The 57,671-nt window shown below is 70.3% G+C and carries 43 protein-coding genes and 1 riboswitch (2 of these 44 only partly in view); of the genes, 17 read left to right on the top strand and 26 right to left on the bottom strand.

Annotated elements, in window-relative coordinates:
- From K8638_RS09050 to K8638_RS09030, 5 genes are all read right to left on the bottom strand, one after another.
- On the bottom strand, positions 1 to 2,846 hold the 5' portion of the coding sequence (locus tag K8638_RS09050; RefSeq protein WP_223754035.1) for a M15 family metallopeptidase. 1,615 nt of this gene lie to the left of the window's left edge; 2,846 of the gene's 4,461 nt are visible here — the first part of the coding sequence; the start codon lies at positions 2,844 to 2,846; its stop codon lies beyond the left edge, outside the window.
- A complete protein-coding gene (locus K8638_RS09045) occupies positions 2,843 to 3,631 on the bottom strand; it encodes a hypothetical protein (RefSeq protein WP_223754034.1) in 789 nt (262 codons plus the stop codon). Before K8638_RS09045 ends, K8638_RS09050 begins: the two co-directional genes overlap by 4 nt.
- A 451-nt stretch (positions 3,632 to 4,082) precedes the next feature.
- Positions 4,083 to 5,099: a hypothetical protein gene (locus K8638_RS09040; protein ID WP_223754033.1), complete on the bottom strand. Its 1,017-nt coding sequence runs from the start codon at positions 5,097 to 5,099 to the stop codon at positions 4,083 to 4,085.
- 160 nt (positions 5,100 to 5,259) lie between these two features.
- On the bottom strand, positions 5,260 to 6,225 hold the full coding sequence (locus K8638_RS09035; protein ID WP_223754032.1) for a LysM domain-containing protein: 966 nt from the start codon (positions 6,223 to 6,225) through the stop codon (positions 5,260 to 5,262).
- A gap of 85 nt (positions 6,226 to 6,310) precedes the next feature.
- The gene (locus tag K8638_RS09030) at positions 6,311 to 7,495 is read right to left on the bottom strand and encodes a PAS domain-containing sensor histidine kinase (protein ID WP_223754031.1); all 1,185 of its coding nucleotides are present in this window, start codon (positions 7,493 to 7,495) and stop codon (positions 6,311 to 6,313) included.
- Between the two features lie 286 nt (positions 7,496 to 7,781).
- Here K8638_RS09030 and K8638_RS09025 point away from each other — a divergent pair, with 286 nt between their 5' ends.
- The 11 genes from K8638_RS09025 (at position 7,782) to polA (ending at position 26,983) form a co-directional block, all read left to right on the top strand.
- Positions 7,782 to 10,082 (top strand): serine/threonine-protein kinase, encoded by a 2,301-nt coding sequence (locus tag K8638_RS09025; protein WP_223754030.1) that lies wholly within the window; start codon positions 7,782 to 7,784, stop codon positions 10,080 to 10,082.
- A gap of 83 nt (positions 10,083 to 10,165) precedes the next feature.
- On the top strand, positions 10,166 to 11,158 hold the full coding sequence (gene glyQ / locus K8638_RS09020; RefSeq protein ID WP_223754029.1) for a glycine--tRNA ligase subunit alpha: 993 nt from the start codon (positions 10,166 to 10,168) through the stop codon (positions 11,156 to 11,158).
- Positions 11,148 to 13,259: a glycine--tRNA ligase subunit beta gene (gene glyS, locus K8638_RS09015; protein ID WP_223754028.1), complete on the top strand. Its 2,112-nt coding sequence runs from the start codon at positions 11,148 to 11,150 to the stop codon at positions 13,257 to 13,259. Before glyQ ends, glyS begins: the two co-directional genes overlap by 11 nt.
- A gap of 149 nt (positions 13,260 to 13,408) precedes the next feature.
- On the top strand, positions 13,409 to 14,890 hold the full coding sequence (locus K8638_RS09010; RefSeq protein WP_223754027.1) for a YncE family protein: 1,482 nt from the start codon (positions 13,409 to 13,411) through the stop codon (positions 14,888 to 14,890).
- Positions 14,887 to 16,956: a hypothetical protein gene (locus K8638_RS09005; RefSeq protein ID WP_223754026.1), complete on the top strand. Its 2,070-nt coding sequence runs from the start codon at positions 14,887 to 14,889 to the stop codon at positions 16,954 to 16,956. Before K8638_RS09010 ends, K8638_RS09005 begins: the two co-directional genes overlap by 4 nt.
- Positions 16,957 to 17,019: 63 nt before the next feature.
- Positions 17,020 to 17,895: an FHA domain-containing protein gene (locus K8638_RS09000; protein WP_223754025.1), complete on the top strand. Its 876-nt coding sequence runs from the start codon at positions 17,020 to 17,022 to the stop codon at positions 17,893 to 17,895.
- 103 nt (positions 17,896 to 17,998) lie between these two features.
- Positions 17,999 to 18,535 carry a prepilin peptidase gene (locus tag K8638_RS08995; RefSeq protein ID WP_223754024.1) on the top strand — a complete coding sequence of 179 codons (537 nt, stop codon included), beginning with the start codon at positions 17,999 to 18,001 and terminating at the stop codon, positions 18,533 to 18,535.
- A 31-nt stretch (positions 18,536 to 18,566) separates the two neighbouring features.
- Complete coding sequence (locus K8638_RS08990; protein ID WP_223754023.1) at positions 18,567 to 20,015, top strand: type II and III secretion system protein family protein; 1,449 nt, start codon at positions 18,567 to 18,569, stop codon at positions 20,013 to 20,015.
- A 186-nt stretch (positions 20,016 to 20,201) separates the two neighbouring features.
- A complete protein-coding gene (locus tag K8638_RS08985; RefSeq protein WP_223754022.1) occupies positions 20,202 to 21,962 on the top strand; it encodes an ATPase, T2SS/T4P/T4SS family in 1,761 nt (586 codons plus the stop codon).
- A gap of 6 nt (positions 21,963 to 21,968) precedes the next feature.
- A complete protein-coding gene (locus tag K8638_RS08980) occupies positions 21,969 to 24,221 on the top strand; it encodes an FHA domain-containing protein (RefSeq protein WP_223754021.1) in 2,253 nt (750 codons plus the stop codon).
- Between the two features lie 44 nt (positions 24,222 to 24,265).
- Positions 24,266 to 26,983 (top strand): DNA polymerase I, encoded by a 2,718-nt coding sequence (gene polA, locus K8638_RS08975; RefSeq protein WP_223754020.1) that lies wholly within the window; start codon positions 24,266 to 24,268, stop codon positions 26,981 to 26,983.
- Positions 26,984 to 27,285: 302 nt separating this feature from the next.
- Here polA and K8638_RS08970 read toward each other — a convergent pair whose 3' ends face one another.
- The 5 genes from K8638_RS08970 to K8638_RS08950 form a co-directional block, all read right to left on the bottom strand.
- Positions 27,286 to 27,828 carry a hypothetical protein gene (locus tag K8638_RS08970; RefSeq protein ID WP_223754019.1) on the bottom strand — a complete coding sequence of 181 codons (543 nt, stop codon included), beginning with the start codon at positions 27,826 to 27,828 and terminating at the stop codon, positions 27,286 to 27,288.
- Between the two features lie 181 nt (positions 27,829 to 28,009).
- The gene (locus K8638_RS08965) at positions 28,010 to 29,278 is read right to left on the bottom strand and encodes a peptidase MA family metallohydrolase (RefSeq protein ID WP_223754018.1); all 1,269 of its coding nucleotides are present in this window, start codon (positions 29,276 to 29,278) and stop codon (positions 28,010 to 28,012) included.
- A 12-nt stretch (positions 29,279 to 29,290) separates the two neighbouring features.
- Complete coding sequence (locus K8638_RS08960; RefSeq protein WP_223754017.1) at positions 29,291 to 29,590, bottom strand: DUF167 domain-containing protein; 300 nt, start codon at positions 29,588 to 29,590, stop codon at positions 29,291 to 29,293.
- 6 nt (positions 29,591 to 29,596) lie between these two features.
- Positions 29,597 to 30,124, bottom strand: a complete 528-nt coding sequence (locus K8638_RS08955; protein WP_223754016.1) for a DivIVA domain-containing protein — start codon at positions 30,122 to 30,124, stop codon at positions 29,597 to 29,599.
- 106 nt (positions 30,125 to 30,230) lie between these two features.
- Positions 30,231 to 30,842: a HEAT repeat domain-containing protein gene (locus K8638_RS08950; protein ID WP_223754015.1), complete on the bottom strand. Its 612-nt coding sequence runs from the start codon at positions 30,840 to 30,842 to the stop codon at positions 30,231 to 30,233.
- A gap of 98 nt (positions 30,843 to 30,940) precedes the next feature.
- On the opposite strand from K8638_RS08950, the gene K8638_RS08945 reads away from it, so the two are divergent.
- Positions 30,941 to 31,456: a J domain-containing protein gene (locus K8638_RS08945; protein WP_223754014.1), complete on the top strand. Its 516-nt coding sequence runs from the start codon at positions 30,941 to 30,943 to the stop codon at positions 31,454 to 31,456.
- Here the strand turns inward: K8638_RS08945 and K8638_RS08940 are convergent.
- Positions 31,387 to 32,382, bottom strand: a complete 996-nt coding sequence (locus tag K8638_RS08940; RefSeq protein WP_223754013.1) for a stage II sporulation protein M — start codon at positions 32,380 to 32,382, stop codon at positions 31,387 to 31,389. The genes K8638_RS08945 and K8638_RS08940 overlap by 70 nt on opposite strands.
- A gap of 5 nt (positions 32,383 to 32,387) precedes the next feature.
- Entirely contained in the window at positions 32,388 to 33,152 is a 765-nt protein-coding gene (locus K8638_RS08935; RefSeq protein ID WP_223754012.1) for an RDD family protein, read from the bottom strand.
- Positions 33,153 to 33,680: 528 nt separating this feature from the next.
- Between K8638_RS08935 and fruA the strand changes: the two genes are divergently transcribed.
- Positions 33,681 to 34,370, top strand: a complete 690-nt coding sequence (gene fruA / locus K8638_RS08930; RefSeq protein WP_223754011.1) for a response regulator transcription factor FruA — start codon at positions 33,681 to 33,683, stop codon at positions 34,368 to 34,370.
- A 69-nt stretch (positions 34,371 to 34,439) separates the two neighbouring features.
- On the opposite strand, the gene K8638_RS08925 is transcribed toward fruA, so the two are convergent.
- The 3 genes from K8638_RS08925 to K8638_RS08915 form a co-directional block, all read right to left on the bottom strand.
- Positions 34,440 to 34,664 (bottom strand): MbtH family protein, encoded by a 225-nt coding sequence (locus tag K8638_RS08925; protein WP_163997411.1) that lies wholly within the window; start codon positions 34,662 to 34,664, stop codon positions 34,440 to 34,442.
- 106 nt (positions 34,665 to 34,770) lie between these two features.
- Positions 34,771 to 35,844, bottom strand: a complete 1,074-nt coding sequence (gene hppD, locus K8638_RS08920) for a 4-hydroxyphenylpyruvate dioxygenase (RefSeq protein WP_223754010.1) — start codon at positions 35,842 to 35,844, stop codon at positions 34,771 to 34,773.
- Between the two features lie 477 nt (positions 35,845 to 36,321).
- Complete coding sequence (locus K8638_RS08915) at positions 36,322 to 36,768, bottom strand: CHRD domain-containing protein (protein WP_223754009.1); 447 nt, start codon at positions 36,766 to 36,768, stop codon at positions 36,322 to 36,324.
- A gap of 210 nt (positions 36,769 to 36,978) precedes the next feature.
- Here K8638_RS08915 and K8638_RS08910 point away from each other — a divergent pair, with 210 nt between their 5' ends.
- Positions 36,979 to 37,983 (top strand): DUF4105 domain-containing protein, encoded by a 1,005-nt coding sequence (locus K8638_RS08910; RefSeq protein ID WP_223754008.1) that lies wholly within the window; start codon positions 36,979 to 36,981, stop codon positions 37,981 to 37,983.
- Here K8638_RS08910 and K8638_RS08905 read toward each other — a convergent pair.
- From K8638_RS08905 to K8638_RS08895, 3 genes are all read right to left on the bottom strand, one after another.
- Positions 37,972 to 38,733: a hypothetical protein gene (locus K8638_RS08905; RefSeq protein WP_223754007.1), complete on the bottom strand. Its 762-nt coding sequence runs from the start codon at positions 38,731 to 38,733 to the stop codon at positions 37,972 to 37,974. The genes K8638_RS08910 and K8638_RS08905 overlap by 12 nt on opposite strands.
- A 63-nt stretch (positions 38,734 to 38,796) precedes the next feature.
- Positions 38,797 to 39,753 (bottom strand): ketopantoate reductase family protein, encoded by a 957-nt coding sequence (locus tag K8638_RS08900; RefSeq protein WP_223754006.1) that lies wholly within the window; start codon positions 39,751 to 39,753, stop codon positions 38,797 to 38,799.
- Positions 39,754 to 39,804: 51 nt separating this feature from the next.
- A complete protein-coding gene (locus K8638_RS08895; protein WP_223754005.1) occupies positions 39,805 to 41,121 on the bottom strand; it encodes a styrene monooxygenase/indole monooxygenase family protein in 1,317 nt (438 codons plus the stop codon).
- A gap of 328 nt (positions 41,122 to 41,449) precedes the next feature.
- Positions 41,450 to 41,590: riboswitch (cyclic di-AMP (ydaO/yuaA leader) on the top strand.
- On the opposite strand from K8638_RS08895, the gene K8638_RS08890 reads away from it, so the two are divergent.
- Positions 41,590 to 43,572, top strand: a complete 1,983-nt coding sequence (locus K8638_RS08890; RefSeq protein ID WP_223754004.1) for a potassium transporter Kup — start codon at positions 41,590 to 41,592, stop codon at positions 43,570 to 43,572. (Overlaps the previous riboswitch by 1 nt.)
- 84 nt (positions 43,573 to 43,656) lie before the next feature.
- Here K8638_RS08890 and K8638_RS08885 read toward each other — a convergent pair whose 3' ends face one another.
- The 4 genes from K8638_RS08885 to dacB all read right to left on the bottom strand — a co-directional run bounded on the left by K8638_RS08885 (position 43,657) and on the right by dacB (position 51,680).
- On the bottom strand, positions 43,657 to 46,929 hold the full coding sequence (locus K8638_RS08885) for a caspase family protein (protein ID WP_223754003.1): 3,273 nt from the start codon (positions 46,927 to 46,929) through the stop codon (positions 43,657 to 43,659).
- Positions 46,926 to 47,747, bottom strand: coding sequence for a hypothetical protein (locus K8638_RS08880; protein WP_223754002.1), 822 nt, complete (start codon positions 47,745 to 47,747; stop codon positions 46,926 to 46,928). The genes K8638_RS08885 and K8638_RS08880 overlap by 4 nt, the downstream gene beginning before the upstream one ends.
- A gap of 107 nt (positions 47,748 to 47,854) precedes the next feature.
- Positions 47,855 to 50,035: a prolyl oligopeptidase family serine peptidase gene (locus K8638_RS08875; protein WP_223754001.1), complete on the bottom strand. Its 2,181-nt coding sequence runs from the start codon at positions 50,033 to 50,035 to the stop codon at positions 47,855 to 47,857.
- A gap of 163 nt (positions 50,036 to 50,198) precedes the next feature.
- Positions 50,199 to 51,680, bottom strand: coding sequence for a D-alanyl-D-alanine carboxypeptidase/D-alanyl-D-alanine-endopeptidase (gene dacB / locus K8638_RS08870; protein WP_223754000.1), 1,482 nt, complete (start codon positions 51,678 to 51,680; stop codon positions 50,199 to 50,201).
- A 404-nt stretch (positions 51,681 to 52,084) separates the two neighbouring features.
- Between dacB and K8638_RS08865 the strand changes: the two genes are divergently transcribed.
- Together K8638_RS08865 and K8638_RS08860 are read left to right on the top strand one after the other, a co-directional pair.
- Complete coding sequence (locus K8638_RS08865; protein WP_223753999.1) at positions 52,085 to 52,894, top strand: GNAT family N-acetyltransferase; 810 nt, start codon at positions 52,085 to 52,087, stop codon at positions 52,892 to 52,894.
- A 551-nt stretch (positions 52,895 to 53,445) separates the two neighbouring features.
- Positions 53,446 to 54,780, top strand: a complete 1,335-nt coding sequence (locus K8638_RS08860; protein ID WP_223753998.1) for an amidohydrolase family protein — start codon at positions 53,446 to 53,448, stop codon at positions 54,778 to 54,780.
- Positions 54,781 to 54,793: 13 nt separating this feature from the next.
- On the opposite strand, the gene K8638_RS08855 is transcribed toward K8638_RS08860, so the two are convergent.
- The 4 genes in view from K8638_RS08855 to K8638_RS08840 are tightly spaced (at most 2 nt apart) and all read right to left on the bottom strand, a layout consistent with a single transcriptional unit that may run on beyond the window.
- Positions 54,794 to 55,246 carry an acyl-CoA thioesterase gene (locus K8638_RS08855; RefSeq protein WP_223753997.1) on the bottom strand — a complete coding sequence of 151 codons (453 nt, stop codon included), beginning with the start codon at positions 55,244 to 55,246 and terminating at the stop codon, positions 54,794 to 54,796.
- Positions 55,167 to 56,243 (bottom strand): alpha/beta fold hydrolase, encoded by a 1,077-nt coding sequence (locus K8638_RS08850; protein WP_223753996.1) that lies wholly within the window; start codon positions 56,241 to 56,243, stop codon positions 55,167 to 55,169. The genes K8638_RS08855 and K8638_RS08850 overlap by 80 nt, the downstream gene beginning before the upstream one ends.
- On the bottom strand, positions 56,236 to 56,964 hold the full coding sequence (locus tag K8638_RS08845) for a hypothetical protein (RefSeq protein ID WP_223753995.1): 729 nt from the start codon (positions 56,962 to 56,964) through the stop codon (positions 56,236 to 56,238). Before K8638_RS08845 ends, K8638_RS08850 begins: the two co-directional genes overlap by 8 nt.
- A 2-nt stretch (positions 56,965 to 56,966) precedes the next feature.
- A protein-coding gene (locus tag K8638_RS08840; protein ID WP_223753994.1) for a fatty acid desaturase crosses the window boundary here: on the bottom strand, positions 56,967 to 57,671 show its 3' portion. Its footprint extends 306 nt past the window's final position; 705 of the gene's 1,011 nt are visible here — the last part of the coding sequence; its start codon lies off the right edge, out of view; the stop codon is at positions 56,967 to 56,969.

The following is a 57,671-nucleotide window of genomic DNA, read 5'->3' as shown; positions in this document are numbered from 1 at the left end:
GAGCGGCTCTCGAGTGGCTCGAAGCGCTGCCCATCCGCGCGCGTCGCATACACCTCCCACTGGCCCCAGGAGGGGGCGCGTGCGCGCCCGAGCGCGACACCGTCTTTATAGGAGGTGCGGCAAAGGACCTGCGGCTCGCTTCCTGCGCCCCCGTCCCCCCCGGCGGCGAGCCAGAAGGTGACGTCCTCCGCGCTCGTCCCCGCCGTCGTTCCGTAGCCGTGCTGCACCAGGACGGTCAGCATCTCCTTGCCGGACAGCGCGGTGTGTCCCTTGAAGAGCAGCCCCAGGAATGGCGGCTTCAGGGTGCTCTCGTCTCGCTTCAGCGTGCACGGAGGCCATTCCTTCGCGAGGCCGATGACCGCATTCTCCACGAGGAGGTCCACCAGCCACAGCGCGGTGACCGGATGCATGCTGACGACATTCGCATTCCGGGGCAGCATCGCGTCGCTGTCGCCGAAGAGGCTTTTTTTGTGGCCCTGGGCGTCCGCCAGCACAGGGACCTCGCCGTAGGGGTCCTTCTCGGTCGCCGGGCGGTCCCACCAGGTCAGCGGCAGCAGGTACTCCTTCAGCTTCTCGAAGGTCGTCTCGGGTTTGTCCTCCAGGTGGTCGAAGAACCCTTCCGCCTTGCGTGCCTCGAGCTGCTTGACGAGCCCCGCGGGCGTCCACTCGTTGATGTGGTTCATCACGAGGTTGCGCCAGCGGTGGCGAGCGGCCTTCTTGAAGAGCTCGGCACGGCTCTGGAAACGCTTCTCGCGAAGCACGTCAGCGGCCACCTCCAGCCGGTCGGCGAAGAAGACGGGCGACCAAAGCGACAGTGAGTCCGCCGCCGCGGGCACGCTCAGCTTCACGGTCAGCGTGGGCACGTCCCTCTTGGGAGATAGGGTGAAGCGCTCCCTCGAGAGGAAATCCCCCGCCTTCTTGTATTGCACCTCCAGGGTGCATACCGTCGTTGGATCGCCCGGGAACTTGTACTTGTTCTCCAGCGTGATTGTCAGGGGCCAGGTGAACGGCTTCTCGGTGGTGTCCTCGGCCGAGAAGAACCGGGTGCCGTTGTTGAAGTGCTGTCGCAGCCTGGTGCCGTACCTCGCGGTCCGGAGTTCCTTGACGATGTTCACCCCGGTGGGGCCCAGGATGTCCTGGACCTCGTTCCTGGCGCCCGGTGTCCTGTCAGAGGGCATCTGCAGGAAGTTGTCCTTCTTGTCCTGCTCCTCGACCTCCTGGAGCAGGGCCTTCAGCGCCTCGTCCTTCTCGATGAGGAACTTGAGGCCGCTGTCGCCGCCACTCAGGGAGAACAGCTCCCAGTGCACGTACCGGGGCAGCGGCGCCGTGGCGGCCGGAGGGCGGGGGCTTCTCGCCAGGGTGGCGGAGGCGCCCGAGTCTTGCGCGGGAGCCAGCTCCTCGGAGGGAACGTCTCGGCCCGGCGCGAGGAATCCGATGATCTCCCCCGCGGCCACCGGGAAGAGCGGGCGATCGAACGTGATGATGGAGCCCTTCTTGAGCGCCTCGATGGCCTCGGTGACCTCCTGGGGGCTGGGCTTCGCCAGGGCCAGGGGTCGCCCACCCACGATACCTGGGACGGGCTGGGCACGGTCCCGCACCGGATGGTTCTCCGCCCGGGGATTCAGCGGGCCCTGGGCCCAGTAGGTCTTGCCGACCTCGTCGGAGTCAGGGTCGATGTTGACCACCGCGCCATGCTGCATCCTGAAGAAGGACTCGAGCCAGGGCGCCTTCTCGAACGCCTTGTCGGACTCCGCGCCCCCCCACTTGGGAGGGGCCAGGTGCATGTACAGGCTGTAGAGCGGGAAGGGCTTGGGAGGGGGCGTACCCTCGGGCTCGGTGAACTCGTGCCGGACGAGGACGAAGCCCAGCGGGCGGCCCTCCGTCGCGCTCAGGAGGATTTCGTTGTCACCTTCCTTCCCCGGGGCCATCAGGCGCGCGGCCACGATATATCCGGGCATGGCCGCCCTGACGGGCACCAGCGGTGCTGGCGAGTCCGGCTCAAGGTGGACTCCCGCATGGAGGTTCTGCTGCTTGCCGAGCGGGAAGAATCCTCCGGCTCCCGCTTCGTTGAAGAAGTAGTACTTCAGCGGAGACTCGCGCCGCGGGTCCGCGCCGAAAGGGAAGACCACCTGCGACGGCTCTTCGTCCGACGCCCCGGAGACCTGGGTGCGCGCGAACTCGAAGTGCATGTAGTCGTGGTAGTAGCCGCCCCAGTGGAACCCGAACCCTTCCATGATCTCCACGATCCGGATGGGCATGTCGAAGCGCTGGGTCTTGTCGTACGGGTTGGTCGTCGAGTTGAGGTCGATGGCGCTGCCCCAGGAGTGGTTGGAGAGCAGCTCCTTCTTCTTCTGCATGCGTCCGTCGCAGAAGACCTCCTCCTCGAAGGCATTGTTAAGGCGGTCGTGCTCGGCGCAGAGGGAGTTCCAGGAGCCCCAGAAGCCGGAGCCCTGCCGGAGCTGGGCATACTCCGGCAGGTTCGCGATGGCTTGCTTGACCGAGGTGTTCTGCTTGTATCGGAAGTTGTAGGTCCCGGCGTCGTACAGGACGTAGGGCAGGTGGGCCGCCTTGATTTTCTCGAACGCCGCCATGAAGAGATGCGCGAGCTTGCGGTTGACGCTGACCTTCCGGGTTTCGTTCTTCTGAGGCCCGAAGCCCGGCAGATGGACCGGGACGAGTTGCTCCGTCTTGAAGCTCGTGAGGATGGGGTTGCCCAGTACGCGGGTCGTCCGGACGAACCGGTCGTGACCGTCGAGCTCGTCAGGCGCGCGCGTCGCCTTGTAGATATCCCTGACCGCTTCGCGGGTCAGGCAGAGGTACGAGGGCTCCTGATAGCCGTAGCTCATTTCGAGCGGACCTCGGCGAACCGGCCCTGGGTCCACTTGAGCACCCGGGTCCGCTGCCCGGTGCCCGCGATGGAATACACGAGCTCCGGCACGCCATCCCCATCCGTGTCCTCGACGCTCAGCAGCTCCGTCTCGGGGCCTCCACCGTGCGACGCGTCGATGGACTGCAGCCGCTTCTTGCGCTTCAGGTCATAAACGCGCAGGTGGATGTTGGTGCCTCCGGTCATCGAATAGGAGTGGTCGAGCAGGACCACGCCGGGCACGACCGGACGGACGCAGGTGTCAATGCGCCGGGCCTCGCAGGGGGCGGTCACCGTGTCAGTCAGCAGGTTCTTCATCCCGTCGCAGGACATGGCGGTGACCTTCTTCGTCTGCGAGCCATGGGTGCACTGCGTGCGTGCCCCCGCGAGCAGCAGGCCGTCCTGCTCCAGAATCCAGGAGGCCTTGTCGACTCTGGGGTTCTTCATCCGGGTCATCGAGCTGACCTTGCACGTGGGCGACCCGGTCGCCAGGTAGGGGCCTGGAATCATGAGGGAGACGCGGGCCTCGGGGCGCTCGATCTCCACTTTCCTCCGCGCCGCTTCGCCCTCCTCCCTATCGGTGAACCTGCCGACCGCGGTGTAGACCATCCCCTTTTCGAGGAAGAGGAACCGGTCCCCACGGAGCTCATACGGGTACATCGGGTCGTCGGGGTTGAAGGGCCGGAGGGGCTTGCCGTCGTCCTTCCGCCATCCGATTTCAATGCGGAAGTCCTGTCCATCCGCCCAGTCCCTGTCGCAGGGCACCTCCGCGCGGGCTGGCGCGGAGGACGGGGCCGAAGCCGCGGGCTGTGTCGTGGCTGGCTCGGGCTGTGTCGTGGCTGGCTCGGGCTGTGTCGTGGCTGGCTCGGGCTGTGTCGTGGCTGGCGTGGATGCCGCGGGCGTCGGGATGGTGGTCGAAGGCGCTACCGCGGGGGCCGCGGGTGCGGCCGGTTCCTGGGAGGTGGCAGGTTGCTGCTCACCGCAAGGGCCCCCGTCGCAGGCCCGCTCTCCCCTCGGGGGGGCCGAGGCATTGGCGGGAGAGGGGGGCGTCACGCACGCCAGCATCAGCACGGGGAGGGCGGCCGGCCACAGTCGTGCCGAGAGTCGCCGGAAGAGGTGTGACGCAGCGGCTGCCTGGATGTGGAGTGTCGCTCTCATTTGGGTCATCTGGCGGGGGTTTTGCCACTGGTGAAAGTCAGGGGGGCAACCGGTCTTGCTATTTCCACTGTTCGAGGATTGTCAGCACGCCTCCGGGCTGAGTGCGCGTTAACAAGAAGGCGGCCATATCAACAGCGCTCCCGCCCTCGGGGCTCACGGTGCGCAACAGGATGAGGTCCTCGACGCCGTCACCGTTGAAGTCTCCCAGCGCCCACTGCGACAGGTCTCCCGTCACGCCGCTCCCCCGCACCCGGAGCTCCTCCTTGCGCTCGGGGATCGGCTCGAAGCGCAGCCGCGAATCGAGGTCGTTCCAGGTGCGCCCTTCGCCGCTCGCTCGCGAGCGTTCCTCGGCGTCTCCGGGCACGATGGCCGGGGCCAGAGCCGCAGGCAGTACCTTGCCAAGAGCCTTGGTGGAAAAGAGGTCCCGCACGTGGCTCACCCTCGAAGGCCGAGCGGTGGTGACCATTTTCAGCGCACGGCAGCGGAGCAGTTGGGCCTGGGTGGAATAGAGATCGACGGTGGCCATGACGTTGAGGTCCCCCAACTCCACCCCGTCTGTTTCGGTGCACCGGTCGATTTCGCGATCAGCTCGCTGAGCAAGCCGTCCCTCGCGCAGCTCTACGAAGTAGCTCCATTCGCGCGTCAGGGCCGCGGACGCCTCGGCCGGGGAGGAGATGAGAAGCCCCGAGTAGAAGACCGTCACCGGCAGGGCCCCATCCCCCTGGCAGAGCCCCCGGTTGTGCGCGATGGCCTTCGCCACGCGCGAGCCGGCGTCGAGCTCCGCGGGCGCCTCGTCGAGCACCTGGCGGCACAGCTCGGGTTGACCGGCGCGCAGCGCGGCCAGGCCCAGGTCGGACACCAGCCAGCCCCGGTCCGTGGCATCCAGCGCGCTCCAGCAGGACTCCTTCGTCCGCCGCAGGGACTCCACGGCCTCGGCGTACCGGCCGTCACGGTAGAGCTTCTCGGCGCTCCGGCGGCTCCTGGTGACGTCGGCCTTGGAGCAACGCGCGGCGCCCACCGGGGGCTCCACCGCCCGGGCCCGCGCGAAGGGCAGCGTCACCAGGAGCGCCAGCACGCAGGCGGGCATCCACCCCGCGCGAGGCCCGCCCCCCGGTCTCGTCGTCCCGTGCCTGTGCGTCATCGTCCCCATGCGATTCCCCTGGCCCGGCCCGATTCTATGTCTCCCGGCAACCTTGTTGGCTCAACCCGTGGAGTTCATGGACGGGAAGGCGGGCTCAAATCGAGAAGCTGAAGGGCCGCGGCCTGCGGGCCCGCTTCACGCGGAGGATGTGGCTCTGGTCCACCGCCAGCCCGGTCAGCGCCACGGGGCGGGGCACGTAGAGAATGCCCGGGTCGTCGTCGCGGCTGAACACGTACTTGCCGCCCTCGTCCTTGCGCGTGCACCCCACGGAGATCTCCAGGCGCCGCTGGATCTGCTCCGGGTCCGTCGTTCCCCAGTTGAATTGCGCGAGCGCATCCGCGGTGAGGCCGTACATCTCCGCCACGTTCTCCAGCGTCTCCTCGTCAATGACGCGGTGCTCGGTGACCTTCACCAGGACGCGCTGCGAGGTGGCCTGGGACTTCGTGCCCGCCTTGGTGGGCTTCTGGCCGGACCACGGGCCGCCGGTGCGCACGAGCGCCACGGAGTTGCTCAGCGTGGCGCCCTCGATGAGGGACAGCACGCTGACACTCCCCTTCGGCACCTTCGGCAGGTCGATGCGGCCCTCCCCATCGGTGGTGGCCTCCTTCTCCGACTTGTCGGAGAACTGGAGCTTCAGCTTGATGCCGGAGATGGGCCCGTCGCTGACGTCGTCCACCACCTGGAGCCGGAGGGTGATGTCCTCCTCGGGGGTGACGGGCGGCTCCTGCTTCGGCGCCTCCTCCGGGAAGGCGGGGGCGCCGTAGCGCGAGGGCGGGGGCGCCAGGGCCAGCCGGAGCACGCCGAAGGAGAGCAGGGTGGCCGCCTGGCGCACCACGTCCTCCGAGGTTCGCGCCGCATGGTGGCCGAGGGAGCCATGGGCCTGGACCAGCATGCTCAGGGTGCGCAGGTTGGACTCGTCCAGCGCGAGCCGCCGCAGCCGGTGCTCGAGCGTCCATCCGCGACCGGCGTCCAGGGCCTGGCAGCCCTCGGGGAGTGGGTCATGCAACGCGAGGAGGAGGTACTCGCGCTGCCCTTCTCTCAGGCGTTGATGAAGGAGCATGGAGCGGCCCGGGTCGTAGCCAGATGACTGTGAGATATCCCACAGTGTTTCAACCGCTGTCCAACCAGGGGGCCGCCGCCGGTCCTCACCTTCCGGACGGAGCGGAACCTGGTGGGAGCCGCACGGTGAAGGTGGCGCCTTGACCCGGCGCGCTGTGGACGCGGATTTCGCCGCCGTGCGCCTCGACGACTTGCTGGGTGATGAAGAGCCCCAGGCCCATGCCGCCGTAGTTGCGCTCGGAGACGGCGCGCACGAAGCGGTCGAAGATGCGGGGCTGGTCCTCCGGCGCGATGCCGATGCCCTCGTCTCGGACGCTCAGGCAGGACTCCCCGTTCTCGGTGCTCACTCGCACGTGGACGGGCCCGCCGGCCCCGTACTTGAGCGCGTTGGTGATGAGGTTCGTCACCACCTGGTCCAGCCGCCGCTTGTCCCATACCCCCTCGACGGGCGCCGGGGCATCCAGGGTCAGGGTGCTGTCCACCTGGGCGGCTTGCGGCGTGTAGCGCGCCACCACCTCCCGGACGGCGGCGGCGAGGTCCATGGGCTCGGGCTCCAGTGACAGCTTGCCCACGTTGATGCGCGACACGTCGAGCAGGTCCTCGATGAGGTCGGCGAGCTTGCGCACCTGCCGGCGCGCCACGTCCAGCTCCCGGGCCACGCGCGCGCTGGACAGGGCGCCCTCGGGCGTATTCTCCGCGAGGCGCTGCAGGGACGTCAGCTTGAGCTGAAGCGGGGTGAGCGGCGTCTTCAGCTCGTGAGAGGCGACCGACAGGAACACGTCCCGGTCGTGCAGGGCCTCGCGCAGGCGCTCCAGCTCGCGCCGCTCCTCGGCCTGCTTCCGGTCCGTGAAGTCGCGCACCACCTTGCCGAAGCCGCGCAGCCGGCCGTCCTCGTAGAGGGCGCTGATGACGACGTTGGCCCAGAAGCGGCTGCCGTCCCTGCGCACGCGCCAGCCCTCCTCGGCGAAGCGGCCCTCTCGGGCCGCCACTTCCAGCGCCTTCCAGGGCTTCCGCTTCGCTAACGCCTCCGGCGGGTAGAAGCGGCTGAAGTGCTGGCCCAGGATCTCCTCGGCACGGTAGCCCTTGATGCGCTCGGCGCCCGGATTCCAGCTCGCGACATGGCCGTGCGTGTCGAGCGTCACGATGGCGTAGTCCGTGACGTTCTCGATGAGCAGCCGGAGCTGATCCGCGGTATCCCGCCCGGCGGATTCGGGCAGCTCCGTGTAGGTGATGCCGCTGGAGTCCGCGGGGGCGTTGTGGCTGTCGTCCAAGGCACTCCTCATCTCATCTGGCAACCCGAGGCAGCACGAGAGCACACCTTTCCAGGGAGGACAGCCCGCATCTGAGACCTTCGTCCAACACCTGATGGGGCGCCCGCCAGGGCGAAGCGGGGGGGCCGGCACCCGGCTGTCCTCCCGCTCCACGGACGGGCTGGAAGGGTGGGGGAGGGGACGACGTGAGACCTCCGGAGGACGGGGCCCTTCCCGGGACGTAGGGCGCTTTCCGGGGGTCGATCATTGGCGCGGGCGGCGCCCGGGGCTAACATGCCCGCGCGCCATGGCCATGCAGGGTGGCGCCGGAGAAGATCCCGACAGGGGGCGGCGCATCGGAAAGTACGAGATCCTCACCCGCCTCTCGATGGGGGGCATGGCGGAGCTGTTTCTCGCCTTCACCTCGGGACCGGGCGGCTTCCGCAAGTTCGTCGCCGTCAAGCAGATCCTCCCCGACATCAAGAAGGACGATCAGTTCGTCAAGATGTTCCTCGACGAGGCGCGCATCACCGCGGCCTTCTCGCACGCGAACATCGGGCAGGTGTTCGACCTGGGCGAGGACGGCGGCGAGCTGTACCTCGCCATGGAGTTCCTGCCCGGGCAGAACCTCGAGCAGGTGGTGAAGGCCACCGCCCGCCAGGGCTATGCGCTGCCCATGGGCTTCATCGGGCGCGTCATCCGCGACGCCTGCCTGGGCCTGCACTACGCCCACCACTTCACGGACCCCTCGGGCCGGCCCGCGGTGGTGGTGCACCGCGACGTGTCACCGAAGAACGTGATGCTCACCTACGACGGCGTCGTGAAGGTGATCGACTTCGGCATCGCCAAGGCGCGCGGGCGGCTGGGGCGCACCCAGGTGGGCATGGTGAAGGGCACCAGCGGCTACATGTCCCCGGAGCAGGTGCGGGGCGCGCCCCTGGACGGCCGCAGCGACTTGTTCTCCGTGGGCGTCATGCTGCACGAGCTCTTGTGCGGCCAGCGCCTGTTCAACGGCCCGCACGAGGCCGCGGTGATGCTGCAGATCGCGGAGGGCGACATCCCGCCCCCGCGCTCCATCAACCCGGAGGTGCCGGAGGCGCTGGAGGCCGTGGCCATGCGCGCCCTGGCGCGCGACGCGTCCCAGCGCTTCACCAGCGGCCGTGAGATGGCGCGCGCCATCGAGGCCGCGCTCGGCCCGGAGCTGTTCGACGAGGACGGCATCACCGCGGTGATGGGCGACCTGTTCGCGGACAAGCGGCAGAAGACGCGCACCCTGCTGGAACTGGCCAGCAGCGCCGAGGACGCGCGCGTCAGCGAGGTGGCCGACGCGCTCCAGAAGGACGACGGCGCGGACAGCTCGCCCACCGCGCAGGTGACGGCGCCGCGCGCCCGCCTCAAGCCCTCGGGGCCTTCCGCCAGCGCCGGGCCCACGCGCGCCGGCAGCGGGCCCAAGCCCGTGCCCCAGCGCCGCTCCACCGAGTCGGCCGTGGCCACGCGGGTCGCCCCGTCTTCCGGCAGTGGCCCCAAGCCGGTGCCGCAGCGCCGGCCCACCGAGTCCTCCCTGCCCGCCGCGCGCACGCCCCGGCCGCCGCAGGAGCCGGCGCAGGCCGCGCGCACGCCCCGGCCCCGGCCTCCACCCCGGCAGGAGGCGTCCGACCCGGAGACCACCGCGCCGCTCGAGGCGCCGAGCGACCTGCACACGCAGCGCTTGCGCTCCCGGCCCCAGCGCCCCGGCGCGGAGTCGGCGCGCACCAACGTGCGCCCCCAGCGGCCCGGCCTGTCCCAGCGCTCCGAGACACCGGTGGAGCCCCCGGCCGGGCGTCCCGCGTCGCGCTGGCTCGGCCGGCTGATGCTGCTCGCGCTGGTGGGCGGCCTGGCCTGGCTGTCGACACTGCCCATCGTCCGCGCGCAGTTCGTCCCCGCGTACGAGTCCGCGAAGGCCTGGGTGAAGGCGGAGCTGGATCCTCCGCCTCCGGTGGACCCCGCCGCCAACGCGGCCTGGCCGCCACCCCAGCAGGCCGCACCGCCCCCGGGCTTCCCTCGCGCCGCGCCCGAGCAGCCGGCCCCCACGCCCGAGCCGCCGGCGCAGGAGGCCGTCGCCGCCGATGTGAAGGTGGAGGAGCCCCAGCCCGCCACGGGTACGTCTACGACCCGGCCCGCGTCGGGCACGTCGACCCGCAAGGGGAAGGACGGAAGCTCTCCGGCCAACTGGGCCTCGGGCACGGACACGGGGACGGGGCGGACGGTGAAGCGTGCGCGCACGCAGCCGGAGGCCACCCCGCCGGCGGAGCCCGTCACCACGGTGACGCAGAACCCGGAGGACCTGGGGGAGGTGCTGGACACCAGCACGCCCAAGGGCGCGGCGAAGGCCGGGCTCGGGTGGATCACGCTCTACACGGTGCCTCGCGCCGCGGTGTTCGACGGGGCCACCTCGCTGGGCACCACCCCCTTGCAGAAGTTCCCCCTGCCCGTGGGCACCTACCGGCTGCGCGTGGTCGACCCCACGGACGCGGAGGCGCCGAGCAGGCTCCTGTCCGCGCCCGTGAAGCCCGGCGAGGTGACGAAGATTCAGATTCGACTGGCGGACCTCCCCCTGTACAAGGACTGAGTGTCGTCCTTGACGCTCCGGACCCCCATCACTAGGGTCCGCGCGTTTCTCCTTCGACGCACTGCGAGAAGGATCCGCTACCCATGTATTTCCAGGACCTTATCTTCACGCTCCAGAAGCACTGGGCCGACCAGGGCTGCATCACCGCGCAGCCGTATGACCTCGAGGTCGGCGCCGGCACCATGGCCCCGTACACCTTCCTCCGCGCGCTGGGCCCGGAGCCGTGGAACGTGGCCTACGTGCAGCCCTCCCGGCGGCCCGCGGATGGCCGCTTCGGTGAGAACCCCAACCGCCTGTTCCAGCACCACCAGTTCCAGGTCATCCTCAAGCCCGCGCCGAAGAACGTGCAGGCCCTCTACCTGGAGTCGCTGCGCAAGGTGGGCATCGACCCGATGGAGCACGACCTCCGCTTCGTGGAGGACGACTGGGAGTCGCCCACGCTGGGAGCCTGGGGCCTCGGCTGGGAGGTGTGGTGTGACGGCATGGAGGTGACGCAGTTCACCTACTTCCAGCAGTGCGGCGGCTTCGACTGCAAGCCCGTCTCCGCGGAGCTCACCTACGGGCTGGAGCGGCTCTGCATGTACCTGCAGAACGTGGAGAACGTCTTCGACATCGAGTGGGTGAAGGGCGTGAAGTACCGCGAGATCTTCCACCCCAACGAGGTGGAGATGAGCAAGTACGCGCTCCACGAGTCGGACCCGCAGATGCTCTTCGCGCTGTTCGACGCGTACGAGAAGGAGTGCAAGCGCCTCATCGAGCGCCAGCTCCCGCTGCCCGCGTACGACTACGCGCTGAAGTGCTCGCACGCGTTCAACCTGCTGGACGCGCGCGGCGCCATCTCCGTCACGGAGCGCGCCAACTTCATCAAGCGCGTGCGCGACAACGCGCGCCTGTGCGCGGAGGGCTACCTCCAGATGCGCGAGCGGCTGGGCTACCCGCTGCTGAAGACGCCGTGGACGGTGGGCGAGCAGCCCCCGGTGCTCGAGGGGAAGCCGGCCAGCGACTACTGGAAGACGGTGCAGCTCAACAAGCCCGTGGAGAAGAAGGAGAAGGCGGAGGTGGCCCGTGGCGCGTGACCTGCTGCTGGAAGTGGGCGCCGAGGAGATTCCGGCGTCGTTCATCGGCCCCGCGCTGGACGACCTGAAGCGCGTGCTCACCGAGCGCATGGCCGAGGCGCGGCTGAAGCACGGCGACGTGCGCGTCTTCGGCACCCCGCGCCGCCTCGCGGTGTGGGTGAAGGACGTGGCGGACGCGGGCGAGGACGTGGTGAAGGAGGTGCTGGGCCCCAGCGCCAAGGCGGCCTTCGACGCGCAGGGCAAGCCCACCAAGGCGGCGGAGAAGTTCGCCGAGGGGCTCAAGCTGTCCGTGGACAAGCTGGGCCGCACGCAGACGGCCAAGGGCGAGTACGTGTCCGCGCGCGTGGAGGAGAAGGGCCGCCCGGCGGCGGACATCCTCCAGGACGCGCTGCACACCGCGGTCCACTCCGTCAACTTCCGCAAGTCCATGCGCTGGGCCGACGTGGACGTGGCCTTCGCGCGCCCGGTGCAGTGGCTGGTGGCGCTCCTGGGCGGTGACGTGCTGCCCGTCGTGTTCGGCGACGTGAGGAGCGGCCGCACCACCTACGGCCACCGCTTCCTCGCGCCCGGCGCCATCGAGCTGAAGGCACCCGCGGACTACGAGGCGGCGCTGGAGAAGGCGCACGTGGTGCCGGACATCACGAAGCGCCGCGCCCTGCTGGTGGAGAAGCTGGCCGCGGCGGCGAAGGTGGCCGGGGGCCGGCTGATGGAGGACGAGGCGCTGGTGGACCAGGTGACGAACCTGGTGGAGCTGCCCAGCCCGGTGGTGGGCAGCTTCGAGGCGCGCCACCTGGACCTGCCTCCGGAAGTGCTGGTGCAGGAGATGAAGAGCCACCAGCGCTATTTCTCGCTGGTGGACGGCGCGGGGAAGCTGCTGCCGAAGTTCATCGCCGTGTCCAACACGCCGGTGCGAGACGAGCAGCTCAGCCTGCGCGGCTACCAGCGCGTGCTGGCCTCGCGCCTGGCGGACGGCCGCTTCTTCTTCGACGAGGACCGGAAGACGCCGCTGATGGACCGCGTGGAGAAGCTGGGCCGCGTGGTGTGGCAGGGCCAGCTCGGCACCTACCTGGAGAAGGTGGAGCGCTTCCGCTCGCTCGCCGTCTGGCTGGCCCAGCAGGCGGGCAGGGCGGGGGAGAGCGCCACCATCGAGCGCGCCGCCACGCTGGCCAAGGCGGACCTCGTGACGGGCATGGTGGGTGAGTTCCCCGAGCTCCAGGGCGTCATGGGCCGCGAGTACGCGCGCGCCGGCGGCGAGCCGGAGCCGGTGGCGCTGGCCATCTTCGAGCACTACCTGCCGCGCGGCGCCGAGGACGCGCTGCCCACGCAGGACGCGGGTGCGCTCATCGGCATCGCGGACCGGTTGGACTCGCTGTGCGGCATCTTCGCCATCGGCAAGGCGCCCACCGGCGCGGCGGACCCGTTCGCCCTGCGGCGCGCGTGCATCGCCATCATCCGGCTGGTGCTGGGCCGGGGCTACCGCTTCAGCCTGTCCGCCGCGGTGGACGAGGCGCTGCGGCTGCTCGCGCCGAAGCTGGCCAACGTCAAGCGCAAGGCCGGCGAGCCCGCCCCGCGCGAGCAGGTGCTGGAGTTCTTCCGCGCCCGCCTCAAGGCGCTGTGGGCGGAGCAGTACCGCACGGACGTGGTGGAGGCGGTGCTGGCCGCCGGCTTCGACGACCTCGTCGCCGCGCGCAAGCGCCTGGAGGCCCTGAGCCTCATCGTCGGCCGGGCGGACTTCCAGCCCCTGGCCGTCGCCTTCAAGCGCGTGGCCAACATCGTGGAGAAGCAGGGCAAGGACGTGAAGGGCGGGCAGATCAACCCGCAGAAGCTGGTGGACGAGCCGGAGCGCCACCTGCACACCGCCTTCACCCAGGCCCGCAACACGGTGACGGGGCTCGTCCAGGCGGACGACTTCGCCGGCGCCCTGCGTGAAATCACCGGCCTGAAGCCCGCGGTCGACACCTTCTTCGACAAGGTGATGGTGATGGCCGAGGACAAGGAGCTGCGTGAGAACCGCATCCGGCTCCTCACGGAGATTGGCGCCCTGTTCAACCAGGTGGCCGACTTCTCCAAGATTCAGGCCGAGACGGCCGCGGCGGCCTGAGCCGCGGACGCTGTCGCACCGCCCTCCAGCCGGAACGAAGTGTGTTCCCTGGGGGGCAGGGGGGCGTCCTCCATGGAGCGCTCGGGAATGGAGGGCCCCCTTTCCGGTTGCCCGGGGGGAGGCCCCTTCCTACACTCCGCCCCCCTCCGATGCGCGCCTACATTCTCACCTCCGCGCTGTTGCTCGTGTCGTGCGATACCGACCCCGAGCCCCGGCCTCCTCCGTCCACCCGCCTCGTCTACCCGAGTGGGGTCGCCTTCTGGCGCCCCGAGGCAGGCCCGTCCACCAACGGGTACCTCTACGTGGCGAGCGCCAACTTCGATAAGTGTTTCGACTCCGGCTCGGTGGTGGCGCTGGACCTGGACGCGGTGGGCCTGCGCCCCTTCGGCACGGCCTTCACGGAGCCGGCCGAGGAGCCCGCGGCCATCACCGACCTGCGCATCGGTGAACAGTCCTACGTGCAGATCCAGAGCTTCGCGGGTGAGATGACGCTCTGGAGCCCGCCCGGCCGCACACCGCGCCTGTTCGTCCCCACGCGGTCCGAGGGCAGCGTCCTGCATGCCGTCGACGTGGGGGAGGACGGCATCAGCCTGAGCTGCGCACAGGGCGGAAGCGGGCGGGACTGCCGCGACGGCGCGCTCTCGCTCCTCGACATTCCGGGCGCCACGGAGGACGGGATACCCTCCGCCCCCGGCCCCATGGGCGTCAGCGTGGAGCGCACCAACCCGGAGGCCCACGTCTGGGTGACCCACTCCGAGCTGGTCGGCCCGGCGGAGTCGGGGCGGGAGGTCGACTTCCAGTCCTACCTCGCCGTCATCCCCGCCGCGGACCCCACCCGGGACGCGCTGAGCCCGGACAACTTCGTGGCGCTGGGCACCGACGGGAGGCTGGCGGGCGCCGCGCACGCGACGGCCATCGGCAGCCGGTACGTGTATGTCTCCGGCCGCAACTCCTCGTCGGAGCAGCTCGGCGCGCTGGCCGCGCGCTTCCGGCTCCGCCTGGTGGACCGGCAGGTCGCCGGCCGCGTCCTGAATACCGACCTGGAGGAGAGCTACTCGGTCCGCGAGGCGCGGGGCGTGGCGGTGGTGACGACCGCCACCCGCACGGTGTCCGAGACCGACCCTCGCACCATCGTGGACGAGCGCGTCTACCTGCTGGCGCGCGGGCCGGACACGCTGGTCATCCTGGACGTGGTGAACGCGGGAGGCACGGGGCTCGGCGACGACTCCACGCCCACCGTGCGCATCGTGTCCGCGTTGCCGCTGCCCAATGGCTCCAGCGAGCTGGAGGTCATCCCCCGCGCGGCCGGCCGCGGCAACCTGGTGGCGGTGACGGGCAGCGGTGACGAGGCCGTGGCCATCTTCGACGAGGAGCTCGGCCAGCTCGTCGCCCAGGTGGAGGTGGGCATCGGGAACCCGAGCCAGCCCAGCCAGCCCTTCGGCCTGGTGGCGGACGTGAGGGGCAACTCGGCCCGCCTCTTCGCCAGTACCTTCAGTGACGGCCGCATCGCCGTCATCGACATTCCCGACCTCGACCGGCCGCAGAACGCGCGGCTGGTAGCGCGGCTCGGCACCCAGCAGGTGCGCGACCCGCGCCAGGGCACCAGCGTGTGCCAGGAGAGCTCCCCGTGAAGCGCGGTATCCTCGCAGCCCTCGTCACCTGCGCCGGCCTGTCCGGCGCCTGCTCCAGCTCGGACGTCGAGGCCGGCATCGCCGGCCTGTCCGGCACGTACGACCTGACGCTCGTCAACGACCTGGTGTTCGTCACCTCGTCGGACAACGACGAGCTCCGGGTGCTGGACCTGTCGGCGGATCCGAAGCAGTTCATCCCCGCGCCCAACCCGCTGGAGGCGCTGTCCATCCCCGTGCTGGGCCGGCCGGACGCCCTCGCGCGGGACGTGGGCTACAGCGCCGAGGGCGCGGACGTGCCCGGCCCCTATGTGTACGCGCGCAGCTCCGGCTCCTCGGAGATCTCCGTGGTGGCGGCGGACCGGTCGCGGCTGGTGCAGGTGGCGCGGCTGACCGCCGACAGCCTCGTCACCGCCTTCGCGGCCCGCTCGCCCGGGGACGTGGCGGGGGCGGCGACCAGCACCCTGTACTACGCCATGCAGGACCCCGACCCCTCGCTCGGCGCGGACACGGGCGGCGCGAGGGTGATGCGCCAGGACCTGCCCGGCCCCGACGTCATCGACCCGGCGGCCCTGCCGGCGCCTGCGACGGTGTTCTGCCTGGAGCCCGGTGAGTCCATCCAGTCCATGGTGGTGCTGAGCACGCCGGGCGAGCTGGCCGTGGCCACGCGGCGCGCCTCCGGCCGCTCCGGCCGCACGCTGCTCATCACCGACACCGGGCCGCTGGCGGACTGCCTCCAGCCCACCGCGCCCACGGTGGACCTGTCGGGCGGGTTTGGCGGCGTCCCCGTGCGCCTGCTGGCCACCCACCCCGGGGTGCGGGTGAGCGATACGCGGACGCTCGCGCCCAGCCAGTACGTCTACGGCATCCTGGACGAGGTGTCCTGCGGCGGCACGCAGGCGTGCTCCGGCGTGCTGGCGGTGGACACCACCACGCCTGGCCGGGCGGAGCGGGCGCGGGACATCAGCAATGCGCCCATGCTTCCCATCTACCCGGCCCTGGGAGTGCCCACCGGCCTGACGCTGGTGCCGGACGCCGTCATGCGGCTGGTGCTCGACGACGGCACGGGTGACGACAATGCCCGTGTCCCGCTGCTCGGCATCATGCCGTCGTCTGGCGGCCTCATCACCCTGTTCGCCGCCCACAACCTGCGGCACTTCGACCTGGCCACCGCCACCCCGGGCATCGCCCTGGAGCTGCGCGACCGGAACGAGGCCCAGGTGACGCTGGAGACGGAGGGCCTGGTCGTGGTGACGCAGGACCCGGCGCTTCAGGAGACGAAGCTCTACGAGGGCTCCGTCCCCAACGCGACCTACCGCATCATCTACCAGGGCGCGATTCCGGGGCTGAGCGCCCTGGCGCGTGACGCGAACGACCCGCGGCGCTTCGAGGCGGAGCCGGACCCCGCCTGGCAGCCGAGGGTGGGGGACCTCATCGTCCTGGAGAGCGTGGATGTGGAGTGCGGGACGGCCCTGACGGTGGCGGCCGTGGAGCCCATTCCCGGCACCTCCCGCGTGCGCCTGGCCATCAGCGACGCGGAGGCGATTCCGGCCGAGTGTGAGAGCCTGCCGAGCTTCACCGTGCGTGCTGGTGGGGACCAACCCTTCGTCCTGCAGGACTCGTCCGGTGCCGTCCTCTCCCGGGACGTGCTGGGCACGCCGTACCGGCAGGAGCTCCCCACCGAGTACTTCTTCCACCCGAACGACTTCTTCATCGTCCCCTCGGATGGCTCGCCGCCGGTGCAGGACACCGCGAAGTACCCCCAGCCGCCGCCGCCGCTGAACATCCAGATGACGGGCGTGGGGCGCGAGCTGGAGCGGGGGGACCGCTACGTGGTTTCCGTGACGTCCGGCGTCCGCAACTTCGTCTTCGCGGTGGACACCAGCGCCAACGCCGCGGTCACCGGCCTGGCGCCCTACACCCTGCCTGGCGCCGTGGTGGCCTCCCAGGCGGGCGGTGCCAACCTGGCCTACATCGTCTACCCGTCCGCGGACGGCATCCTCCAGGTGAACCTCCAGGCGTTGAGGGACAACGTCGCCAACTCCGCCGCCATGGTGACCTTCGAGTAATTGGGCTCGCGGGGGGCGCTCTGTTATCGTCGGGGTCATCCTGAATCACCCGAGTCAAGACCGATGATCGATCAGAACTCCCGCCCCGCCCGCAAGGTCGGCATCGCCGACCACTTGTGGGAGACGTACGAAGACATGGCCCGGCAGATGGGCTCGGATCGCGATGCGCTGATCAATCAGGCGCTCTTCATGTTCGCGCGCCTGAACGGCTTCATCGAAGTGAAGAGCCGTGCCGACGCGCCCGTGGCGGCGCCCGCCCTCGCGGCGGCGCCCGCGCGCCCGGCCCCCGTCGCCGCGGCGCCGGCTCCGGCCCGGGGCGCCGCGCCCCCGGTGCTGGCCCCCGCGCCCAAGCCCGAGTCCACCCCGCAGCCGGCCCGCCCGGCAGGCCGGGGCGCCGCTCCCGCCGACGACCGCGCCGCCAACGGCCTGGACAATGATCCGGTGCGCCGCGAGGTGGCCGAGCGCGTGCTGGAGACGGCCGCGGAGCTCGAGCGCCTCATCAAGGGCAAGAACGAGCCGCCTCCTCCCAACGACGACATGGTCGAGGAGGAGGAGGAAGAGCCGCTGCCCGAGCCCGAGGACCCGGCGATGGAGGACGAGCCCGCCGAGGAGGCCGAGGAGGAGCCCGCGGACGAGATGGCCGAGGAGGAGCCCGAGGCCGGTGCCCTCTACCTCGTCACCGAGTCGGGGGACCAGGAGCGCATCGTCAAGGAGCGCTTCGTCATCGGCCGCGGCAAGCACTGCGACTTCGTCATCAACTCCGGCAAGGTGTCCCGCGAGCACGCCGTCATCGTCCACGAGGGCAATGACTGGATCATCGAGGACCTCGGGTCCTCCAACGGCACCTGGTACAACAAGCAGCGCATCAAGCGCCGGAAGATTGAGGACGGGGACGAGTACTTCATCTGCAGCGAGAAGATCCGCCTCGTCCTGGGCTGAGCCGGGCCCCTCCCTCGGGGGCTTCCGGCTGTTCGCCAATTGACGGGCTTGGGGCGTCCCTGGTTTGATGCTGGGCGCCTGCCACGGATGGGACAGGCGGTGAATGACGCCTGTTCAGATCGCGCTGTGGACGGTCCTCGGAGTGGCCCTGGTGATCTCGGTGGTGACGGATGTGCTGCGCCGCGAGATCCTCGACGCGGTCACCTATCCGCTGATGGCGGTGGCGCTGGGCGTGCGCTTCTTCACCGAGGGGCTGGGGGACCTGGAGCACGGGGTGCTCAGCGGGGTGGTGGCGGGCGTGGGGTTGGCGGTGTTGCTGCTGCCGGCGGCGCTCCGGGGGCGGATGGGGTGGGGGGATGTAAAGCTGATGGGCGGGGTCGGGGCCGTGCTGGGGTTTCCGGCGGCGATGGCGGCCGCGGCCTTCATCTCGCTGGTAGGCGCGCTGCAGGCGGTGGTGACGCTGCTGTGGCAGGGCGCGGTATGGGACACGCTGGCGGCGGCGGTGCGGCGGTGGGCGGCGCGGGCAAGACTGGCGAGCGCGGACGCGCGGCCGGCCCCCCAGCGCCATATCCCCTATGGGGTGGCCATTGCGCTCGGAACCTTCTGGGCGCTGTGGTGGCAGCACGGAAGCTTGGGTTAGCTCGGACTTCGCAGCAGAGGGGACACCTACGATGTTCACACGCTTCACGCATGCCGCGGCGCTGGTCGCACTGACAGCCCTGGTCGCCAGCGGCGGCGCCCTGGCCCAGGAGGGCAGCACCGTCAGCCTGGGTGTGGGCTCCCAGAAGGTCGTCACCATTCCCGGCCTGAGCCGCGTCGCCCTGGGCGACCCGTCCATCGCCGACGTGAAGACGCTGGGCTCCGGCCAGCTCCTCATCACCGGCCAGGCCGAGGGCAAGACGACGCTCCTCGTCTGGAAGACCTCCGGCCAGCGCGTCAGCTACCTCGTCGCCGTCCGCAAGCAGGACCCGAACGAGGTCATCTCCGAAATCAAGCGGCTGCTCGGGGAGATTGAGGGCGTCTCCGTCCGCATGGTGGGTGACCGCATCTACCTGGACGGTCAGGCCTACACCACGCAGGACGCGGACCGCATCAACGAGGTGGTGAGCCTCTATCCGAACGTGAAGTCGTTCGTGAAGATTGCCCCCAACGCCAAGAAGCTGGTGGCGCAGAACCTCAACGCGGCCTTCCAGAAGGCCGGCCTGAAGAACGTGCAGGCCAACGTGGTGGGCGCCACCATCTTCCTGGAGGGCTCCGTGGAGAGCCAGCAGGACCTCCAGAAGGCGGAGCTCATCACCAAGGCCATTGGCGAGAAGGTGGAGAACCTGCTCGTGGTGGGCATCAAGCGGATGATCCTCTCCGAGGTGCAGTTCGTGGAGATCCGCCGCAACAGCCGGGATCGCTACGGCATCCGCTACCCCACGGACATCACCGGCTCGGCGAGCGCGGCGGCGGCCATCACCCAGCAGCTCTTCCCGGGCACCTTCGGCGAGGGCACGGCCAGCCTCGGCCTGACGGCGGGCGCGGACTTCTCCATCGGCTTCCAGGGCAATGACGGCTACGGCCGCCTGCTGGCCCAGCCCAAGCTGGTGTGCGCCAGCGGTGAGAAGGCGGAGTTCCTCGCCGGCGGCGAGGTGCCGATTCCGCTCATCACCAACAACCAGTTCACGGTGGAGTACAAGAAGTACGGCGTCATCCTGAACCTGCGCCCCACCGCGGACCGCAACGGCAACATCCAGACGGAGATTGAGGCGGAGGCCTCCGAAATCGACACCTCCGTGGCGGTGTCCTTCGGCGGCTCGTCCACCATCCCCGGCTTCCGTACGCGCAAGGTGAAGACCAACGTCACCGTGCGCCACGGGGAGACCATCGTCCTGTCCGGCGTGTTCAGCCACGACGAGCAGAAGGCCGTGTCCAAGCTCCCCGGCCTGGGTCACATCCCCATCGTGGGCGAGCTCTTCAAGAGCCGCGCGTTCGACTCGACCAAGCGCGAGCTGGTCATCTTCGTCACCCCGCGCATCGTCAACCCGGACTCCGACAAGGTCCGGACCATCATCGAGGACGTGAAGAGCCGCTACAAGCAGGCCCGTTCCGAGGTGAACTTCAACATCTTCGACTGAAGCCGCTGGCGCTCCGGGCGCCAGGGCTCTTCGGGTCCGGGGGGTTGCAACTCCCTTCGTGGCCCTCCAGCGCGGGCCGGCCTCTTCCCCACCTCGGGGAGGGCGCCGGTCCGCGGCCTTGCGGGCAGTCATGCCCGGGCTGCTGGCGCTTTGAGGTCGAATGGGCGCTTGCTAGGATCCGCCCCCATGTTTCTCATCACCCTCGCGGAAAAGGGCGGCGGGACCGAGCAGCGTGAGTTTCACAAGAATGAAATCACGATCGGTCGCCTCCCCGGCAACGACATCGTCCTCGCGAAGGGCAACGTCTCCAAGTACCACTCGCGAATCGTCGAGAAGGACGCGAAGTGCATCATCGTGGACATGAAGTCCACGAACGGCACGTTCGTGAACGGCAAGAAGATTGGCGCGCCGCAGGTCCTCAAGCCCGCCGACCAGGTCTCCATCGGCGACTACATCCTCAACGTCGAGGTCCTGGACGAGGAGCCGGTGGAGACGCGCGCCGGCATGCCAGAGGACGAGGGCTACGACGACGGCGGGGAGGAGCCGTACGAGGAGGAGGAGCCGTACGAGGAGGAGGAGGAGCCTCCCGCCCCGGCGCCCGTGGCCGGCCGCATGCCGGCGTCCATGGCGGCGGCCATGGCGCGCAACAAGCGCAAGGTCGACCCGCGCATCGAGCGCTACACGCGGCTCCAGAAGGAGATCCACGACCGGCTCATCGAGTACCTCGACCTGCGCCGCATGGACATGGACCGGCTCGGCGACGACGAGCTGTGGCGCCGCACCGAGAAGGCCATCCGCGACATCATCGACCAGATGGAGGCGGACGGAGAGCTCCCGGAGGACGTGGACCGGGAGGAGCTGCTCACCGACGTCATCAACGAGGCGCTGGGCCTGGGGCCCCTGGAGGCGTTCCTCGCGTCGGATGAGATCAGCGAGATCATGGTGAACCACGCCAACCAGATCTACATCGAGCGCAAGGGCAAGCTGACGCTGTCGGAGAAGACGTTCTCCTCCAACCAGGCGGTGCTCGGCGTCATCGAGCGAATCGTCGCGCCCATCGGCCGGCGCATCGACGAGTCCAGCCCGCTGGTGGACGCGCGCCTGAAGGACGGCAGCCGCGTCAACGCCATCATCCCTCCGCTGGCCCTGAAGGGGCCGTGCATCACCATCCGCAAGTTCAAGAAGGACTCGCTGAAGATCCAGGACCTCATCAAGTACAAGACGCTCACCGCGCAGATGGCGGAGTTCCTGGAGATGTGCGTGCGGGCGCGCCGCAACATCGTCATCTCCGGCGGCACGGGCTCCGGGAAGACGACGACGCTGAACATCATCAGCGCCTTCATCCCGGACGACGAGCGCATCATCACCGTGGAGGACGCGGCGGAGCTGCAGCTTCCGCAGGACCACTGGGTTCAGCTCGAGAGCCGCCCGCCCAACCTGGAAGGCAAGGGCGCCATCACCATCCGCGACCTGGTGAAGAACTGCCTGCGCATGCGGCCGGACCGCATCGTCGTGGGCGAGTGCCGCTCCGGCGAGACGCTGGACATGCTCCAGGCGATGAACACGGGCCATGACGGCTCGCTCACCACGCTGCACGCCAACACGCCGCGCGACGCCATCGCCCGGCTGGAGACCATGGTGCTGATGTCCGGCATGGAGCTGCCGGTGAAGGCCATCCGCGAGCAGATCGCCAGCGCGGTGCACATGATCGTCCAGCAGACGCGCTTCTCCGACGGCACGCGGAAGATCTGCTTCATCACCGAGGTGTCGGGCATGGAGGTGGACATCGTCACCCTCCAGGACATCTTCTATTACAAGCAGGACGGCTTCACGGAGGACCACAAGGTGCGTGGCCGCTTCGTGGCATCCGGCTTCGTGCCCAAGTTCTACGATGAGCTGCAGCGCAAGGGCATCCCCGTCAACATGAGCATCTTCCGGGAGGACTGACGCGTCATGCCGACCCTGGTCGTCCGTCTCCCCGACGGCAGCGAGAACGAGTACGACGTCGTTGGCGAGCTGAAGATTGGCCGCCAGCAGGGCAACGACCTCCTGCTCACCGAGGGCGGGGTGTCCCGCAACCACGCGGTGGTCTTCGAGGACGGCGGCACCGTCTACATCGAGGACAAGGGCAGCGCGAACGGCACCTTCGTGGACGGCGAGCGCATCGCCGAGCCCACGCCGCTCACCCCCGAGTCGGAGGTGGTGCTGGGGGACTACACGCTGCGCCTCAAGCCGGCGGCGCCGTCCCGGAGTACCGGTCCCCGCAGGTCGACGGCGCGAGTGCCCGCCACGGACGACGAGATGCCGGTGGGCTCGGAGGGCAGCGGCGCGCGCGCCACGCGGGCGCTCCCGAGCATGAAGGCGCGGCCTCCGGCGGGGGCGGCGGGCGCTCCGAAGCGGCCCTCGCGGCCGGCCGGTGGCGCGGGCGCGGCGGCCCCGGCGGGTGGCGGCGGCGCGGGGCCCATGCTGCGCGGTCTGGTGGGGCCCTGGGCGGGGCGGACCTACCCCCTCAAGGGCAAGGTGCTGGTGGGGCGGCAGCCCCCGGCCGTGGTGCTGCTGGAGGATGACTCGGTCAGCCGGCGGCACGCGGAGCTGGTGGCGACCGCGTCGGGCGTGACGGTGAAGGACCTGGGCAGCGCCAATGGCACGCTGCTCAACGGCGAGCCGCTGGGGCAGGAGCCGGTGCCGCTCCAGCCGGGCGACCAGCTCCAGTTCGGCGTGGTGGAGCTGTCCTTCGAAGCCGCGGAGGAGGAGGCACCGGCCGCGCTGGCGCGGCGAGGCTCGGGCCCCATCCCCACGCGGCGGGGCGGCGCGGCGGCGGAAGCGGAGCAGGCGCCCGCCGCCGCGGGCCGCAAGAAGCTGCTGGTGGTGGCGGCGTCCGTGGTGGGCCTGCTGGTGGTGGCCGGGCTGGTGAAGGCCGTCCTGCCGGGCGCGGACCCGGGCACGGTGGCGCGGCCCCCGGCGGCCGTGGAGGCGGACCCGGCGCAGCAGATCCAGGAGCTGCTCAGCGAGTGCCGCTCCTATGCCTCCAGCGAGCTGGGCGAGCCCAACTGGGCCCGCGCCGAGGAGGTCTGCACCAAGGCGCTGGACCTGGACCCCATCCACGCCGAGGCCAACACCCTCATCCGTCGCATCAAGCTGGAGAAGGAGTCCTTCGAGTACTACTCCATCGGCGAGAAGCTGCTCCAGCGGCTCAAGCCGGAGGAGGCGCTGGAGGCCTTCAGCAAGATCCAGAAGGAGAGCGAGTACTTCCGCAAGGCCAAGAGCAAGGCGCGCGAGGCGGCCGAGCAGGTGACGAAGCGGGCGCAGGAGGACTGCAAGCGCTACCTGGGTGACTCGCAGTGGAGCGCCGCGGTGCCGCGCTGCCAGCAGTACATGGCGGTGTGGTGCCAGGGCCAGTCCCGGGAGAGCCTGGTGCCGCCGCTGGGCTACTCGCTGAAGCTGGAGGGCCGGCTGCGCCGCAACGAGTGGCGGCCCAAGGACGCGCTCTTCGTGCGCTTCCTCATCGCGCGGCAGAAGCTGGACGCCAACGCGGCGCCGTGGTCGTGCCCGCAGACGGACATCATCGGCCAGGAGGACACGGGCACCGACCCGCGTGCCGTGGTGGAGGCGGCGGTGAAGAAGCGCTTCACCAACAAGCTGATTCAAGCGGCGATGATGGACTACTGGGCCGGCCGCGGCAGCGAGGCCCAGGCCACCCTGCAGAAGCTGCGCTCCAACTACGAGGCCGCGCAGTTCCACGCCCAGGCGGACGAGATGCTCAAGGTCATGACCACCGTGGATCAGCTCTACAAGAGCGGGCAGACCTTCCTCGCCGCCGACGAGCCGGAGAAGGCCGCGGAGCCCTTCCGCGAGGCGCTGGACACGGACAAGACCCTGATGCTCGACCTGGCCGAGTCCAAGCCGTCCTTCTACCGGCGCAACATCCACCAGGACATGGCGGACAAGTCCTACCAGCGCGGCAAGCATTGGGCGGACCGGCAGGACCACCGGCGGGCGTGCCGCATCTGGAAGCTGGGCTTCAGCTTCTACGCGGGCAATCCCGACCTGAACAAGGCGGCGGCCTTCTGCTCGGGCATGGCGGCGGACGCGTTCCGGAACGCGGGGGGATGCTCGGACCTGGCGGCGGTGCTGGACTACGCCGTCAAGGGCGACGGGCAGGACGAGAAGGTCGAGGCGAAGAAGAAGGAGTGGAACTGCCCCTGACGCGCATCGTGGACAGGGACGGACGGGCGCGCTAGGCACGGGGCATGGCCGACACCAGCCCCTCGCGCTCCGCGCCCACCCTGGTCCTCATCGACGCGTCCGGCTTCATCTTCCGCGCCTACCACGCGATTCCGCCGCTCACCACGAGCAAGGGCGTGCCCACCAACGCCGTGCTGGGCTTCACCCGCATGGTGCTCAAGGCGCTACGGGATTTGGCGCCCACGCATGTGGCGCTCGCCTTCGACAAGGAGAGCCGCACGGAGCGGCAGAAGATAGACCCCACCTACAAGGCCCACCGCGAGGGGCCTCCCGAGGACCTGGTGCCGCAGTTCGGGCTCATCCGCCGGGTGGTGGAAGCGCTCAACCTGCCCGTGCTGGAGGCGGCCGGCTGGGAGGCGGATGACGTCATCGGCACCCTGGCGGTGAAGGCGAAGGCGGAGGGCTTCTGCGTCCAGGTCGTCACCGGCGACAAGGACTTCGTCCAGATTGTCGAGCCGGACGTGCGCCTGTTCGACCCCATGAAGGACGTGCACACCGGGCCGGACGAGGTGAAGGCGAAGCTGGGCATCGAGCCCCGGCAGATGCGCGACTACCTGGCCCTCATCGGCGACGCGGTGGACAACGTCCCCAAGGTGCCGGGCATCGGCCCGAAGACGGCCACGGAGCTCATCCAGCAGTTCGGAGACGTGGAGACGCTGCTCTCCCGGCTGGACGAGGTGAAGAAGCCGAAGATTCGCGAGGCCATCGCCTCGCACAGGGAGAGCCTGCTGCGCGCCCGGCAGCTCGTCACCTTCAAGACGGACCTGCCGCTGGACGTGAAGATGGCGGACCTGGCCCGCAAGCCGGTGGATGCGGCGCGCGCCCGGGAGCTGTTCACGGAGCTGGAGTTCTACGCGCTCCTCAAGGACCTGCCGCAGCAGGGGCTGCCCCAGGCGGAGCAGAAGGAGAAGCCCGCGCCCCTGGCCACCTCGCAGAAGGTGGTGGAGTCGGAAGCCGAGCTGAAGTCCCTGGCCGAGGCCGCGCGCGCGGCGGGCGCCGTGTCCCTCGTCCCCGCGTACGAGGGCATGCCCTTCGCCGCGAAGCTGGTGGGCCTGGGGCTGGCGCTGCCGGACGGGACGACCTGGTACGTGCCGCTGCGCCACGGTGTGCTGGGCGCTCCCCAGGTGAAGCCGGAGGCCTTCACCGCCGCCTTCAAGGGCGTGCTGGAGGACGCGGCGGTGAAGAAGGGCGGGCACGACCTCAAGGCGCTCACCCTGGTGCTGGCCAACGAGGGAATCTCCCTGCGCGGCGCGCACGACGACGTGGAGCTCTTGAGCTACCTGCTCAACCCGTCCCGGCGCGAGCACGCGCTGGCGGACCTGGCGCGCGAGCGCCTGCAGACGGAGCTGCCCGAGCTGCCTCACGCGGCGGAGGGCAAGCGGGGCAAGAAGGACAGGGCGCTGGCGGACCACACGGTGGAGGAGCTGGCCCCCGGCTACGCCATCCGCGCGGAGGCGGCGCGGCGGCTGGCCCCGGAGCTGTGGAAGGAGCTGGAGGCGGCGGGGCTGGCGGCGCTGGCCAGGGAGCTGGAGCTGCCGCTGCTTCCCATCCTGGCGCGGATGGAGCAGCGGGGCGTGAAGCTGGACACCGCCGAGCTGGCGCGCATCTCCGTGAAGGTGGATGCCGCCGTCGACGCGCAGGTGAGGGAGGTCTACAAGCACGCCGGCCGCGAGTTCAACATCGGCTCCAACCCGCAGCTCGTGGAGGTGCTCTTCACGGAGCTGAAGCTGCCCGTCATCAAGAAGGGCAAGACGGGCCCCTCCGCGGACCAGGAGGTGCTGGAGAAGCTGTCCGAGGAGCACCCGCTGCCCGGCGCCATCATCGAGTACCGGAGCCTGACCAAGCTGAAGAGCACCTACCTGGACACGCTGCCCACGCTGGTGGCGGCGGACGGGCGCATCCACACCACCTACCACCAGGCGGCCACCGCCACCGGACGCCTGTCCTCCACGGACCCCAACCTCCAGAACATCCCCGTCCGCACCGAGCTGGGCCGCGAAATCCGCCGCGCCTTCGTGGCGGCCGAGGGGCACCAGCTCGTCAGCGCGGACTACAGCCAGGTGGAGCTGCGGCTGCTGGCCCACATCGCGGAGGACCCGGTGCTCATCGACGCCTTCCTCCATGACGAGGACATCCACACCCGCACCGCGGCGGAGGTGTTCGGCGTGCCGCCCGCCCAGGTGGACCGCGAGCAGCGCCGGCGGGCGAAGATGGTGAACTTCGGCATCGCCTACGGCCTGTCTCCCCACGGCCTGGCCGCGCGGCTGGGCATTCCGCAGGAGGAGGCGCGCGACATCATCGAGCGCTACTTCGTCCGCTACGCCGGCATTCGCAACTACCTGGTGGAGACGGTGGAGAAGGCCCGGAAGACGGGCTACGTGGAGACCCTCTACGGACGCCGCCGCTACATGCCGGACCTGAACTCCAAGAACCGCGGCGTGGCGCAGGCCGCCGAGCGCGCCGCCATCAACATGCCGATTCAGGGCACCGCCGCGGACCTCATCAAGAAGGCCATGCTCGCGGTGGACGCGGCGCTCCAGGAGGAGGGGCTGCGCACCACCATGCTGCTGCAGGTGCATGACGAATTGCTCTTCGAGGCGCCCGATGCCGAGGTGGAGCGGGTGAAGGCCCTGGCGGTGAAGTGCATGTCCTCGGTGGCGTCGCTGAAGGTGCCGCTCAAGGTGGACGTGGGCGCGGGCCGGAGCTGGGCGGACGCGCACTGACGCGGGCCCCCGAAAAAGTGCGGGAGGAGCGCCCACCCCCGTAGGCGCCCCTCCCGCGTCCCAGCGCTCCACGACTTCCCCACGAAAAACTGCCGACCCGTCCGACCGGCGAGTCGCGCGGACCCCCATCCACGCGTCTTGCCAGCGGCTCGCGATGCGCGCTCACCACTCCCCAGTGGGAGCACGCCTCCCCACAAGGCGCGCCACGGGCCCCCACCCACGGCACGATCCCTCCCGCCGGCCTCGGACCCTCCCTCATGAGGAGCGTCAAGCCGGACGGGTCGGCAAACCCGACCAACCCCTCAGTGCATCGCCGGCCGTCCGTACTTCGCGTCCGGCGGCACGCGCGTCACTCGCGACGGCCGCTCGAAGTACTCCACCACCAGACCTCCAAAGGGCACCCGTGGCCCGTCCGCGCGCGGGTCCTTCAGCCGCTGAAGCAGCGCCACCGCGGAGTCCACCGCCTCATCCACCGCGCGATTGATGCGCTCGCGCTCCCAATCCCCGCCGCCGAGCACCTCGGAGGCATCCACCAGGCAGCGCCGCAGCGCCGCGAACTCGTCATAGAGGGCGCGCGCGCCGCGCTCCGGCGACAGGCGCAGCACCGCCCGCGTGCGGCTCCAGGGGCTCGTCTCCTCGCCCTCCAGCGTCCGCCCCACCTCGCGGATGAAGGCCTCCACCAGCCCGTCCAACTGGCCCAGGAAGGCCCGCGGCTCCCCCGCGCCGTGCGAGGCCAGCCGTGTCCGGCGCCACAGCGCCGCGATGCGGTCCGGCTGCTGGCGGAAGAACCGCGCCAGCACCGCCGCCCTACGTCCTCGCTCGTTCATGTCCGGTGCCTTCCGCATCGCGTCCGGAGGCAATAGCAAAGCGGCTGCCAACGCCCGGATGCGCCCGTTTCGAAGGAAATCAGCCGTTTAGGCGGACCCCCAGGGCAGGCAGAGGAGCATGGAACAGGTAAATTCTCCGGTGCCCTGGCTGTAGGGGTGTCCGGAACGACAGGGGCGCTCGGGGTGTGGCTCCCGGGCCTCAGTGCAGCGTGGGCTTGGGGGGACGGGCGCGCGGAGCGCCGTCGTCACCGGGTGCACCGGGGGCGTCGGCGTCGGCCGGGGGCTCCTCCAGGCCGCCGTCCCAGGCCGAGGGGGACTCCTGGGCGCCGTGGGCCTCGCCGGGGCGGGGTGCGTCGTGCGGCTCGGCGGGGTCCGCCTCGGTGGGGGTGGGGCCGCCGGGCCACTCGGGCCAGTCCAGCTCCTGTCCGGGGAGGGCGGGGCCGGGGAGGGCGCCCGGGACGGCCTGGGCCCTCGCGGCCAGCACGCGCAGGGCGGCGTCCTCCGCGGCGTCCTGGGCGGCCATCTCCGCCAGGCGCGCGGCCTTCTGCTGGCGGCGGCGCAGGTACGCGGCCACGCACAGGCCGGAGGCCGTCAGCCACAGCAGCGCGGAGCTGGTGGTGAGCGGCAGCCAGCCGTAGCGCGCGGCCAGCCCCTCGCGCCACTCCGTCTCCTCCACCAGCAGCGACGTGCGGAAGGCCTTTCCGAAGGCCTGCTCGAAGGGCTCCCCGTCGCGCACGCCGTCCAGCAGCAGGCCCATGGCCTGGGGGCCGTACTTCCCGGACAGGTGCGCCACGAAGGCGGCGCTCTGCGCGTAGGCAATCTCCACGTCCGCCGGGACGTCCGGCCACGCGTCCTCCAGGTCCTCGAAGTGGAAGACGCGCTCCTGCGTCACCGCGCGGAAGAGGGCGGAGTAGTGGGTGAGGGAGTAGCGCTCGCCGGTGACGTTCTGCGCCACGCCCTCCTGGAACCAGCGGGGCCAGTCCTTCGCGAGCTGGCCCAGCGCCACGTGCGCCAGCTCGTGCCGCAGCGTCTGCTGTCCGTCCGGCTCGTGGAGACTCAGCGCGTCCAGCAGGATGATTTGATGTGCCGGGTAGGCCAGCGCCACCGCCCAGCCCGGAGGCCGGCCGCCGGGAAGGGCCAGCGCCTCGAACTCCGCGCGGCCCACGCCCAGGCGAATCTCCGTCACGCCGGGCCAGTCCCGCCCGAGGATGCTCCCGAAGCCGTCGCGGATGCCTTCAATCTGCGCCGCCAGCTCCTTCGCGGCCACGGTGGCCGCCGCGGTGTGGAGGATGCGGAAGCGCTTCGTGGTGACCTCGCCGCTCACGCGCTCGGGGCGCCCCTGGGGCACCAGCACCGCGTCATTCACCACCATCTCCCGCTCATGGGCGCCATGCGCGGCGCCCGGTTCCTGGGCCCGGGCGAAGGGCGAGGCCAGCAGCAGCAGGAACAGGAGGAGCAGGTGGCGCATGTGCGGGCGGCCTCACGTTTTCCCAGACATAACAGCCTCGACCCGCGCCGCATCAACCCCCACCACCGTCACGCGTTTTCGGCGCGACGCGTCACCCGCGGAGAGTGTCACCTGGCGGCGAGGCACGCCGAGCTGCTTCGCGAGGAACTCCAGCAGGGCGGCGTTGGCCTCGCCGTCCACGGGGGGCGCGGCGAGCTGGATCTTCAAGAGGCCGTCGTGCTCGCCCACCACGCGCGTGCGCGAGGCGCGCGGCTGGACGAGGACCGCCAGCTCCACTCCTTCGGGGACGACCTTCAGCCAGGGAGCGGCCACGGTGGGCTACTCGGAGACGGTGGCCTTCTTCTGGGACAGGTAGGCCACGTTGTCCTCGACGCGCGCGTAGTCGCGGTCCGCGAAGGAGGGGCCCTTGAAGGTCTCCAGCAGCTTCTGGTGCGCATCCAGCACGGAGCGCACCTGGGACTCGAACTGGGTGCGCTGGCGCTTCAGCTCGTTGATGTCCTCCACCACCTGGACGAGCCGCTGGTGGGCGCCGTGGACGATCTTCTCCGCCTGGTGCTCGGCGTCCGCGATGATGATCTCCGCCTCCTTCTTGGCGGCGGACTTGAGGTCCTCGCTGATGCGCTGGGCGGTGACCATCGTCTCCTGGAGGGTGCGCTCGCGCTCCTGGTGCTGCTCGAGCTTGAGCTGGGTGCGCTTCAGCTCCTCCTTGAGCGCGATGTTCTCCTTCACCACCTCCTCGAACTCGGTCGCGATCAGCTCGAGGTGGGCCTCCACCTCGCGGCGGGAGAAGCCGCGCAGGGCCGTTTCGAACCGCTTCTGCCGGATGTCGAGCGGGGTGATCTTCATGGCCCCACATTGTAGCGCGGGGCGGTGACTTCTCCAGGAAACGGCCCGGCCCCGTCCGCCGCCGCACCTGCGCCCGCCCGCCTGCTCTCCGGGCGGGCGGCCCGCGCTAGCGGGTGGCGGCCGTGGCCTCCCACTGCGCGGCCACGGTGCGCGCGGCGTTCTGCACCGGGGCGGTGAGGCGCGAGTCCACCGCCGCGTCCCGCACCGTGCGCCTCGCGGTGGGGGTGCGCTGGAAGACGAGGCCGTTGAGTGCCTGGATCTTCAGCGCGTCCGGCATGCGGGGGTGGCGCACCACGTTGCCGAGGATTTCCTCCGCGCGCGGGTGCTGGAAGAGGGCCACCGCGCGGAGCGCGGCCTGCTGGATGCGCGGGTTGGGGTCCCACAGGAGCGTGGCCAGCGCGTCCAGGCCACGCGGGTCGCCCAGCAGCGCCACGTCCTCGATGGCGATGGCGCGGACCTCCTCCGGGGCGGGCTTCACGGCCCAGAGGAGGGCGCGCAGGAGGGCGGTGTCCTCCGGAGGGGACGCCGGGGCGTCGCCGGAGGGCAGGGGCGGCGCGGAGGGCGGGGGCGGGGCGTCCGGGGCGGGGGCCGGGGTGGGGCGGGCGGGCTGCTCCTTCGCGGGGCCGGGGCGGGCCGCGGCGGGACGGGGAGGGCGGGCGGGAGCCTGGGCGTGCGCGGCGGCGGTGAGCACGAATCCGGCGAGGAGCAGGGGACGCATGGGCCCGTTCTACCCCGAAACGGAGTTTTTCTTGACGCGATCTCCGATCGTGGGACCTTGGGGGTGCTACAGGCGTGTTGCAGGAGGAGCAAGGTCCGATGGGAGCAGCGGCGGTCGCGAACTGGCAGACACTGGAGAACGTCGAGGTGGAGTGTACCCACTGCGGCATCCGGATGACGCTGCAGAACGGGCAGCGGGTGCGCTACTTCCGGTGCTCCGGGTGCCACCGCTGGGTGTCCAGCGTGTACTCGGACGTCTTCCGCGCGGATGCGAAGGTGCGGACGCACCCGGTGAAGGACACGGGTGAGCAGGACGCGCGCTTCCTCGAGGTGAAGGACCGGCTGGACCGCTGGCTGTCCGCCCTGGAGGACCAGGACCCGTACCGGCTGCTGGGCGTGTCACCGCTGGACTCGGCGGAGACGGTGCGCGCGCGCTACCACGCGCTGGCCATGGAGCGGCACCCGGACCGCGGCGGCTCGGCGGAGAAGATGCGCGAGCTGAACGCGGCGTATGAGCGCATCCTCCGGCACCGCGCCCGCAAGCGTCAGGAGGCGCTGTCCGCGGGCAGCACGGCCGTGACGTCCGCCTCCGTCCTCCCGGCCCGCAGCAGGTAGCCCCAGAAGAGCGCCCCCAGGCACAGGCCCAGCCCCGCCTTCACCCAGGTGGGGAACAGGCTGCCCGGGGAGACGTAGCCCTCCACCACGCCGATGAGGGCCAGGAAGGGCGCGCAGCCCAGCACCAGCTTCACCGCCTCGCGCCCCCGGAGCGCCAGGGCCTGGCCGCGCGGCAGCTCGCCCGGGTCGATGAGCGCCTGGCCCACCATGAGGCCCGCGCCGCCGGCGATGACGATGATGGACAGCTCCACCGGGCCGTGCGCGGAGATGAAGTCGAAGAAGCCCCGGGCCATGCCCTCGCGGATGCACAGCGCGCCGACGGCGCCGATGTGCACGCCGTTGTTCACCAGCATGTAGAGGGTGCCCAGGCCGAACGTCAGCCCCATGGCGAAGGTGACGATGGTGACGGTGAGGTTGTTGGTGGCGATGCCGGAGGCCACCGAGTTGGGCGGCGCCACCGACAGGATGTCGTCCGTCCACATGCGGCCGTGGGCCACGTACTGACGCACGCCGGGGGGCACCAGCAGCTCCGCGCCGCGCGGCTCCCACAGCACCACCAGCGCGCCCAGCAGCAGCCCCAGGAAGAAGAGCGCGGCGCTGGCGCCCACGAAGCCCCGCTCTCGGCGCAGGGTGCGGGGGAAGTCTCGCTGGAAGAAGGCGCGCACCGCCGGCCAGCGCTCGCGCGGCGGCTGGTAGATGGCGGCGTAGGCCTGGCCGCAGAGCTGGTTGAGGAAGCGGTGCGCGTCCGTGCCCGGGTAGAACGTCTGCGTGTGCGCCAGGTCCGCGGCGGCGCGGCGGTAGAGCGTGTCCAGCGTGCGCAGCTCCTCCAGGCGCAGGTCTCCCGCGCGCTGCCGGGCCAGGAGCGACTGGAGCGCGTCCCAGTCCGCGCGGCGCTTCGCCACGAAGGCGGGTAGGGGCAGGGCCATCTGCGTCAGCCCTCCGCCCGCGCGCGGGCGCGAAGGAAGGCCTCGAGGCGCTCGGGCGAGGCGAGCACCGCCTCGCGCTCACCGCCGGACAGCCCGCCCACCCGGTCCACCAGCCGCGCGCCCAGCCGCTGCCGCACGTCGGCGCTCAGGCCGGGAGCGCGCGCGAGGAAGGCCAGCACCAGCTCCACCTCCTCGGAAGTCAGCGCGCGGGTGTCGCCCGCGGCCGGGGGGACGGCGCTGGGGGCGGGCGCGGCGGTGTACTTGTCCAGGTCGATGCGCTCCTCGCGCACCAGCAGCGTGCCGGCCAGCAGGTCGCCCAGGCGCCGGTGCTGGCGGGTGAGCAGCATGCAGATGCAGCCGGCGGCGTACGCCATGGGAAGGAAGTCCACCGCGCGGCAGAGGTTGCGCACCGCGCTCTCGTAGAGGCCCACCGGCGAGCCGTCCATCCGCACCACGCGGATGCCCAGCATCCGCTTTCCGGCCGTCTGCCCATGGAAGAAGACCTCGGCCAGCGTCCAGTACAGCCACTGCGTGGCGAACACGCCCACCACCAGCAGCGTCTGCCCCAGCCCGGACAGCCCCTGGAAGACACCCAGCACGTCCGACACCAGCAGGGTGAAGACGAAGTAGGCGACAATCCAGAAGAAGAACAGCAGGCTCGCGTCCACGAGCCAGGCCAGACAGCGGTAGCCGATGCCGGCCACGGGCAGGGTGAGCGCCACGCGCTCGGGCGTGGCGACGTCGAGGTGGGGGGACGATGCGGTGCTCATTCCGGCCGCGGAGCATACACGCCCCGCTCGGGGGTTTTACGGAGGGGCTCCATTCCTACATGCGCGTGATTTGCCAGGATTCCCGGGCCCGGTCGGGTGTCCGGTGCTGAACGGGCAGGGGGGCAGGGAGGACCGTCGCTATCGCATTGTGGACGGCGGGGCATGTCACGCGGACGACAGCGATGACGAACCAACGTCGGAAGCCCCTGGATCCCGATCCGATTCATGCACACTAGACACTCCCGCCGGGGCCGGTTCGCGTCTGCGCTTTCCCGGTGTTAGGGTTTCGTGCCGTGGAACCTGGAGTGGGGCCGTGAGGAGGTTCGGCCCGGAAGGACGTTGGACGTAGTTGGAAGTCGAAAGCAGTCAGGAGTCGAGTCTTACATCGGTAGGCCGACCCCGAAGTGGTTCAGCGGACGTGCTCGTTCTTCTCGCCGCTTCAGCCCGCTGGCCCCGGAGTTTCGGAGTCGGCTGTGGTCAACATGCGGTCATTGCAGTTTCTCGCCATGGCGGCTGGGGGGCCTTCGCATGGCAAACAATCAAGCAGCGATTCGTGTATCGATTCTCGAGGGACCGTGGGCGGCCTGGCAGGGCCTCGCCGAGGGTCTCCGCGGAGAGGGCGTGCAGGTGTCCTCGGTGACGAGGGACGTGCGGCTCTTCCTCGATGGGCTGGGCACCGACCCGCCGCAGGTGGCGGTCATGGACGTGGAGGGCGACAGCGAAGCGGCGGTTGGCTGCTCCGTGACGGAGGGCATCAACCTCCTGCGAGAGGCGCGCAAGCGCCGGCTCGAGGTGAGGATGCTGCTGCTCTCCGCGGTGAGCTCACCGGAGATCATCTCACAGTGCTTCGACGAGGGAGCCTCCGGCTACCTCTTCCGGGCCGGTCTCGGCACCACCGCCGTGGCGTCCGCCATCCAGTCCCTGGTGCGAGGCGAGCGGCTGTTCCCGGTCCAGCTGCTGCGGAACGACTTCGAGCACCCGCCGGTGACGTCGCCCACCGCCAGCGTCCTGCTGGCGCTCACGCAGCGTGAGCGGGAGGTGCTGGCGTACGTGGCCGGAGGCGCGGACAACCTGAAGATCGCCGCCCACCTGCAGATTGCCGAGCGGACGGTGAAGTCGCACGTCACGCAGCTCTACCGGAAGCTGGGCGCGGAGAACCGCACGCAGCTCGCGTTGCGCGCGTGCCACCTGGGCGTCCGCCCGCCGCCGGACCTGTAAGGCGAATGGGAGCACGCCCCCCGGCCCTGGCCCTCGAGCCGGGCCGTGGGGGCGTGTGTCCCGGGTGCTTCAGTTCTTCAGCTGCGCCTGCTCCTCCATCTTCTTGCGGAGGCTCAGGGGGCGCATGTCCGTCCAGACCTGCTTGATGTACTCCAGGCACTCGGCCTTGGGGCCCTGCTTGCCCGCGTCCTTCCAGCCGAGCGCGTTCTCGCGGTCGGCCGGCCAGATGGAGTACTGCTCTTCGTGGTTCACGACGACCTTGTAGATGGTCGTGTCTTCGCGCTCATCCGCCATGGTGTTGGACTCCTGGGAGTGGGTGCATTCTGTTCACATCCCCGAAAAAGGCGTCAAGCAGGGCTGCCTGCCTGCTTCCCTTTCCAGACGCTCCGTGCGGGCGCCGCTACCCCGCGGCGCGCAGGGCCTCGCGCTCCTTGGCCTCGTAGAGCGCCTGGATGTTGGCGCCGCCGAAGCCGCGCGCGGCCTGACGCTGGATGACCTCGAAGAAGAGGGTGCGCCGGGCGTGCTGCGTGCGGGTGAAGACCTGCAGCAGGTGGCCCCACGCGTCACGGTCCATGAGGATGTTGCGCTGCTCCAGCGCCTCGCGGCGGAAGCCGCCCAGGTCGCCCAGCCGCGACTCCAGCGCCTGGTAGTAGCCCGGCGGCGCGTCGAGAATCTTCAGGCCCGCCCGGGCCAGCACGTCCACTGCCCGGGTGATGTCCGGCGACAGGAAGGCCAGGTGCTGCACGCCCGAGCCGCCGTGGGCCGCCAGGAAGTCCTCGAGCTGCCCGCGGCGCGTGCCGGTGTACGGCTCCTGCATGGGGAAGCAGATGCGCCCGTCGGCGGTCTGCACCACCCGCGAGTTCATCCCGCTGTACTCCGTGCGCACGTTCTCCTCGTGCGTCTGCTCGAAGCCCAGCACGTTCTTGTAGAAGCCCACCGTGTCCAGCAGGGTGCCGCGCTCCAGGCACAGCGCCACGTGGTCCAGCGCGGTGAACAGCTCCTCGCCCTGCGCGGAGGCGCTCTCCAGCGGCAGGTACACGTCCGGCAGGAAGCCGCTCGCCGCCGAGTCGCGCTGGATGAACGAGTGCACCAGGTCACCCGGGCCGGCGATGGTCGCCTTCACCACCCGGCCGCCCGCGCCCTCGTACGTGGTGGGCTCCATCACCGGCTTCGCGCCCCGGCGCACCGCCTCGTGGAAGGCCCCGGCCGCGTCCGGCGTGGCGAAGGCCACGTCCTTCACGCCGTCGCCGTGCGCCCGCACGTACTCGGCCACCGGACCCTCCGAGCCCAGCGCCGACGTGACGACCACCCGCGAGCTGCCCTGCCGCAGGACGATGGACCTCCGCCCCTCCAGGCCGCTCTCCGGCGCCGCATGGGCCACCATCCGGAAGCCGAGGGCGTGGGAGAAGAAGTACGCCGACAGCATGGCATCGCCCACGTACAGCTCCACATGATCCACGCTCGTGAATTCCACTCGAGGGCTCCAGTCGTGTTGGCGTGGCCGTCCATTGCCTCATGGAACGGCGGAACTATCAGCCAGTGAAAGCGTGATACTCCCCTATCATGAATCGCGGCTCTGACGTGAGGCGCGTGTATTCATGTTGGAATATTCGGTTCCAGGAATCCGGGTTTCAGGAAGAAACCGCAGTCTTCACGGGGGCTTGCACCGCACCGGGTTCCGGATGACCCGCTTCGGGCCTCAGGATGCGGCCGGTGAGGGGGATGTATCGGTCATCAAGGGCTGATGACAAAGACGCGCTTCCGCGGCCCTCGCATCGAAGACGTCGATGGAACAACCGTCTTCCGGGTGGGCGGACAGCGGATCATCCAGGAGCCGGGCGAGATTCCCCCGCCGCGCGCTCCAAGGACCCGGTCACCCGGGTCCAAGCCGCCGTCATACGCCATCACCGCTCGAGTCGGTACTTCTGCCCGGCGCCGGCGGCGCCCGGGCTCACGGCTTGAACTGGCCGCGAATCTCGCCGCCGTTGAAGTTCACGGTATGCACGTTGACGTAGAAGTCGCCGTTCTCGAACTGGTCCTTCTCGTCGTCACTCAGCGTCGCCTTCCCCTTGAAGGTGCCGTTGCGGTTGTCGCTGGTCGTCACCTCCAGGTTGAAGACGATGGGCCCGCTCTGTCCCTCGGGCGCGTTGTGGACGTGGGCGGAGCTGCCGGCGACCTCGAACAGGTCGCTGCCCAGGTTGGAGAAGCTGCCTGACACCGTCAGCTCGTTGCCGTCCAGCTCCGCGGTGGCCGTGCCGCTGGCCTCGGTCGTGACGGGGGGAACCTCCATGCTGCCCGACAGCGTCGTGTCCGCTTCCGTGGTGCCACAGCCGGTGAACCACAGGGCGCAGGCCATCAGGCCCGGTACCGCGAGGCGTGCCAGCGTTTTCATCTGCATCGTCGTTGCTCCTGCCTCCGCGTGTGTTCGGGCCCGGCGCGGACCCGGAGTGCGGGGGCAGGCACGCTGCCCGCCTCTCACCGGGGGGCCAATCGGCCCATGCGGCGGGGCGCAAGACGGGGAGTGAACACGCGCGGGTGGGCCTGGCGCGTCCGGGCGGGGGCCGGGTAGGGCGGTGACAGCGCGTGTGGGGACGCGGATACTCCCGCCATGCGCCTCCTCTCCCGTGTCGTCACCGCCCTCGTGCTCCTGCTGGGAAGTGCGTGGGCCGCGCTCGCCCTGTCACTGACGGGGGCGGGGGCCGAAGGCGCGCATCCGCTGAAGGCGCTGCCGGCGCTGGTGCTGGCCGGGGCGGCGGTGGCGGTGTGGCGGCGGCACTCGAAGGCGGCGGCGGTGGCGGTGCTGGTGGTGGGCTGCGCGGCCGTCTACGGGTGGATGCGGACGGTGAAGCCGTCGGGCCAGCGGGACTGGGCACCGGACCTGGCGCGCGCGGCGCGGGCGGACGTGGACGGCCCGCGGGTGACGATTCACGACGTGCGCGACTTCCGCTACCGGAGCACCACCGACTGGGACGCGGCCTGGTACACGGCCACGTACGACACGCGCGAGCTGACGGGAGCCTGGTTCATCGTGGAGCCGTTCTCCGGGTTCTGGGGCGCGGCGCACACCATGGTGAGCTTCGGCTTCTCGGACGGGCGCTACGTCGTCTTCTCCGTGGAGGTGCGGCGCGAGAAGGGGGAGACGTTCTCCGCGCTGGGCGGCCTGTTCCGCCAGTTCGAGCTCGTCTACGTGGTGGGGGACGAGAGGGACCTCGTCCAGCTCCGCTCCAACCACCGCAAGGACGACGTGTACCTGTACCCGGTGGACGCGTCGAAGGAGCGCATCGCCTCCTTCTTCCTGGACATGGTGGCGCGGATGAACGCGCTGCACGCGCGGCCGGAGTTCTACGACTCGCTCACCAACAACTGCACCACCAACCTGGTGCGCCACGTGGAGAAGGTGAGCGCGGTGGACGTGCCGTACGACCACCGGACGCTGCTGCCCGCGTACTCGGACGCGCTGGCGTATGAGCTGGGCCTCATCGCGAAGGACGCGCCGCTGGAGGTGGTGCGCGCGCGGCACCTCATCAACGCACGGGCCCTGGCGGCGGACGGCCAGCCGGACTTCTCCCGGCGCATCCGCGAGTCCCAGGCCACCGCCGGCTCAATGCCCTGAGGCACCCCGGGCCGCCGGCGGGCCGGCCTTCAGGTGCTTGTCGTAGTGCTCCCGCAGCTTCACGAAGTAGCCGCGCTCCTCCCAGAGCTCGGAGAGCAGCCGGTCCGTCAGCGTGCGCACCTCGGCGCTCTCGTCCTGGCCGGGCGTGCGGGGGCCCGGGTTCCTCGGGTTGAAGAAGGCGCGCGTGGCCTCGGCCATGAGCAGGCGGCTGCTGGCGAAGAGCCTGCGGAGGATCTGGTTGATGGGGCGCGAGTCCATCTCCGCGCAGGCGGCGACGATGGCGTCATGGACGCGCGGCGGTGCGTCGCCCGCCAGCGAGCCGGCATCCAGGTCTCCACGCTCCACGGCGTGGGTGAGCAGGTAGCCGTGGTGCAGGGACGCGGAGGCCACGTCCACGCAGTCCTTGATCCACAGCACGAAGAAGACCTTCCGGAACACCTTCCTCACGGGGAACAACACCACGCCCTTGAGGAGGCTCTTCACGTGGCCGCCAAGGGTGGTGCCCACGTGGGAGCCGGCGAGCACCTCCACCGCCTTGTCGGGCGTGGGCAGGCCCTTGTCCCGCAGAATCTGGCGGACCATGCCCTCGCGCGTCTGGCGGAGGGCGTAGTCGTCCAGGAAGGGCACCGGGATGAGCGGCGTCAGCCCGGTGGCCACGGAGAGGAAGGCCACGCGGCCCAGCAGGGGAGGTAGCTCGTTGTTCGGGGCAGGGCGCGACTTCGGCTCGGTCATGCCCTGTTCATATGCCATCCGGGCCACTCCATTGCATGGGCACGGGCACCGCCTCGAAGGCCGCTGCCAGAAGCTGAACGCTCAAGCCTTCCGGAGTCCGCGCGCGTGAGGCAGGAGGAGCGAGTAGAGCGTGCTCATCACCGGCGTGGGCACGCCCCGGGCCCGGCCGCGCCGGGACACCGTGCCCTGGAGGTACTCCACCTCCAGCGGCTTGCCGCCCTCCAGGTCCACCAGCATGGAGGGGCGCATGTCGGCCTGGAGTCCTTCCATGAAGCGCGCCACGTCCTCGGGGCGGGTGGTGGTGGTGACGCCCTCGGCGGCGGCGACGCGGAGCACCTCGGCCGCGGCCTCCTGGAACATCTCGCGGAAGAGCGGGGCCTCCCGCAGCGGCCCCAGGGGCAGGCGGGCCGCGGTGCAGAAGCCGGACATGGCGGCCAGGAACGCGAGCTTCTCCCAGAGGGGAGCGCGCGCGTCGGCCACCGCCTCCACGTTGAGCCCCGCGCCCGCCAGCGTGTCGCGCAGCGACTGGACCCGCGCCGACACGCGAGACGTGTCGCCGAACACCTCGCCGAGCACGATGCGGTGGTACGTCCCCGTCTGGGAGATGACGCCCGGCTCGGAGATGGCGGTGGAGATGTACGTGGTGCCGCCGATGACCGGGGCCTCGCCCACGGCGGAGGCCACCTCACCGGGGCTGTCCACCCCGTTCTGCAAGGTGAGGATGGAGGCGGTGCTTCCGCCCAGGGCCGGCCGGTCCGACGCGGCGGCGAGTGTCTTCGCCGTGGGCAGCACGGAGGGGACGTCGTAGTTCTTCACCGCGAGGACGACGACGTCCACGGGGCCCACGCGGGCGGCGTCCTCCTCGGCGCGCACGGGGACGGTGAAGTCCCCCTCGGCGCTCCGGATGGTCAGCCCCCGCTCGCGCATGGCGCGCAGGTGCGCGCCCCGGGCGAGGAACGTCACCTGCTGGCCCGCGCGCACCAGCCGCGCACCGTAGTAACCGCCCACTCCTCCTGAACCGACGATGGCGAATCGCATGGCGCGCACGTTAACGGCGCGCCGGGCCTGCCGCAGTGCCGATTCCGAGGCTCAGCGCACCCGGGCCATCGGCGCCACGGCCTCGCCGGGGAGGGGATGCCACGCCAGCGCCTCCGGCGGGAGCGGCTCGCGGGCCGGGGAGCGCTGCTGGGCGATGAACGCGGCGGCGCTCTCCGGGCTCGCGAAGGCGGAGAGGATGTTCTCCGGAAGCATGAACGCGTTGGCGATGCCGTCCGCGACCCGCTGCTCCTGGCTGCCGGCGGCCAGCACGTCGACGACGTGCGGCGGAGGCGGCTGGAGCAGGGTGTTGGTCCAGTTCGTCGCCGGAGCGACGGCGGCCCACATCTTCTCCTCCGCGGCGCGGCAGAACGCCTCGTCGAACGGACGCTCTCTTCCCAGCGCGTCCAGGATGCGCGCCGCCAGCGCGAAGGCGGAGGCCGAGGCCGCGTTGGCCCCCTGCCCGGCGACGGGGTCGTTCGTCACGTGTGTGTCGCCCACGGCCATCACGAAGCGGCCGTTCGACAGCGGCGCCCAGGCGCGGCGCACCACGGGAGTGAACGCACCCTGCAGCCAGTCCATGGGGCTCAGGACGCCGAACTCAGCGGGATTCACGCGCTCGTAGGTGGCGGGCGCGAAGCGGCGCAGCGCGTCCAGCAGCAGCGCCTCGTACGCGCGCGGGTCCTCGTCGTAGCGCCGGGTGCCCAGCACCGCCATGTCGCTCCCGGGGAGCGCCTCGATGAGGATGCTCGGAACGCGGCCCTGGCGGGAGACGATCTGCGCCTCGAAAATCTCACCCTGGCCGGGCACCAGGTGTGCATTCATCCCGAGCGGGTCCTGCATCTGGACGCCCTTCAGCAGCGCGGCGAACAGCAGGCGCGCGGGCTTCGTGTGTGGCGACAGCTCCGGGATGCGCGGGAAGAGGGACGTCAGCCCGTTGCGGCCGGTGGCCACCACCACCAGGGCATGCTTCAGGGACAGCCCCTCCAGGACGGCGCCATCCACGGGCAGCACCTCCAGCCGGCCTCCGCGCGCCACGAAGTCCTCGGCCAGCTTCGGCTGGTACAGGCGGTAGTCCACGAAGATGGAGGGCTTCTCCAGCCGGCCCCGCATGGAGAGGGATTGCGGCCCATTCACGTGGATGCCCATGTACTGGATGTCCGCGTGTGGCCCACCCCAGTGGTCCACGTCCAGCTCCCGCTCCCGGGCGCGCGTGGGGGAGTGGTGCGCCACCGTGTTGGGCAGCCGGCCCGCGCGCAGCTTCTCGGGGTCCTGCTCCGCGTACACCGTCACGGGCACTCCATGGGACAGCAGCTTCAGTCCGAGGTGAAGGCCGGATGTGCCGGCGCCAACAATGCCGATGCTCGCCATGTGTCTCTCCTTCCGAGTCCCGCGAGCCTTTCGGCTGTGTCGGGATGGCCCCCCCTGGGGATATGGGATGTCCCTGGGTTACCGGGAACTCGGGCCTCTTAACACAATACGGATGGAGTCTTTCAAGTTGGTCGTACTCAGAGGTTGAGAATTCGCGGGGCACTCTCGAATTTTTTCTCCGGCCGTAAGGGAAGGCTCCGGGTTGGGGAGACGTAGCGGGAGGCCCTACAGTGGCGGCGGGCGCGGCGGCGGCGCGTCTGGAATGGGCGGGGGTGCCGCTGGTTACAGCACTGGCGCATTGCGGCGCGGACCGGGGGGGGATAGGTATCGCGCCCATACGCCGAATCCCGCCGTCAGCGGGAGTGGGGGACCCACGTTCGTTGGGGCGAATCGCTCGAGGTCGAGCGTAGGGCAGGTTCCCTCAGCCCGAGTCCGTCAGCTAACTCCACAGGCGTCGAGGAGAACGCAATGTCTTCCGACCCCAGCAGTCACGGGCCGGGCTCGCCATCGTCCGCGGGCTCGGCCGCTCCCGTTTCCCCTTCCGGCTCCCATCGCCCCCACGCACCGGAGGCGGGCCCCCAGCCGCTCGCCCGCCTGGCGCCGCTCGCCCTGGGCGCGCTCGGCATCGTCTACGGCGATATCGGCACCAGTCCGTTGTACGCGCTGCGCGACTGCTTCAGCGGTGAGCATGGCATCGCTCCCACGCCCGCGAACGTGCTGGGCGTGCTGAGCCTCGTCTTCTGGAGCCTCATCATCGTCATCTCCGTGAAGTACCTCGGCTTCGTCATGCGGGCGGACAACCGCGGCGAGGGCGGCATCCTCTCCCTGCTGGCCCTGGTGGTGCAGCGCGGAGGCGGCGCCGGCAGCGGCGTCCGGCGCATGGTGCTGCTGACGCTCGGCCTGTTCGGCGCGGCGCTGCTCTATGGCGATGGTGTCATCACTCCGGCCGTCTCCGTGCTCTCCGCCGTGGAGGGGCTCGGCGTGGCGACGCCGCTCTTCACGCCCTACGTGCTGCCCATCGCCCTGGTCATCCTGCTCGCGCTGTTCTTCGTGCAGAGCAAGGGCACGGGCGGCATCGGCCGGGTGTTCGGCCCGCTGATGGTGGTGTGGTTCTCCGTCATCGCGGTGCTCGGTGTCCTCGAGCTGGCGCGGAACCCCTCGGTGCTCCAGGCCGTGCTGCCCACGCACGCGGTGAGCTTCTTCGTCCGGAACGGGTGGCACGGGTTCCTCGTGCTGGGCGCGGTGTTCCTCGTCGTCACCGGTGGCGAGGCGCTCTACGCGGACATGGGCCACTTCGGCTACCGGCCCATCCGCCTGGCGTGGTTCGGCCTGGTGCTGCCGGCGCTGCTGCTCAACTACTTCGGGCAGGGCGCGCTGCTGCTGAGAGACCCCTCCGTCGCCATCAATCCCTTCTTCCACATGGCCCCTGACTGGGCGCTCTACCCGCTGGTGGCGCTGGCCACGGCCGCCACCGTCATCGCCTCGCAGGCGCTCATCTCCGGGGTCTTCAGCATCACCCGGCAGGCCATCCAGCTCGGCTACTGGCCCCGCCTCGAGGTGGTGCACACCTCCGCGGAGGAGCAGGGGCAGATCTACCTGCCGGGGGTGAACATCGCGCTGCTGTTGGGCGTGGTGGCGGTGGTGCTGGGCTTCCGCTCCTCCGGCGCGCTCACGGCCGCGTACGGCATCGCCGTGACGGCCACCATGGCCATCACCACCAGCCTCGCCTACGTGGTGGCGCGCGAGCGCTGGGGCGTGCGGCGCTCCATCGCGGTGCCGGTGCTCATCGTATTCCTCGCCATCGACCTGGCCTTCTTCGGCGCCAACTTCGTCAAGGTGGCCCACGGTGGCTGGCTGCCGCTCACGATGGGCGCCATCCTCTTCACGCTGATGGCGACGTGGAAGCGCGGCCGCGAGTTGCTGGGAGAAAAGCTGCGTGCCGGCTCCATTCCCCTGAAGGACCTGCTGGAGAGCTTTGGCGACAACGGGCCCCACCGGGTGCCGGGGGCGGCCATCTTCATGACGGGCAACCCGGAGGTTGCCCCCAGCGCGCTGCTGCACAACCTGAAGCACAACAAGGTGCTGCACGAGCAGACGGTGCTGCTCACCATCACCACCGAGGACGTGCCCCACGTCCCGCCCTCGGAGCGGGTGACGGTGGAGACGCTGCCCCAGGGCCTGCGCCGCATCACCGCGCGCTACGGCTTCATGGAGGACCCGTCCATCCCGGACATCCTCAAGCGCTGCCGCGAGGCGGGGCTGCCCTTCAACGTCATGAGCACGAGCTTCTTCCTCGGGCGCGAGACGCTCATCGTCAGCAAGCACCCGGGCATGGCTCGCTGGCGTGAGGCGCTCTTCGTCTGGATGAGCCGCAACGCCCGCTCGGCCACGGCCTTCTTCCGGATTCCGCCGAACCGCGTCGTCGAGCTGGGCGCCCAGGTGGAGCTGTAGGTCCGCGGTGCGAGGTGGCGGGAGCGGCGCTTCGTCCGCCACCTCGTTCAGGCCACGGCTCTCGGGTCGTTCTCGACGTCTTCGTCACTGCCCGCTGCTCTTGAGTGCTTCCCGGATCTCCCAGAGCCAGCGTGCCTCTTCGGCGGGCAGGGTGGCTTCGGCGCGCCCCTGGAGCAGCACCGTCATCGCCTGCTCCAGCAGCCGCGCGCGTGTCTGGTGGGGCGTGTCCGGGGTCCTGATGCTCGCGAGGTACGAGGCCCAGCAGGCTTGAACGAGCAGCCTGCGGCTCTGTTCGGTTGGTCGGTGGGCGTGGGCCTCCTGGAAGAACCGGAGCACCTCCGTGTCTTCGGCTCCGCGCAGGACGCGAACGCGCCCGGAGATTTCATGCGCGGCCAGCGTCAGGCCATCCCGTGAGAACTGGAGGGCGTGGACGGGTGATGTGTACGTGTCATCGACACCCACCCATTCCCCGCTGCTCTTCCAGAGCCGGAGGGTTCCGTCATCCGCCCCGGTGGCCACCGTCGTTCCGTCGGGGCTGAGCGCCGTCGAGAAGATGGCGCCCAGGTGCCCCACCAGGGTCGTCCGCCGGCGGTCTCCCGCCAGCTCGCTGACATGCGCGAGGCCGTTCCAGGACGCGGAGACCAGCGTCTGCCCGTCGCGTGAGAACCGGACGCTGGAGACCGCGGTGTCATACGTCAGGAGGGGCGCGCCCGGTTCCAGCTCCAGGCCGGCATGGACGCGAACCGCTCCATCCCTGTCGCCGGTAGCGACACTCCGGCCATCGGGCGAGCAGTCCAGGGTGTAGACCTCGGTCCTGGGGCTCTTGGGGTGGTGGACGTGGTGCTCGAGGTCGACATGGCCCACGACCACCGGGGCCCTGGGGTCTTCGGAGGGCGAGCCCGCGACCACGAGCGAGCCCCCGTCGGCTGTAAACGCCAGGGTGGAGACTCCGTCCTGAATCCCGTCGACGCTCCCCAGGCGCTGGCCGGTGGACGTGTCCACGATGCTCACCCAGCCCGTGTTGTCGCTCGTGGCGGAGCCGCCCACCGCGAGCCGGCCCCCATCAGGTGAGAATGCAAGCACGCCCACCGTGGACGGTTCCGGCAGGGTGATGGACCACCGTTTCGTGCCGGTGTTCGTATCCCAGAGCTGCACCCCCTCCGTGGATTTGAAGGCCGCGAGCAGCCGGGCTCCGGGCGCGAAAGCGCTCCTCGTATGGCTCACGGGCGCGGAGAACACGTGGGCCGCGGCCCGGGGGGAACGGCCCAGGATGCGCAGTCCACCATCTTCTCCCGCGAGGAGGAGGTTTCCGTCTCTCAGCGGGGCCATGCCCACGAGCTTGCCGGTGCTGGCCTCGAACAGCGACAGGGCCTTGTCCCCCCGGGCCCACGTCCACACCTCTCCGTCCCGCAGCCGAACGTGGAAGGCCCCGCCTTCGGGCGCGACGACCACTTCGTCTGGACTCTCGCGCGTTTTCAGCACCTGCGCCCGGCGTGTCGCCAATTGCCAGATGTGCAGGGCCCGGCCCACCCCATAGGAGACCAGCTCTCTGCTGCCCTGGAGGAACCGCAGTCCGAGGACGGCGTCCGGATGGTTGCCGAGCAGCGAGCAGCCACCGCCGCGTACCTCGCATACGTGAATCTGATGGGCGTCGCTGAATGCCAGGACTTCCGCATCCTCGGTGAGCGCGAGGCCGCCGGTGAAGAACGTCGCCCCGCGCTTGAAGAGGAGCTGGCCTGTGATTGTGCTCCAGACTCCGACAGAGTCCCCGAGCAGGGCGGCGACCCGTTGCCCGTCCCGGGAGAGGGAGAGGCCGCTCACGAACCTTTTGTACAGCGTGAGCGTCTTGACGGACTTGCCGTCGGGCACGCTGAACAGCTCGACGGTGGCGTATTGCGGTGGGTCCGATTCTCCCCGCGGCGCCGAGCGCCCGACCGCGAGCGTGTGGCCGTCAGCGGAGAACGCCAGGGCGCTGGCGGAGCCTTCGATGCGGAACAGCTCGCGGAACTGGCCGTCCGAGACCTTGAAGACGATGACCTGTCCCGGCGCCCAGGCGTAGAACTCGAGGCTCACCGCGACCAGTTCATGGGTGGGTTGGGAGGCCAGGGGAAAGAGGTGGGCCGGGGGCGCCTCCGCGGGCAGCGGCTGACCCTGGAGGGGGGGGAAGTAGAGGGTGGTCTCCGGATGGAGCCGTCGCCAGAGATGCCGCCACTCGAAGCCACGCAGGTCGGATTCGGTGGGGCTGGGAAGGTGCCGCTCCAGGAGTGATTGGGCACGCCCGGTGTTCCGGGCCGCGAGTGCGACCCGGGCCGCCAGGAGGTCCGTGGCATAGCGTGCCTTGCGGAGCGCCAGCTCCCGGGCCTCGGTCGGCGTCGGCCTGTAGCGCACGGGCCGGAAGATGAAGTCCCCGTCGCCCGTGTCGCGGACCAGTCCCCAGTTGGGAATCTGCGCGCTCCCGAAGCGGTTGGCGACCACCGTCTCCACCTGCGCCGCCGCCTGCCGGAAGGTGAAGGCGTGGTCCTTGCGCGCGGAGTCGGCACGGTTGCGGAGGACCTCCAGCAGCGCGGACGTGAAATGGGAGTGGCCATCGCCGGGGCCCCCATCCGACACCACGCGCAGTCGCCCCGCCGACATGCCCACGAACGCGGGCTGCGTCAGGTAGTAGAAGTAGTTGTCCAGATGCGCCGCGCCTGGGGCCCGGGCTCCGGCGGGGGAAGGGGGCGCCGGCGGTCCTCGCGTGCCTGGCGCGGAGGACTTCAGGTCCGCGCGGGTGGGAATGGAGGTTCGCGGTATCTGCGAGAAGAGGCTGCCGGAGAAGCAGCTGTCGAGGATGATGGCCTTGTGCCGTGGAGCCAGCGCGCCGAGCTGCTCTACCAGCCAGGCAATGGACACCCAGGTCGAGGCAATGCCTCCCGCGCGCGCATCCACGCCCGCGAGATAGCCCTGGCCGTCCTTCGTCATGATGCCGTGGCCCGCGAAGTAGAACAGGACTGAGTCCTCGGCGCGGACCCCCTGCTGGCGCAGCCACCCGGTGAAGGCCCCCTCGATTCGCGCGCGACTCGCATCGGGCAGGAAGAGGACGTGGGCCGGCTCGTAGCCGAATTCCTCGATGAGCAGCCGCCGCATGGCCTCCGCATCATTCAGTGCGGTCGCCAGCGGGGGCACATTGATGTCTGTGTAATAATTCCCGACACCGACGACGACCGCCCACGTCGTCCGGTAGTACGGCCTCGCGGCTGTGATTCCCGCCGGCGCGCCGGGCGTCTGGCCATGCGCGGGGGCGGCGGGCACGAGCAGCAAGGCCCAGGCGAGCAGTACCCAGGCCCTCCAGGGGCCGGGCCGACAGGTGATGCTCACGGCTCTTTGGGAACCTCGAGGATGAGTTGCTGCAGGCGCAGCACGTCCTCCTCCGCGAGCTTGCGCGAGGCCCGCAGTTCCTTCGGGACGCCGGTGGTGTCCTTGATGACGGTGGGGCTGAGCGCGAACAGGTGGCTGAGCCGATAACCATCGGTGTTGGCCATGTACGTGCCGTTGACGTTGACGCCCGAGTAGCCACCCTTGGCGTCCGCCGTCACCTTCTGGTGACGCTTGCTGATGAGCGTCTTGTGGGAGTAGCCGGTCACCACGAAGACGTAGCAGACGTCCGGGTCAGCCAGCAGCTTCTCGTGGGAGGCGATGTAGTCGTTGTAGGCGGACTCCCAGCGGGGGCCCGGCATGACTCGCTGGGTGGCGAACGCCGTCAGGATGACCTCCGCGGCGGAGTCCTGGTCGAGCTGCGCGGAGACGAACGAGAGCGCCGCGATGCTGCCGAGGGACTTCTGGGTGACGAGCGTCTGGGCCTGGATCTCCGGGTCGGTGACCTTCGCGGCGACCGGATAGGCGAGGTTGGTGTCTTCTCCCGCGGTGGCGGTGGCATTGCGGACGTAGGCACCGTCCCACCGCAGCCGGCCGCCGGTACTGCAGTCGGCCGCGGTCCTCCGCACGACGCCTACGCGCCCCAGCCACAGCTCGGGCGTGTTCTTGAAGGTGTCGTCCGGCGAGTAGATGACGTCATCCCCCAGGGCGAAGGTCCTACGGAGGTCCTCCGGCTCGGGAATCGAGGTGGGCTTCAACTCCACGCCCGAGCAGGCCGCGAGGACCCAGATGGAAGCTGCGACGACGAAGCGATGGCTCACATGCTCTCCTTTCAGCGGAGCGCGGAGCCTATCCCAGGTGTCTGTTACCCAATAGAAGTTCACTGGGGACGGCACGGGCCAGGGCCCGTGTCACCGCGCTCCGTGCGTCACTGTGGCGCGGGAGCGCTGACCTTCTTCGCCGGCGGCCGGTACTTCATGCCCAGCTCGTTGAAGACGAACGAGTACACGTCCACCTCCTCCTCGATGCGGGCGTTCAGCGGCGTGCCGGCGCCGTGGCCGGTCTCCGCGTTGGCGCGCAGGAGGATGGGGTTCTTGGCGCTCGTCGCCTCCTGCATCCGCGCCACCATCTTCCGCGAGTGGAACGGGTCCACGCGCGGGTCATTGGCGCCGGAGGTGAACAGCACCGACGGGTACTTCGTCCCGTCCTTCACGTTGTGGAAGGGCGAGTACGCGTGCAGCGCCTTGAACTGCTCCGGGTCCTTCACCGTGCCGTACTCGGTGATGTTGAACTGGCCGTTGGGCGTCAGCTCCACCCGCAGCATGTCGTAGATGCCCACGCGCGCCACGACGGCGCCGTACATCTCCGGGTGCTGGGTGACGGCCGCGCCCATCAGCAGGCCGCCGTTGCTGCCGCCCTGGATGGCCAGCTTCTTCGGCTGCGTGTACTTCTGGTCCACCAGCAGCTTCGCGCACGCGTGGAAGTCGTCGAAGACGTTCTGCTTCTTCGTCAGCGACCCCTCCGCGTGCCACCTCTCGCCGAACTCCGAGCCGCCGCGCAGGTTCGCCACCGCGTACACGCCGCCCTGCTCCAGCCACAGGCCCGCCAGCGGGTTGAAGCCGGGGGAGATGGAGACGTTGAAGCCGCCGTAGCCGGTGAGCAGCGCCGGGTTGTTGCCGTTCAGCTTCGTGCCCTTCTTCTTGAGAATCGTCAGCGGAACCCGGGTGCCGTCCCTGGATGTGGCCTCCGTGCGCACCACCTCCACGTCGCTCATGTCCATGGGCGAGGTGCGCGCCAGCGCCGTCTTCGCCGCCTTGTTGTCCTTCACCGAGTACCGGTACCAGGCCGGCGGCTGCACGAAGCTGGTGTTGACGAAGAGCACGTCGTCGCCGCCCATGCTCACCAGGCCGCCCACCGAGGACACCGGCAGCGTGGGCACCTCGCCCAGCGCCTGGCCCTTCAGGTCCACCATTCGCAGCCGCGACGGGCCGCCGAGCTGCTCGCTCACGTACAGCCGCGTCTTCGCCGGGAAGAGGCCCTGGATGGTGGCTTCACCTTCCGGCACCAGCACCGTGGCCTTGTCCAGCGTGGGCGTGGCCAAAGGCAGCCGCAGCACCTTGCCGCGCGGCGCGTCCTTCCGGCTCAGCAGGTACAGGGCCCCGTCATGGCCGAAGGCCGCGCGGATGACCTTGTCCTCGAACTTCGTCACCTGCGCCCACTGCCCGGACGGGCCGTGCAGGTAGAGCATGTACTCGCCGCCGTCGCCGTTGGCGACCCGCGCGGACGTGTACTGGCCGTCGTGAGACGTCTCCAGATCCGTCATCGCGATGCGTGGGAAGTCCTTGCCCAGCGCGTACGTGTCCTTCTCCGTGGGCGTGCCCAGCTTGTGGAAGTACACCTGCTGGAAGAAGTCCCGGTCCGCGGGCGGGCGCTCCTCGCCGCGCGGGTAGCGCGTGTAGAAGAAGCCCGTGCCGTCCTTGTTCCACGCCAGGCTGCCGCCCGCCGTGCCGCCGTTCACCTTCGGCACCACCTCGGCCGACACCGGCTTGCCCGTGGCCACGTCGTAGACGGTGACGTCACCACTCTCCGTGCCCTTCTTGGACAGCGACACCGCCACCTTCTTGCCGTCCAGGGTGGGCACGTACCAGTCGATGGTGGTGTGGCCCGACGGGTCCACCGCCATGGGGTCCAGCAGCACGCGCTCCGTGGACGTGTCGTCCACCGAGCCCAGCACCACCAGGAACGGCTGCTGCCGCGGCGGCTGTCCCTTGACGGCGAAGAGGGTGCCGCCGGCCTCCTGGAGCCCGAAGTAGGCCGGGGACTTCCAGGAGAGCAATTCGGTGACGCGCTGGCGGATGGACTCGCGCCCGGGCAGCCTGTCCAGCAGCGCGCGCGTGTGCGCGTTCTGCGCGTCGTTCCACTCCCGCACCTTCGGGTCGGCGGAGGCCTCCAGCCACTGGTACGGGTCCTTCACCTCCGTGCCGTGGTAGGTGTCCACCTTCTCCTGCTTCTCCGTCGGGGGCGCTTTCTTCGCGGCGCCCCTGGGCGCGGCGGGCGCGGCCAGCGGCAGCACCAGCACCGCCGCCGTCAATGCGGTCGTCAGCTTCACGCTTCACCTCGGGGTGAAAAGGTCGCGCGCAGCCTGCCACGCCGCCCGGCCCGTGGCACATCTCCCACGTCTCGGGAATGCCGCTCCCGCACGGATGTTCGCCCGCGCCCCGGCCGCGCGTGCGGCGGGAATGCGGCGCGTCAACTCCAGCAGTGGGAATTCCTCAGCGCAGGGGCAGCTCCACCAGCGCGGCGGCGAACCGGTCGAAGGCCTCGCTGGAGGGCAGGGCGGTGCCCTCGTCCATGTTGCCCAGCATCAGCGCGAAGACGACGCGCGGGTGCTGGCGGTCTCCGGGGCGGTCCACCACGCCCACGAAGCACCGCTGCCCGGAGAGGGTGCCCGTCTTCGCGCGGATGCGTCCGGTGGTGAGCGGGGTGACGGGGCGGGTGGCCAGCGTGCCGTCCTGTCCAGCCACGGGCAGGCTGTCCACGAGCGCGAGGCCGTAGGGCTCTCGCAGGCTGGTGAAGAGCACGCGCACCAGGCCTCGCGCGGTGGCCATGTTGTAGCGGGACAGGCCGCTGCCATCCACGGGCCGCAAGTCACGGGTGGGAATCCCACGGCGGGTGAGCTCCCCGGCCAGGGCGGAGCGCAGGGCCGTGTAGTTCTCCGCGCCGGTGCGCTCGCGGGTGAAGCGCAGTCCCAGCCGCTCCGCGTAGAGGTTGAGGGACTCCTTGTTGGTCACCTTCACCAGCTCCGACAGGGGCGGGCTGACCAGGGTGACGAGCGGCTCGGGCACCGGCGGGCGCAGCGGGGTGGGGGCCTCCAGCGTCATGGGGAGCCGGGGCACGCCGCGCCTGGCGAGGGCCTCCTCGACACACGCGGAGAAGAGGACCTGCGGCTCGTCCACGGCCAGCTTCACGGAGGCGGTGCGCGGGCACTGGTTCGCGGGTGAGCGCCACACGCAGCGCACGCCCGGGCCCCCGCGCTGGCGCGTGCAGGCGAGGTTCGCGCGCTCGGCGTTCATGTCCACGCTCACCACCGCGGACAGCGAGGCGAAGGCGGGCGTCAGCCGCACGGTGGGCGGCTGCGCGCAGTCCACGCCCTCCTCGCGGGACAGCGACAGGTCCACCACGTTCTCCCGGAAGACGAAGGCGGTGGGCGCGGCGCTGTACGCGTACGCGGCGTCGTCCCACGCCCAGCCCGGGCCGAAGGGGAAGTCCGCCTCGTCGGTGCCCCGCACGCGCACCTGCCCGCGCCACTGGCGGATGCCGCGCGCGTGCATCGCGTCCGCCACCTGGTCGCACGCGAGCGCCGTCTCCGGGAAGCGCCACGAGCCCAGGGACGGGTCTCCCTGGGCCTCCACCACCACGTCCCCCAGGAAGAGGCCGTTCACCTGGGTGCCCTCGAGCGCCACCGGCGTCTGGTAGCGGTAGTCCGCGCCCAGCGCGGAGAGCACGGAGGCGGTGGACACCACCTTCATCGTGGAGGCGGGCAGCAGGCGCATGTGCTCGCGGTGGGCGTAGAGCGGCTCACCGGTCCGCGCGTCCACCACGTAGGCGCTCGCCAGCGCTCCCTCGTCCTCCAGGGTGGAGAAGAGGGACCGGGACAGGGAGGGGAAGGTGGCCCCGTCGGGGCGCTTCTCCCGGAAGCAACCGGCGAGCGAAATGGAGGCCAGCAGCAACGGGGCGAGGAGTGCGCGGCGCATGAGGGCGGGCACGGTATCGCCGTGTCTTCCCGCTGTCATGCGGACCCGCGCGCGGGCCGGAGCGCCGCGCGGGGTTGCTCGTCGGGTATGCGACCCACCGTCCAGGAGCCCGTCGCGAGCGGGAGCCTACGGCGTCCAGCTCCTGGTGTGGTTCGACGGATCCAGCTCGTCACTGACGCTGGCGGTCACCGTGACGGACAGGATGTGGGGCATGTGCGGCCTCGTGGAGAAGAGACGCCTCGTCGTTGAGGCGTCTCGCCGGTTCAACGAGGCGCGCAATGCATCTTCCCGAGCGGGAGTCGCGACGGACTCAGCCGAAGGAGATGGTTGTCAGATGGATGCATTTGGGCGGTGATTCCGCCTGGCCAGCCGTAGGCTGGCCGTTTCTTCCATCTGGAGCGGGTGTGCCCATCGACGAGATTCTCGAATCCAATGTGCAGTTCCTCAATGCCTGGCGCTTCTTCGCCCGGCACAGCCCGACGGGCGAGGTGCTCGACCTGCCCGACGTGCACATCGCCTCATCCAACGTCTCCTGGATGATGCTGAACGTGGCCTTCCTCCGGGCGCCGCTGAAGACGGAGGAGGAACTGAAGCGCGCCGCCGCCGCCGCGGCCGGCTACTTCGCGCCCCGGGGCAACGCGTGGATGCTCGCGGTGTGTGAGGACTGGCTGGCGCCCGAGCTGCGGCCCCGGGCGGCGGAGCTGCTGGCGCCCTACGGCCTGAAGACCGGCATGGACACCACCGGCATGGTCACCGACCGGCTCGTGGAGCCCGTGCGGCCCCTGCCGGAGCTCGAGTTCCGCCAGGCCGTGGACACGAAGGGCCGGAATGACGTGGCGGACATCAACGCGCACGCGTACGACGCGCCTCGCGACATGGTGCGCGCCGCCCTCGACGTACCGGCCTACTTCGCGGGCGAGGGCCTGGGCGTGGGCTACGTCGGCTATCGCAACGGAGAGGCCGCGAGCAGCACGACCGTCTTCCCCATCGACGGTGTCGCCTACGTCGCGCTGGTGGCGACGATGACGCAGCACCGCAAGCTCGGTTGCGCCGAGGCCGTCATCCGCAAGGCGCTCGCCGAGGCGGAGCGCACCCAGGGACTGCGGCGCACGGTGCTTCACGCCACCGCTGCGGGCTACCCGGTCTACCTCCGCATGGGCTACCGGCCCGTGACCCGCATCCACTTCTACATGGCCGCGGCGAGCGCCACGTAACAGGCCTCTGCGCCGTCGGCCCCCGGTCCGGGCACAGCTGTCCGCCAGCAGCAGGGGCCACTCCCGGGCCGCGGGGCCGAGCGAGCGTCGCAGCACCTCCAGCTCCGCCAGGTCCGGTCCGGCGAGGGCCACGCGCGGCCCGGGGGCGCCGCGTGGCGAGGTAGTCCGCGGAGAACCTCCCGGTGGCGCCGTAGCGCACGAGGTCGAAGGCACGCGGTTCCATGGCGATGACATGGGACACGCGCCGCGGCGAAGCCAGTCACCGGGAGCAGGGCTTCTCCTCGGGGCGCGCGGACGGCCGCGGGCAGGTCCGCGACCCGCGGATGGGGCAGTCGGGGCACCGGGGAGCGGAATGGAGGTTCCATTCCAGCGGGCCTCGCCTGGACACACCGTGAGCCGGCCTTCAGGCGGCCCGTCCGGTGGACGAGGCCCGGCTGGCGGGCGCTTGCGCGCGCTGGGAGGGGGCCCTCGCGATGGTCATGATGAACGTGCGGCGCAAGGAGGACGAGCGCCCTGCCACGCCATGGTGGCAGCCGAGGGAGGGGGGCGTGATGACACGGGATACGAGCGCGGCGGAGCTGTACGAGTTCATCCGTGAAATCCGGGCGGTCGACAACCACACCCATGCGAACACGGTCGTGTCCGGCGACACGGAAGCCGACGCGCTTCCGCTCGAGGTGCTCGGAGATTTCCCGGTCCCAGTGACTCTGAAGCCGGAGAGCCCGGTCTGGTTGGCCGCTTATCGTGCGCTCTACGGCTTCTCTCACGAGGAGCTGAGCGACGCGCACTGGCCCGAGCTGCGGGACACCATGCGGGAAGCCGCCGAGCAGCATGGCGAGAGGTTCCCCGAGTGGGTGCTGGACCGTATTGGGACGGAGGTGATGCTCGCGAACCGGGTGGCGATGGGGCCGGGCCTCGCGCCGCCACGCTTCCGATGGGTGTCGTTCGTGGATGCGCTGATGCTGCCGCTGTCCACGCGGGCGGAGGCCGCCGCGACGCCGGAGCGCCGCAAGCTGTACCCGCTGGAGGCGTCGCTCTTGCGGCGCTACCTGGCGGAGCTGCGGGTCGGAGAGCTGCCGGGAATGCTGGAGACGTACCTGCGGACCGTGGTGCTTCCCACGCTGGAACGTCACAAGCGGGCCGGCTGCGTCGCGGTGAAGTTCGAGGCGGCCCTGCTCCGCTCGCTGAACTTCGCCGACGTGCCCGCCGAGACCGCGCGCGCCGTGTACGCGCGCTACGTCCACGGGGGAGAGCCGTCCCGTGCCGAGTACAAGGCGCTCCAGGACTTCCTCTTCCGCGAGATAGCGCGTGAGGCCGGCCGCCTGGGGATGGCGGTCCACATCCACTCATTCGAGGGCCCGGGGGCCTTCTACGAGGTCGCCGGGGCCGATCCGCTGCTTCTGGAGCCGGCGTTCAACGACCCGTCACTGCGCCACACGAGCTTCGTCCTCGTTCACGGCGGCGGTGTCTTCGCCGCTCATGCACGCGCGATGATGTGGAAGCCGAACGTGTACGTGGACACGTCCGCGATGGCGCTCATCTACACACCCGAGACGCTGGCCGCGATTCTACGGGACTGGCTGCTCCAGTTCCCCGAAAGGGTGCTCTTCGGGACCGACGCGGCGTCTTTCGGGCCAGACACAGGCTGGGAGCTGGCCGCCTGGATCGGGACGACGCAGACGCGGACCGCGCTGGCGATGGCCCTTGGCGGCATGGTGCGCAGCGGAGAGGTGAGCCGTGTCCGCGCCGAGGAGCTCGCGACGATGGTGATGCGCACGAATGCCGGGAGCCTCTACGGCCTGTCCCTTGGAACCCAGGGGCGGGCGCGCGAGTCCGAGGTGGTTCCCGGGCTGCCCTCACGGGAGGACCCGCCGGCCTGGAGTTGACCCGGCTCGCGACTCAGCTCGGCAGGGCCTCCACGCGGCCCTGCCGGGCGTTGACGGCTTCAATCACCTGCGCAGGAGGCACGACGCCCTGGCGTCCGAGGATGACGGCGGTGGACTCGCCCTCCGCCACCACCTTGCCCTTCGAGATGAACTGGTGCGTCGCGTAGAAGTACTTCTCGTCCCAGCGCGAAATCGTCATCGACACCGAGTACTTCTGGAACGGCGCGAGCGACTTCCGGTAGTCCATGGTGTGGCGCACGATGATGGGCGCCCACTTGTTCTTCACCATCAGCGCCGCCAGGCCCGTGCGGATGAACAGGTCGACGCGGTTCAAATCGCACACGGTCAGGAACCGGCCGTTGTTCATGTGCAGGTTCAGGTCCAGGTCATTGAGCAGCACGCGCTGCTCGAGCGTGCTCACCAGCGCCTCCACGCGCATCTCCGGCTTCCAGAGCGAGGAGATCATGACCCACAACATCCTGAGATAGAGATTCATGTGCTTCGCGCTGCTCCTGAAGGAAGAACGAGATGAGTCGGGACGGCGGATAGTAACAAAGCCCGGAAGACCAGCGGTGCACGAAACCCAGGTGCCCACCATGCGGCGTCAGCTCCAGGCGGACGTGCTCGCGCAGCTCGCGCGGGGCGGGGAGGGTGTCGCGCGCCACCAGCGGGTCGTCCTCGGCGTTGAGGATGAGGAAGGGGGCCTCGATTCGGGAGAGGAACTGCCGGCTGCTGCAGTGCCGGTAGTAGTCCTCGGCGTCCTGGAAGCCGTGCAGGGGCGCGGTGAAGACGTCGTCGAAGTCGCGGATGCTGCGCAGCCCCTTCAGCGCGCCCAGGCGCGAGGTGTACTCCGGCAGGTGGGCCTTGAGCCGCGCCACGCGCTGGTAGGAGCGCAGCACCCGGAGCTGGTAGAGCCGGTTGATGCCCTCGCACGCGCGCCGGGCGGTGCTGGACAGGGAGAACGTCAGCGACACCGCCGCCGCGGCCGACAGGTGGCTGGCGTGCCCCGTCTCCGCGAGGTAGCGAATCACCATGCTGCCGCCCAGGGAGAAGCCCACCGCGTACAGCGGCGTGTGGGGCTCCCGCTCGCGTAGGAGGGTGACGAGCCACGCGAGGTGCTCGGTGAAGCCCGCGTGGTAGAACGGCGCGCGCCGGTTGGGGACGGCGCCGCCCCGGTGGCACAGCACGGCCGCGCGCAGGCCGCGCCGGGACAGCTCCCACAGCATGCAGCGGATATAGGTGGAGCCCGGGGTGCCCTGCATGCCCGGCAGCAGGATGAACAGCGGCCCCGTCCCCTCGCGGTTCAGCCAGTGCACGTCCGCGAAGTCGCCGTCCGGCAGCTCGTGCCGGATGGCCTCGGTGACGACGTCATAGCGGCGCGGGTCCAGGTGCGGCACCACGGTCTGGAGGTGCGAGTGCCGCAGCCACCAGGGGGCCTGGAAGCCGCCCGGGCGCTCAGCCACGGACGGCCTCGACGGGGTGGGGCGCGTCGTCGGGCAGCGGCATTCCGATACGCGCCATGACCTCCAGGTCCTTCGCCGTCAGCGCGCGCGTGCGGCGGCGCACGTAGTCCGCGCCCAGCACCAGGTTGAAGTTCGACACGCCGCCGTAGCGGTGGTGCAGGAAGTGGTTGCGGTAGATGGCGCGGCCGTAGCGCGTGCGCAGCAGCCACGCCAGCCACCGGGGCGCCGTGCGCTGGCCCTCCTCGAAGGGCCGGTGCAGGTACGGGTGGACGAAGTGGCTCATGAAGGGCGGCAGCAGGAGCGTCACGCAGCCGGCGAGGAAGGCGATGGGCTTGAGCGTGAAGTAGAACACCGGGAAGAAGATGACGAGCGGCGAGATGAAGACGAACACGCCCTCGCCGGCCAGCTTCGTGGCGTAGGCGCCGTTGATGATGGTGCGCCCGTGCTTGCCGCGCTGGAGCAGCTCCTCGGTGATCTTCTGCTTCTCCTCCTCGCTACGGAACTGCGTGACGTGGTCGCTCCGGAACGTCTTCACGTGGTGGATGGTGTGGTGGGAGTAGTGCGTGTTGATGAGCGGCCGGAACAGCCGCGGCGCGCGCATCCAGAAGCTCACCGCCTTGGGGCGCGCGTCGGACACGTACTCGTGCATGAAGGACTCGACGTAGGAGGAGATGACGTATCCCAGCGCGAGTCCCAGGAGGACATGGACGAAGTCGGACATTTTCAGTGCTCCTCGCCGGTGAGGGTGAGCAGGCGGTCCAGCCGGCCCGGAAGGGCGGTGGACGGCGCCGTCAGGAGCGCGTTCGCGCTCCGGGGTGGGGTGGGGGGAAAGCCGGTCATCCGTCCCGTGGCCTCGTCGTAGACCTTGAGGCGGAAGGCCCGCAGCGACTCCAGGGTGCCCAGGCGTACGCCCTCGCTGCCCAGGCCGTGCTGCTCCATGTAGCCGCGCAGCAGGTAGCTGGGCACCTGGGGCTTCAGGTGGTGGACGTGGTGCAGGTTGATGGCGCCGAAGGTCCACTCGAGCACGCGTGGCAGCATGAGGTAGCTGCTCCCCTTCAGCGCCGAGTCCCGGAGGGACCACTTCGCATGGGGCACCCAGTAGGGCTGCTCAATCTGGTGCTGGACGAAGAAGAGCCAGATGCCGAGCCCCGCGGCCACCTGGGTGACGACGAGGTGCACCACGAGCCACCGGGGCCAGTCGCCGAAGGCGAGGAACGCGAGGTGCACCGCCAGGAGCCCCAGGTTCGTCACGGCGATGGAGCGGCGCTCCGGCCTGCGCTCCTTCGCGATGATGCCGGGCATGCGGAAGCGCAGCAGGAACTGGAAGAGAGGCCCCACGCCCAGCAGGACGGCGGGGTGACGGTAGAGGCGGTAGCGCAGGCGCTCGGCGGGCTTCAGCGCGCGGTACTCGTCGGCGGTCATCGTCAC

This window comes from Myxococcus sp. RHSTA-1-4 (assembly GCF_020037125.1).
Lineage (GTDB): Bacteria > Myxococcota > Myxococcia > Myxococcales > Myxococcaceae > Myxococcus.
Note: the sequence above shows the minus strand (reverse complement) of the source record. Positions and strands in the feature narration are given on the sequence as shown.

Excerpts from the sequence above, each read along its gene's own strand:
- K8638_RS09035 (WP_223754032.1), bottom strand. The coding sequence starts at position 6,225 with ATGCTCCTTCATCAACGCCTGAGAGAAGGGCAGCGCGAGTACCTCCTC.
- K8638_RS09025 (WP_223754030.1), top strand. The coding sequence starts at position 7,782 with ATGGCCATGCAGGGTGGCGCCGGAGAAGATCCCGACAGGGGGCGGCGC.
- glyQ (WP_223754029.1), top strand. The coding sequence starts at position 10,166 with ATGTATTTCCAGGACCTTATCTTCACGCTCCAGAAGCACTGGGCCGAC.
- K8638_RS09010 (WP_223754027.1), top strand. The coding sequence starts at position 13,409 with ATGCGCGCCTACATTCTCACCTCCGCGCTGTTGCTCGTGTCGTGCGAT.
- K8638_RS09000 (WP_223754025.1), top strand. The coding sequence starts at position 17,020 with ATGATCGATCAGAACTCCCGCCCCGCCCGCAAGGTCGGCATCGCCGAC.
- K8638_RS08995 (WP_223754024.1), top strand. The coding sequence starts at position 17,999 with ATGACGCCTGTTCAGATCGCGCTGTGGACGGTCCTCGGAGTGGCCCTG.
- K8638_RS08990 (WP_223754023.1), top strand. The coding sequence starts at position 18,567 with ATGTTCACACGCTTCACGCATGCCGCGGCGCTGGTCGCACTGACAGCC.
- K8638_RS08985 (WP_223754022.1), top strand. The coding sequence starts at position 20,202 with ATGTTTCTCATCACCCTCGCGGAAAAGGGCGGCGGGACCGAGCAGCGT.
- K8638_RS08980 (WP_223754021.1), top strand. The coding sequence starts at position 21,969 with ATGCCGACCCTGGTCGTCCGTCTCCCCGACGGCAGCGAGAACGAGTAC.
- polA (WP_223754020.1), top strand. The coding sequence starts at position 24,266 with ATGGCCGACACCAGCCCCTCGCGCTCCGCGCCCACCCTGGTCCTCATC.
- K8638_RS08970 (WP_223754019.1), bottom strand. The coding sequence starts at position 27,828 with ATGCGGAAGGCACCGGACATGAACGAGCGAGGACGTAGGGCGGCGGTG.
- K8638_RS08965 (WP_223754018.1), bottom strand. The coding sequence starts at position 29,278 with ATGCGCCACCTGCTCCTCCTGTTCCTGCTGCTGCTGGCCTCGCCCTTC.
- K8638_RS08955 (WP_223754016.1), bottom strand. The coding sequence starts at position 30,124 with ATGAAGATCACCCCGCTCGACATCCGGCAGAAGCGGTTCGAAACGGCC.
- K8638_RS08950 (WP_223754015.1), bottom strand. The coding sequence starts at position 30,842 with ATGCGTCCCCTGCTCCTCGCCGGATTCGTGCTCACCGCCGCCGCGCAC.
- K8638_RS08945 (WP_223754014.1), top strand. The coding sequence starts at position 30,941 with ATGGGAGCAGCGGCGGTCGCGAACTGGCAGACACTGGAGAACGTCGAG.
- K8638_RS08940 (WP_223754013.1), bottom strand. The coding sequence starts at position 32,382 with ATGGCCCTGCCCCTACCCGCCTTCGTGGCGAAGCGCCGCGCGGACTGG.
- K8638_RS08935 (WP_223754012.1), bottom strand. The coding sequence starts at position 33,152 with ATGAGCACCGCATCGTCCCCCCACCTCGACGTCGCCACGCCCGAGCGC.
- fruA (WP_223754011.1), top strand. The coding sequence starts at position 33,681 with ATGGCAAACAATCAAGCAGCGATTCGTGTATCGATTCTCGAGGGACCG.
- K8638_RS08925 (WP_163997411.1), bottom strand. The coding sequence starts at position 34,664 with ATGGCGGATGAGCGCGAAGACACGACCATCTACAAGGTCGTCGTGAAC.
- K8638_RS08915 (WP_223754009.1), bottom strand. The coding sequence starts at position 36,768 with ATGCAGATGAAAACGCTGGCACGCCTCGCGGTACCGGGCCTGATGGCC.
- K8638_RS08910 (WP_223754008.1), top strand. The coding sequence starts at position 36,979 with ATGCGCCTCCTCTCCCGTGTCGTCACCGCCCTCGTGCTCCTGCTGGGA.
- K8638_RS08905 (WP_223754007.1), bottom strand. The coding sequence starts at position 38,733 with ATGGCATATGAACAGGGCATGACCGAGCCGAAGTCGCGCCCTGCCCCG.
- K8638_RS08900 (WP_223754006.1), bottom strand. The coding sequence starts at position 39,753 with ATGCGATTCGCCATCGTCGGTTCAGGAGGAGTGGGCGGTTACTACGGT.
- K8638_RS08895 (WP_223754005.1), bottom strand. The coding sequence starts at position 41,121 with ATGGCGAGCATCGGCATTGTTGGCGCCGGCACATCCGGCCTTCACCTC.
- K8638_RS08890 (WP_223754004.1), top strand. The coding sequence starts at position 41,590 with ATGTCTTCCGACCCCAGCAGTCACGGGCCGGGCTCGCCATCGTCCGCG.
- dacB (WP_223754000.1), bottom strand. The coding sequence starts at position 51,680 with ATGCGCCGCGCACTCCTCGCCCCGTTGCTGCTGGCCTCCATTTCGCTC.
- K8638_RS08860 (WP_223753998.1), top strand. The coding sequence starts at position 53,446 with ATGACACGGGATACGAGCGCGGCGGAGCTGTACGAGTTCATCCGTGAA.
- K8638_RS08855 (WP_223753997.1), bottom strand. The coding sequence starts at position 55,246 with ATGATCTCCTCGCTCTGGAAGCCGGAGATGCGCGTGGAGGCGCTGGTG.
- K8638_RS08845 (WP_223753995.1), bottom strand. The coding sequence starts at position 56,964 with ATGTCCGACTTCGTCCATGTCCTCCTGGGACTCGCGCTGGGATACGTC.